The sequence below is a fragment of the Nocardioides sp. Root240 genome (assembly GCF_001428825.1).
Classification (GTDB): Bacteria; Actinomycetota; Actinomycetes; order Propionibacteriales; family Nocardioidaceae; genus Nocardioides.
Map to the genome: position 1 here is coordinate 164183 of NZ_LMIT01000013.1, position 52822 is coordinate 217004.

Genomic DNA, 52822 nt, shown 5'->3' on the forward strand with positions numbered 1-52822 from the left:
CGTGATCGACCTCCACCACGGCCGGTCGGTCAACGGCTACGAGCACCCCGCCGACGTCAAGCAACGCAGCGAGTACCGCACCCTCGGCGACGTGTTCCCCCACGCCACCACCCTCTTCGCCCAGTCGAAGAGAAGCCCCGACCACGACCACACCATCGCCTACGACAAGGACGGACCACCGGGCCAGACCGGCGACCACAACGACACCCCGCTCACCCGCCACTCCCACCGGGCCAAGACACATCTCGGCTACGAGGTCCACCAGCTCGGACCCGACCGCTGGATCTGGCGCACACCCCACGGACTCCACCGCCTCGTCACCGGCGAGGGCACCCGGTCGATCACCCAGGTCGACTACCACACCCTGCGCATCGAGCTCGCCGGCAAGTACGTCCTCACCTCCTGACCCCACGGAGGGCCAGCGGGAAGTGCAGCGCCGGCACGACGTCAGCCCGCGTGGGCGTCGATCTCGCCCAGCACGCGCTTCTTCACGTCATCGGGCGCGAAGGACGCACCCACCGAGGCCCGCGCGAGGTCGGCCACGCCGCTCTCGTCGAGGCCGAGCAGGTCGGCCGCGATCTCGTACTCGCGGTTGAGCGTCGTACCGAACATCGGCGGGTCGTCGGAGTTGATCGTCACCACGACACCCGCCTCGACGAAGACCGGCAGCGGGTGCTCGGCCAGCGACGCGACGGCGCGGGTGGCGACGTTCGACGACGGGCAGACCTCGAGCGGGATGCGGTGCTCGGCGAGGTACGCCAGCAGCTCCGGGTCCTGGGCGGCGGACGTGCCGTGGCCGATGCGCTCGGCGCCGAGCCCGCGCAGGGAGGTCCAGATCGTCTCCGGACCGGTGGTCTCGCCGGCGTGCGGCACCGAGCGCAGCCCGGCGGCGCGGGCGGCAGTGAAGTGCGGGACGAACTGGTCGCGCGGGACGCCGATCTCGGGCCCGCCGAGGCCGAACGCGACGAGCCCCTCGGGGGCGTGGTCGAGGGCGAACCGGAGCGTCGCGTCGGCGGCCGGGATGCCCGCCTCTCCCGGGATGTCGTAGATCCAGCGCAGCACCAGGCCGAAGTCGCGCTCGGCCGCGAGCCGCGCATCCTCGATCGCCTCGGTGTAGGCCTCGATCGGCATGCCACGGTCGGGGTCGTCCGGCAGCACGGAGGTGTACGGCGTGCAGGTCAGCTCGGCGTACCGCACGGCCTGGCCCTCGGCGAGCTCGCGGCCGATCTCGTAGGTCAGGTAGCGCACGTCCTCCGGCGTCCGGACCAGGTCGACGACCGCGAGGTAGACCTCGATGAAGTGGGCGAAGTCGCGGAACGCGAAGAACTCGCTGAGCAGTGCCGGGTCCGACGGCACCGTGCCGGGGTGGCGCTCGGCCAGCTCCGAGACGATGCGCGGCGAGGCCGACCCGACGTGGTGGACGTGGAGCTCGGCCTTGGGCAGGCCGGCGATGAAGTTGCTCAGCACAGAGGTCACCCTAGGGGTCTCAGTCCAGCGCCGCGATCAGGTTCTCCGCCTGCTCGTCGATCGTCCGTCCGTCGGTGAACACCTTGCCGTCCAGGATGATCGTCGGCGTGCCGTTCACGCCCGCAGCCTTGGCCTCGGAGGTCGCCTTGGCCACCCAGTCCTTGTTGCTGACGTTGCGGATCGCGTCGGCGACGTCGGACTCCTTGGCGCCCGCCTCGACGGCACGCTCGACGAGGTCGTCGTTGGTCACCGAGCCCGGGTCGGACTCGGAGGGCTGGTTCTCGTAGAGCAGGTCGTGGAACTTCTTCGCCACCGCGGGTCCGGACGCGTCGAGGACGACGGAGAACGCGCTCGTGGCGCGGATCGGGTAGTCGCCCAGCTGGCTCAGCAGGTCGAAGGGCCGGTACTCCACGAACACCTTGCCGTCAGCCGCCAGCTGCGCGAGATCCTCGCGGGTCTGCTTCTCCAGCTCGCCGCAGTAGGGGCAGAGGAAGTCCTCGTAGATGACGACCTTGTGGGGCGCGCTCTCCTCGCCGATGGTGACGCCGTAGTCGCTGCGACCGCTGGCCGCGGCGGCGAGCTTGTCGTCGTTCTTGTTCTTCTGCAGGAGGCTGATGGTGATCGCGCCGCCGATGATGAGGGCCATCGCCAGCGCGACGCCGCCGATGGTCAGCCAGCGGCGCCGTGCCTCGCGCTTCGCCTGCGCAGCGCGCTCCGCGGCGGCCTTCTCGGCGCGGGCGTTGGCCTTGGACTTGTCGGACATCAGCTTCCATCTCCTTCAGCAGCGCCGGCGGCGCGGGGCACGAACAACAGGGAGTCGAGGGCCAGGCGGGTCCGCGGCAGCCACGCGACGAGCAGCGACGCCGCGAGGAGCGCCACGTCGCGGGCGATCTCCCAGGGGTACGCCGAGCTCGCGCCCGGATCCGCTCCCCCACCGCCGAAGCACCCGCAGTCGATCTCGATGCCGCGCGCCCACACCGACGCGATGCCGATGATGAAGGCGACGAACAGCAACGAGGACAGCGCCGCGGCACCGCGGGCGAGCACACCGAGAACGAGCGCGAGGCCCACGACGACCTCCAGGCCCGGGAGGGCGATCCCGACCGCCTCGGCCACCGACGAGGGCAGCAGCTGGTAGGCCCGCACGGCGGCGATGCTCGCGTCGGGCTCGGTGATCTTGAGCGCGCCGGCGACGATCCACACACCTCCGGTCACCAACCGGGCGAGCAGGCCCACCCAGGCCAGTGATCCCTTCACGTGCGTGAGCGTAGTGGGGCGCTCTGAGCGGGTGCTGAGAGAGCGCGGAGGGAGACGTCGGCGGGCAGGCGTAGGGTGCTCCCTCGTGAACGAACGACTGGTCTGGATCGACTGCGAGATGACGGGCCTCTCCCTCGAGAGCGATGCCCTCGTCGAGATCGCGGCACTGGTGACCGACTTCGACCTGAACGTGCTCGGCGACGGCGTCGACGTCATCATCAAGCCCCCGGCCGAGGCCCTGGACCAGATGATCGAGTTCGTCCGCAACATGCACGCGACGTCCGGCCTGCTCGACGAGCTCGCGAACGGCGTCACCCTCGAGGAGGCCGAGGCCCAGGTGATGGCCTACCTCCGCGAGCACTGCGCCCCCGACAGCCGCCCGGCCCTCGCCGGCAACTCGGTCGCGACCGACCGCGGCTTCGTCGCCCGCGACATGTCCGAGCTCGACGCCTTCCTCCACTACCGGATCGTCGACGTCTCCTCCATCAAGGAGCTCTCGAAGCGCTGGTTCCCGCGGGCCTACTTCAACGCCCCGACCAAGCGCGGCAACCACCGTGCGCTCGCCGACATCCAGGAGAGCATCGAGGAGCTGCGGTACTACCGCGACACCGTCTTCGTGCCCCTCCCCGGCCCCGACGGCGATGCCGCGAAGGCCGCCGCGGCGCGCCACGGCGGGGCACTGACCGGCCTCGGCGTGACACGCACCGATACCGATTCCTAGTTCGCGGGCGATTGCGTCTACACTCGTCCCCGGCCCGACAGGGCCGATGGTGGGTATAGCTCAGCTGGTAGAGCGCCGCCTTGTGGTGGCGGATGTCGCGGGTTCAAGTCCCGTTACTCACCCCAACCGAACCGGCCGGACTCCTCGGAGTCCGGCCGGTTCGCATTTCACAGCGGTCCGGGACCGCCGCCGATCTTGCGCTGGAGACCGCTGTTGTCGTGCTCGACGGAGCGGCCGAAGTCACGCTGGCGTGAGGCGGAGTCGCCGCGCACCCGCGCCGCACCGGCACGCCGACGGTCGTAGACGAATCCGATGATGAGAACCGCAGCGACCGCGATCAGGACCCAGGCCCACCAACCCATGGTGACCTCACTCTCGAGAAGGGATCACCAGCCTACGCCTGACCCCTCTCCCAGTTCTCTGACTATAGTCAGAGAATGCTCACTGAGGTCCTCCGCCGGTTCAACCGCACCTACACGCAGCGCATCGGCGTGCTCGACGAGTCCTTCCTCGGCACCGGCCGCCCGCTGGCGGTCTCCCGACTGCTCTTCGAGATCGGCCACGGCGGACCGGCCGGCGTGCGCGAGCTGCGCGAGCGCCTCGAGCTCGACTCCGGCCATCTCTCCCGACTGCTGCGCCGGCTCGAGGACGAGGGCCTGGTCGCCACCGTCATCGACCCCGACGACCGACGGCGACGGGTCGCCGTCCTGACCGGCGACGGCGAGGCGGCGTACGACGACCTCGAGCGACGCTCCGAGGAACGGGCCGACCTCCTGGTCGCGCCGCTCACCCCGCGCCAGCAGGAACGCCTCGCCGAGGCGCTCGGCACCGCCGACCTGCTCGTCCGGGCCGCGACCGTGCGGCCGCGGGAGGTCTCGTCCGACGCCCCGGTCGCCCGGGAGGCGACGGCACGCTACTTCGCCGAGCTCGACGGCCGCTTCCCCGACGGCTTCGACCCCGGGGGCCCGGACGCGCCGGAGCCCGGGGCCACGTACGTCGTCGCAACCTCCGACGGCACCCCCGTCGCCTACGGCGGCATCCGTCCCGTCCCGGACGTCGGCCCCGCCACCGCGGAGGTCAAGCGGATGTGGGTCGACGACGCCTGGCGCGGCGCCGGGCTCGGGTCCCGGATGCTGCGCCACCTCGAGGAGCTGGCGCGTGGCCGGGGCTTCGAGCGGGTCGTGCTCGACACGAACGGCACCCTGCTCGAGGCGATCGCGATGTACGAGCGCGCGGGCTACGAGCGCATCGACCGCTACAACGACAACCCCTACGCGGAGGCCTTCTTCGCCAAGGACCTCCCCACGGGCTGAGTGTCAGCGACCCGACACAGCAGGTGTCAGGCGCGCGACGGACCGGCAGGGCGGACGGCAGCAGGCTGGTGGACAGCAGGAACCACCCACCACCACCCCGAAGGAGCCCGTCATGAACACCACCCACCGCGTCGGCACCATCCGGCGGATCGCACTCACGCTGCTCGCCACGTTCGCCGCTCTCACCGGCACCATCGCCGCGACCGGTCAGCCCGCACAGGCCGCGAGCTACGGCAGCATCACCGGCTGCTTCCAGGCGACGTCCAACACCCAGTGGGGCACGTACACCGCGCCGCAGAAGTTCTCGACCGTCTACGTCGACGTCTGGAACGGGTCCGCCTGGGTCGCCCGAGCAACGACCTCGACCGGCAGCAACGGTTGCGTCACCTACTCCGTCCAGACCGGCTACTACTGGCACCTGCGGATGGACTACTACTCGCGCCCCTACCGCACGGTCGGCACGAGCAACTGGGCCTACGTCGGGTCGACCGGCAACTACAACGTCGGCTGGACGAACGCCAGCATCGTCTGGGTCGGCTGAACCACCCGGACGCACCACTGCCGGTCGGTCCCCGGGGACCGACCGGCAGTGGCATGTCAGCCTCAGCCGCCGATCGGCAGGCCGAACCGGCCCTTCTGGAAGTCCTCGTACGCCGCCAGCACCTCGGCCTTGGTGTTCATCACGAACGGTCCCGCCCAGGCGATCGGCTCGCGGATCGGCTGGCCGCCGACGATCACGACGTCGAGCTTCGGCGAGCGGCTCTCCTGCCGCTCGTCGGCGGTGATCGTCAGGAAGTCGCCGGCGCCGAGCACGGCGGTCTGGCCGGTCCGGACCGGGCTCGCGTCCGTCGTACCGACACTGCCGGAGCCGTTGAGCACGTAGACCAGCGCGTTGTGGTCGACGTTCCACGGCAGGTCGAGGCGCGCGCCGGGCTCGATGGTGGCGTGCACCAGGGCCATCGGCGTGAACGTGGAGCCGGGTCCGTCGTGGCCGTCGACGGCGCCGGCGATGACCCGGACCAGCGCACCGGCGTCGTCGGTGGTGAGCAGGGCGACCTCGCCGGAGCGGATGTCCTGGTAGCGCGGGTCGTTCATCTTGGAGTCGCGCGGGAGGTTCACCCAGAGCTGGATGCCGTGGAACAGGCCGCCGGACTGGACCAGCCACTCCGGCGGGGCCTCGATGTGGAGCAGGCCGCTGCCCGCGGTCATCCACTGCGTGTCGCCATTGGTGATCGTGCCGCCGCCACCGTGGCTGTCCTGGTGGTCGAAGACGCCGTCGATGATGTAGGTGACCGTCTCGAAGCCGCGGTGCGGGTGCCACGGCGTGCCCTTGGGCTCCCCCGGCGCGTACTCCACCTCGCCCATCTGGTCCATCATGATGAACGGGTCGAGGTGCTTCATGTCGATGCCCGCGAATGCCCGCCGCACCGGGAAGCCCTCCCCCTCGTAGCCCGTCGGAGCGGTCGTCACCTGCCAGACCGGTCGCGGCTGGTCACCCAGTCCCGGGGACTTCAGGCGCGGCAGGACGGTCAGGTCGTCAACGGTGATCGCGGGCATGGGGCCCACCTCCAGTGGTCGAGAGGCTTGGTTGCCATGTCAACCATATACCCGTCCGGTTCATTCCGCATAGGGTCGGGCCATGACGCGCTACGACGCCGTAGTGGTCGGGGGCGGCCACAACGGCCTCACTGCCGCTGCCTACCTCGCCCGCGCCGGGCTCTCCGTCCTCGTCCTCGAGCGACTCGGCCACGTCGGCGGCGCGGCGGTCTCCACCCAGGCGTTCCCGGACTTCCCGACCCGGCTGTCGCGCTACTCCTACCTCGTCTCCCTGCTCCCCGAGCAGGTGGCGAGCGACCTGGGGCTCAACCTGCAGCTGGTCAGCCGGACGACGGCGTCGTACTCCCCCGTCGTGCGCGGCGGCCGGCCGGTCGGCCTGCTGGTCGAGCGCGACGAGGGCGAGGCGACACGGACGTCCTTCCGCGAGCTCACCGGCTCCGACGAGGAGTACGACGCCTGGCGCACCTTCTACGACGAGGTCGGCCGCCTCGCCGAGGTCGTCGCACCGACCCTGACGCAGCCGCTGGTCACCGACGCCACCCTCCGCGCTGCCGTGGACCCGGTGACCTGGCGCGACGTCGTCGAGCGGCCGCTCGGCGAGGCCATCGAGCGCCGCTTCCGCGACGACCTGGTCCGCGGCGTGGTCGGCACCGACGCGCTCATCGGCACCTTCGCGTCGTTGCGCGACCCGAGCCTGGTGCAGAACCGCTGCTTCCTCTACCACCTGATCGGCAACGGCACCGGCGAGTGGCGGGTGCCCGTCGGCGGGATGGGAGCGGTCACCTCCGCACTGCACGCCTCGGCGGTCGCCGCGGGCGCGACCGTGGTCACGGGCGCGGGCGTGAGCGCCGTCGCCCCCGGCGAGGACGCCGAGGTGCGGTGGCACGACGGCGCCACCGAGCACACGGCGTCCGCGCGCTTCGTGCTCGCCAACGTGGCCCCGTGGGTGCTGCGGATCCTGCTCGGCGAGGAGGAGGACCCGACCACCAAGCCGGAGGGCGCCCAGCTGAAGATCAACTTCCTGCTCTCGCGCCTTCCCCGGCTCCGCACGGGCATCGACCCGGCCGTGGCCTTCGCCGGCACCCTGCACCTCGCCGAGTCCGCGTCCGACCTCGAGGTCTCGTGGGCCGCCGCCCGGCGCGGCGAGCTGCCATCACCGCTCCCCGGCGAGGTCTACTGCCACTCCCTGACCGACCCGTCGATCCTCGGCGCCGTCCCCCCGGGCACGCACACCCTCACCTACTTCGGCCTCCACACCCCGGCCCGGCTCTTCGAGGACTCGCCGGCGCAGACCAAGGCGGAGGCGGTCCGCCGTGCGATCGCCTCGCTCGACGCGGTCCTCGAGGACCCGATCGACTCCGTGGTGATGCGGACGCCGTCGGGCGAGCCGTGCATCGAGGCCAAGATCCCGCAGGACGTCGAGGCCGAGCTCGCCATGCCCGGTGGCCACATCTTCCACGGCCACCTCGACTGGCCGTGGGCCTCGGCCCGGGCCCGCCTGGAGACGCCCGCCGAACGCTGGGGCGTCCAGACGTCGTACGACGGCGTGCTGCTGTGCGGCTCCGGCGCCCGCCGCGGCGGCGCGGTCAGCGGACTGGGCGGCCACAACGCCGCACAAGCCGTGCTCGAATCCCTCGGCTGACCGGGACGCATCCCGATTTCACCCGCCAGCCGTGGCGCTGGTAATGTTCCATCTCGCTTCACCAGATGCACCCCTAGCTCAATTGGCAGAGCAAGTGACTCTTAATCACTGGGTTCTCGGTTCGAGTCCGAGGGGGTGTACCGCAGTCATCAGGCCCGGTCACACGACCGGGCCTGATGCATTTCCGCTCCCGTGGGTACCGCGTCCGGTGTGAAGCCCGACCACACCACGATCGCCGCGGCCCTCACCGAGGCCGCCCAGTCGATCAACAGCCACCGCTCCCTGGACCAGACCCTCGACGCGATCGTCCGCGCCGCGCAGCAGACCGTGCCGGGGTTCGACCACGTGGGCATCTCCGTCGTCCACGGCAACGGCAACAGGCGGATCGAGACCCGGGCCGGGACCGGTCGAATCGTGTGGGACGTCGACGAGCTGCAGTACAAGCTCGCCGAGGGGCCCTGCTACGACGCGATCCGGCACGGCGGCGTGACGGTGATGGACGACGTGGAGACCGAGGACAGGTGGCCCCAGTACGTCGAGGAGGTCCGCCAGCTCGGCCTGCGCGCCCAGATGGGCCTGCAGCTCTACAGCGACGGCACCACCCTCGGCGGGCTCAACTTCTACGCCGCGGAGCCGGGCGTCGACCCCGATGCCGTCCAGCTGGGCGAGCTGTTCGCGGCGCACGCGGCCATCGCGCTGGGCCGGGCCCGGCACGAGCACCAGCTCAACGAGTCCGTGGCGTCGCGCCAGGCGATCGGCACGGCGGTCGGGATCGTGATGGAGCGGTACCGGATCACCGAGGACCGCGCCTTCCAGTTCCTCGTCCGCGCCTCCTCGACCGGCAACGTCAAGCTGCGCTCGATCGCCCAGCAGGTCGTGGACGACGCCAACGCGCAGTTCCAGCCGTCCGGCGACACGCCCTCGCACGGCTGACGTCCCTCACGCCTCGGCAGCGCGCACCTGCTCCGCCGGCAGCCAGCTCGTCGAGACGTGGCCGTCCCGCTCGAAGGTGACCAGGAGCGAGCTCCCGTCGGGGGTGGCCTTGAGGAACAGGCCGGGGACGGCGGAACCGTCGAGGTCGACGAGGACAGGGGTGTTCGGGGACAAGGTCGCCTCCGGCCGATGGGGTCGCGAGACCCGCGGGGCAGCCCCCGTCCTGAGCTGCTCGTCCCGAACTCTAGGGCAGGTCGCCGACAGCGCCTCGCCTGCCCCGGAGCAGTCCCCCGCCCCACAACGCCCAGAGCACCAGCACCGGCTGGAAGAACAGCCGCGCGAACCTCTTCTGGTCGGTGTCGAGGCCGAACGCACTGGTGCCCTCGACGTACTGGGCGATGTTGCCGGGGAAGATCGCGACGAAGAAGGCCGCGAGCAGCCCGCCGACCAGGCGCCGGCGCTTCGGCAGCGCGGCGAAGGCAGCGCCCAGGCCGATCTCCACCGCGCCGGAGGCGAGCACGACGATGTCCTCGTCGACCGGGAACCACGACGGCACCTGCGCGCGGAACTCGTCGCGCGCAACCGTCAGGTGGGTCAGCCCCGCGGCGGTCATGGTCGCGCCGAGGGCGATCCGGGCCAGGTTCTGGGCCAGTGTCATGGCCTCACCCTAGGCCTGCGCGGAGTGGTGCATCATCAGCTCCTCCGCCGCGACGACGCCGGCGGAGTCCAGGTGCGGCGGGTCGATGACGGTGGCGAGCGGTCCGGCGGCGAGCAGGAGCCGGCCGACCCGTCCGTCGACCGGGGGCAACAGGTCGAGGTCGACGACGACGTCGGTCTCGTCGTCCTCGACGAGGGTGACCTCCTCGGCGTAGAAGTCGGCGGCCCAGCGGGCGCTCTGCGGGAGCAGCACGCGGACGCGGGTGGTGGCCCGCTGAGCGGCCAGGAGCTCGGCGACGTCGTCCGGGCGATCGAAGGTGCGCTCGACGGCCTCGGCGGAGCGGATGTTGGACAGCAGGAAGGTGCGCAGCCTGCCGTCGGCGTCGGCGGGTCCGGCGTCGACCTCCCAGCCACGGCGGGTCTGGACCAGCTGGTAGGGCTCGATCTCGCGCTCGGTGACGCCGGGGTGCCAGGCGCGGGAGTAGACGATGCGGACGGCGGTCTGCTCGGCGAGGGCCTTGCGGAACACCGGCAGCAGGCGGTTCCAGCTGCGGACGGCGGGCGTGGACGCACCCACGGCCGACGGGCCGAACATGGTCTCGGTGAGGACGTCGATGGCCTCGGTCAGCTCGACGTTGTCGGGCTCGGTCTCGAGCAGGGCCCGGGCAGCGGTGTAGGCCAGGCCGAGCTCGCCGGCGTCGACGTACTCGACCCCGATGTCGGCCGGGACCTCGGCGACGATGCGGACGATGCCGGCGGTGCCGGGATCCTCGGTGTCGCCGTCGGGCCCCAGGAACTCGAGGACCTCGGGCCGGGTCAGCAGCCAGCGGCCGCCGATGTCGGCGGTGTAGAAGGCGAGCAGCTCCTCGCGCAGCGCCGCCACCGTCGTGTCGAAGTCGGCGGCGAGGATCTCGAGCGAGAGCCCCTCGGGGTGGCGTTGGAGCCGCTCGAAGACGGCGGGCAGGCGGGCGAACCGCTGGACGTACTTGGGCGTGCTCATGCGGCTCCCCCACCTCGGGCGGCGTCGAGCGCCGCGATCACCTCGGCCCGGACGTCGGCCGGCCCGACGATCCGGACCCGGTCGCCCAGCTCGTTGAGCCGGGTGCGCAGCGCGGCGCGGTGGGTCACCCGGTAGCGCAGCAGCACGTCGTCGCCGGCGGCCTCGACCCCTTCGGGGTCGCCGAGCCAGCGGCGTACGTCGGGCTCGTAGTGGGCCGGCGCGCGCAGGGTCACCTCGACGGCCGGGTCGATCTCCCACGACATCGGGTGCAGCCCGACGTGGCGCACGGGCGGGATCCGCTGCGCGCTGCCGGCGGGGCCCGCGTCGGCCGCGGTCATCCGCGAGACGACGAACGTCTTGACGACGGAGCCGGGCAGGTCGGCGAGGTCGGCGTCCTCGACGGCACGGAGGTACCACGTGCCGTTCTGGTTGCGGACCGACTCAGGGTGCACGGTGCGCCGGGTGCCCTTGTAGGTGAACGTCAGCAGCTGGTGGTCACGCACCGCGTCGACCACGAGCGAGAGGGCCTCCGGCGTCGCGTCCTGGACGGCGGTCGCGGGCGGCAGCTCGTCACCGGCGGCCTCGGCCGGAAGGCCCAGCCGCGCGACGAGGTCGGAGCGCCTGGCCATCAGCACGGCACGGCGCAGCTCGGCCTGCTGGCCCGGGGTCAGCCGGACCCGGAGCCGGTTGTCGACCGTCGTCATCCGGTAGGTCGCGGACTCCCCGGGGCCGGCGATGTTCTCGATCTGCCAGCCCTGGTTCTCGAGGTGGGTCAGCTCGCGCTTGAGCTGGGACCCGGCGTCCTTGCCCCCCTCGAAGCCGGCGACGCTGATCAGCTTGTCGCTGCTCACCCCGCTCTGCGGGTGGGCCTGCAGCATCGCGGCGATCCGCACCAGCCGTTCCATGGGTCCGCGCTGGTCGCGTCCGGGGCCCTTCGCAGCCACGTCGTCCCTCCCGATAGGTCTACTCGAACGCGCCGTGACGGCCCGCCCCCTGCGCGAACCGCGCGGCACCGTCGAGGGTATCGGCGGACAGCGACACGAGGCCGTGTTTCCACTCCACCGCCAGCGCTTCCGCCAGGTCCAGCCCGTGCTGCTCGTACGACGACAGCCGGTCCTGGCGCAGGCAGGTCTGGGGGAACGCCGCGATCTGGGCGGCCAGGGCCAGCGCCTCCTCCAGCACCGCGCCGGGCGCCGAGACCCGGTTGGCCAGGCCCATCCGCAGCGCCTCGTCGGCACCGACCTCGCGCCCGGTCAGGATCAGGTCGAGCGCGTGGGAGTGGCCGATCAGCCGCGGCAGCCGGATCGTGCCGCCGTCGATCAGCGGGACACCCCAGCGCCGGCAGAACACCCCGAAGGCGGCGGCGGGATCCATCACCCGCAGGTCGCACCAGACCGCGAGCTCGAGGCCGCCGGCCACGGCGTACCCGTCGACGGCCGCGATGACCGGCTTCGAGAGCAGCAGGCGGCTCGGTCCCATGCCGGCGGGTCCGGCGTCCGGCCCGTCGCCGGGCGCGCCGACGTCGACCCGGCCCTCGGAGACCGCCTTGAGGTCGGCGCCCGCGCAGAAGACCCCTCCGGCGCCGTGCAGGACGGCGACGGAGGCGGACTCGTCGGCGTCGAACTCCTCGAACGCCTCGGTGAGCAGCCGGGCGTGCTCGGCGTCGACCGCGTTGCGCACCTCCGGCCGCGACAGGGTGACCAGGGTGACCGGACCGTGCTTCTCGACCTCGACCGACATGGGCCGAGGCTAGTGGTTGCTAGCTCCCGGAGAGGTGCACGGTGCGCACCGTGGCGGCGGCGACCTGCACCGGCGTCCACGGGAACTGCACCCACTTCTCCTCCGAGAACAGCCGGGTCTGGTCCGAGGACCACGGCGAGGCGGGGTCCTCGTACTGGCTGTAGGTCAGGATCGTGCGCGCGTCGACCGTGCCGTTGGCGAGGTAGCTGATCGCCTGGATGTGCGAGGAGCCGTAGCTGACCGGCTTGTAGCGGTCGGTGTTCGACGCCGGGTTGCGCGAGGCGACGGCGTTGGCGTTGCCCGCGAGGTCGCCGTCCCCACCCCCGATCGGGTACGCCGGCGCGCCGCGGTCGCCCGCGACCTGGAGCGATCCCCAGGGCGCGTCGAAGGCGACGCCCGCCGCGCGCACGGAGGCGATCGCGTCCTTCATCGCCTTCACGACGGTCGCGTCGGTCCTCAGCCCGCGCGGGGTGTTGATCGGGTCCTTCGCGTCGAAGGGCACGGTCCACAGGTTGTCGCCCGTGGGCGCCCGCTTCACGAAGGCCTCGAACAGGTGCGTGCCGACCGAGGTGGTGTCGGAGTGGCCGTCCCACGCCTTCAGCACGGCGCAGGCCTGCGTCTCCCCAGTCCTGGCGCAGACCTCGTCGAGCCTGCCGCCCGCCCGCATCACCTCGGCGGCACGCACCCTGTTCTCGTGCTCGTGACCGCGCAGGGTCACGGGCGTCTCCTTGCCGACCGCGAGCCGGTCGATCACGTACTGCTGGACCATCCGGGTCCGCATCGTCCGCACGCACTTCTCGCAGCCGATGATGTTGGCGTAGCCCTCGAGGCGGACCTTGTCGTTCGGGGTCCAGTACGAGTCGTTGGCGTTCATCACCCAGTCGCGTCGTACGACGGCGGGCAGCTTCGCCGGCCCGAGGATCCCCGGCCGCTGCGCATCGGCGTCGGTGCCCCACTTGCAGAGCCCGTCGGCGAGCAGGCCGTTGAGCCCGGGCAGCCCCGCGACGGACTTGAGCAGCAGGCCGACGGGCGTGAGGCAGCGGGTCGCCATCGCGTTGGTGACGTTCGGGACCACGCTGTGGTCGGCGTACAGGACCTCGCCCCTGCGGTCCGCGGCCGTCGTGTTGACCCACGGCATGCCGCCGCCGGCGTCCTGCCGGGCCAGCAGGTCGCGGCTGCTCGTCGCCTCGCCCATCGCGAGGAAGGTGTCGATGGTGCGCAGGTGCTCGGCATTGGCGTCGCGGATCGCCCAGAAGCTGAGCGGCGACCAGCCCATGAACTGCGACGGGCTGTCGATGACATAGCCCTGCGGCGTGCGCCAGACGTCCTCGCGCACGGTCTTCAGCGAGCCGTCGGCCTGCTTGACGACGACATCGACGAAGCGCTGCTCGGCCTTGCGCAGCAGCCCGTTCGCGGTGAGGTAGAGCGGGCCGGGGCCGACCGTGAAGTACTCGTAGGGCGTGAAGCGGTACGCCGTGGAGACGGTGTGGCTCCAGGCGACGTCCTTGTTCCAGCCGATGTTGACGACCGGCGAGCCGATCAGCGAGGCACCCGCGACGTCGTACGTGCCCGGGATGGTGAGGTGCTGCTGGGTGAACTTGTAGCGGCCCACCCACGGGAAGTGCGGGTTGCCGAGCAGGAGGCCGCGCCCGGTCGAGCTCTTGTCGCCACCGATCGCGGTGGCGTTGGAGCCGAAGTCGCCGTCCTGGCCGAGCGACCTCAGCAGCGCCGCCCTGTCGACCTGCTTCGCGTACGCCGGCACCTCCGCCTTCGTCGTCGGCAGCGGCAGGTCGATGCCCAGGTCCGGCAGGCCCGGGTCGGCGAGCGTCGGCGGGTCGGCCTCGACGATCTCCTTGAGGAAGTTGCCCGACGACGCGATCAGGTTGGCCATGTAGACGCCGTACCAGAGGTCGATCTCGGTGGCGTCGGGCTTGACCCAGTCCTGGTCCCTGCATGCCGGGTCGGTGATCGTGTTGTCGCGCAGCCACCGGTTGATGCCGGCGGTGTAGCCCTTGACCATCGCCTTGGCCCGCGCGGACGGGCCGGCCTTCGACACGAGCAGGTTCTCGACGACCTTGCGCTGGTGGAGGTCGGTGACGAAGGCGTCGACCTGCAGGTTGGAGGCGTCGAGCGAGACGCCGTCGAGGTAGCGACCCTCGCCGCCGAGCTCGCGCGAGCGCTGCCCGCGCGCGGTGAGCACGGTGTCGGCGAGGTTGCAGATCGACGAGCTCGCCGTGGCGTACCCGCTCCCGTAGCCCAGCGACCCCCAGTCCGTCGCGGTGATGTGCGGGATGCCATGCTCGGTGATCCTGATCGTCGCGTCGTACGGCGAGGTGGCCGCTGCCGCGGGCTCGGGACCGGCGTCCGCGGGCCCGGCGAGGGCCAGGGCGGGCACGGCGAGGGTGGCGGCGAGCAGCGCCGCGACGCGGGGGGAGCGCATGCGGGTGTAACGCGTTCTCCCCGTGTGCGTTACGTCACAGGTAGAGCCCGGCCGCCTCGTCGCCGAGCCGGTCGGCGGCGACCGCGTGGATGTCCCGCTCGCGCATCACGACGTAGACCTCGCCCGAGACCTCGACCTCGGCCTTGTCCTCCGGGTCGTAGAGCACCCGGTCGCCGGACACCACGGACCGGCAGTGCGGGCCGACCGCGACCACGCGCGACCAGGCCAGCCGGCGCGCGCCCATCGCGGCGGTCGCCGGGATGACGATGCCGCCCGAGGAGCGGCGCTCACCGGACTCGGAGTCGACCTCGCACAAGATGCGGTCGTGCAGCATCTTGATGGGCGTCTTGTCGGACACGGCCTCAGCGGGTGCGGGTGATCCGGCGGACCACCACGAAGAACGTGATCACCCCGACGACACCACCGACGGTCTTCAGGATGTTGTCGGTGCGCGGCTCCCCGGTCGTGGCGTCGACGTAGTACGCCTTCACCTGCGCCACCTCACGACCGACGATCGTCTTGGGGTGCGAGCGGTAGAGCAGCTGGTCGATCGTGCCGGCGAGTCGCTCGCGGGCTTCCTCGATCTCGCGCTCGATGTCAGAGGGAGTGTCACTCACCCGGGCAGGCTATCAACCGGCACCGTGCGCGGGTCGAAACCCCACGGGAGTTCCAGCCGGTGGGCACGCATCAGCGCGTCGTCGGTCAGGACGTCGTACGTACGGCCGTCCGCGACGACCCGGCCGCCGCTGAGCACCACGGAGCGCGGGCACAGCTCCAGGGCGTACGGCAGGTCGTGGGTGACCATCAGCAGGGTCACGTCGAGGCCGCGCAAGATGTCGGCGAGCTCGCGACGCGAGGCCGGGTCGAGGTTCGAGCTGGGCTCGTCGAGGACCAGGATCTCCGGCTCCATGGCCAGCACGGTCGCCACGGCGACCCGGCGGCGCTGCCCGAACGACAGGTGGTGCGGGGGGCGGTCGGCGTAGGCCGCCATGCCGACCTGCTCCAGCGCGTCCATCACGCGCTTCTCCAGCGCGGCGCCCTTGAGACCCAGGTTCGCGGGGCCGAAGGCGACGTCGGCGCGCACCGAGCCCATGAACAGCTGGTCGTCGGGGTCCTGGAAGACGATGCCGACGCGGCGCCGGATCTCGAGCAGGTTCTTCTTCGTGACCGGCAGGCCGCTGACCGCGACACTGCCCTCGCCGTGGCCGCTCTCGGCCGACAGGATGCCGTTGAGGTGCAGCACCAGCGTCGTCTTGCCGGCGCCGTTGGGGCCGAGCAGCGCGACCCGCTCGCCCGGGTGGACGTGGAGGTCGACGCCGAACAGGGCCTGGTGGCCGTCGGGGTAGGCGAAGGCGACCCCGCGGAGGTCGAGGGTGGGGGTCATCGCACGGTCTCCGGGAGCTTTCCGTCGTATCCCCGGGACAGCATGGCCAGGTGCACCCGCTCCCCCCTCTCGTACGACCGGACGAACAGCGCGCCGAGCGTACGCGCCAGCGCGGGCCAGTGCCGGGGCGACCTCGGGTCGACGCCGCGCGAACGCATCGCGGTGACCATCCGGCCGAGGTCGGCGGTGACCACGTCGAGGTAGCGCACCATGAACGACATGATCTGCACGAGCAGGTCGGGGAAGCGCAGCCGCTGCAGGCCGCGCAGCACCTCGTTCGGCTCGGTGGTGGCCGCGAGCGTGAGCGAGGCGAGGACGCCCAGCGTGCCCTTGACCGCCAGGCCCCAGGCCGCGACCAGGCCGTGCTCGGACAGCGAGAGCTCCCACCCGCCCGGCATCGGTACGCCGACCCGCGGGCCCTCCGCGACGAACGGGATCAGCGCCGCGAACAGCAGGAAGGGCACCTCGACCACCATGCGCGGCAGGAGGTAGCCGAGCGGCACCCGCGCGAGCGCGACCACGCCGAGCAGGACGGCGAGGTGGAGCGCGAAGACGGGGTACCAGTCCCGCGGGGTGGCCACGACGAGCAGCACGAACGCCAGCAGCGCGAGCACCTTGAGGTGCGCCGGGGCGCGGTGCACCGGCGAGTGGCCGTGGAAGTGCAGCCGGTGGCCGTGACCGGCGCCCATCAGGACGGGTCGTGGTTCTGGAGCTGGGGCTCCGGCTCGGGGGTGCGCCGGCGCAGCGCGTAGAACAGGCCACCACCGATCGCGAGCGTCAGCAGCACGCCCGCCACACCGGCGATCCCGCCGCTGAGCCGCGCGTCGTCCACCCCTTTCGTGCCGTAGTCGGCGAACGGGCTCCCGGTGTCGACGGGGTCCTCGGCGCTGTCGCCGAACCCGGTCCTGCCCGCGACGTACTCGAGGCCGTCGGGGTGGCTGCTGGCGTAGTAGCTGCCGACGCCCGCGACCAGCAGGGCGACCAGCAGGCCGACGGCGAGGAAACGACGCCTGCTCATGAGGCGAGCTCCGAGGTGACGAGCGGGGTGCGGGTGGCGAGGCCGCGGGCGCCGTGCACGAGGTCGGGACGCGACGCGACGACGGCGCTGATCACGAGGCCGGTCACGATCGCCTCGCCCACGCCGATCACGAGGTGCCAGCCCACCATGGCGGCGAGCACCTTGCCCGTGGCGACGTCGGCCGTGCCGCCGATCGCGAAGAGCAGGGTGAACGCGGTCGCGGCGGCGGGCACGGAGACCAGCGCGCCCACCGCGGCCGCGACCGGCACCGAGCCGAGCTTGCGGGGCAGCACGACGAGCACGAGCCGGAAGACGGCGTACCCGACGACGACGCCCACGATGCCCATCAGCGTGATGTTGGTGCCGAGGGCGGTCAGTCCGCCGTCGGCCATGAACAGCCCCTGCACCAGGAGCACGACGCTGATGCACAGCATCCCGGTCCACGGCCCGACCAGGACCGCGGCCAGCGCACCTCCCAGCAGGTGGCCGCTCGTGCCGGCACCGACCGGGAAGTTGATCATCTGGCCCGCGAACACGAACGCCGCGACGAGGCCGGCCATCGGCGCGGTGCGGTCGTCGAGCTCGGCGCGCGCCCGGCGGAGGGCGACACCGACGCCGGCTGCCGCGATCACCCCTGTCGCCACCGAGGTCGGCGCATCGAGGAATCCGTCAGGCACGTGCATTGCCGCTCCTGGGTTGGGGGGTAGTTAGATGGTCACGAGCACGACCCACCTTATTGCATACAGTTTGCAACAACACACGCCCATCAGGAGCAGCGCCCATGAGCGACCCGGCCCGCCTCGCCCCCGGCGACACCGCCCCCGCTTTCACCCTCACCTCCGACACGGGCGAGGAGGTCTCCCTCGCATCACTGCTGGCCGGCGACCGCAAGGTGATCGTGTACTTCTACCCGGCCGCGATGACGCCGGGCTGCACCAAGCAGGCGTGCGACTTCACCGACTCCCTCGACGCGCTCCAGGCCGCGGGCTACACCGTGGTCGGCATCTCCAAGGACGCCCCCGCCAAGCTGGCGAAGTTCCGCGAGCGCGACGGCCTCACCATCACCCTGCTCTCCGACACCGACCTCGCGGTCCACAAGGCCTACGGCGCCTTCGGGGAGAAGAAGCTCTACGGCAAGCTCGTCGAGGGCGTCATCCGCTCGACCTTCGTGGTCGGTGCCGACGGGGCGGTCGAGCTCGCCCAGTACAACGTCAAGGCGACCGGCCACGTCGCCAAGCTGCGCAGGGACCTCGGCCTCGCATGACGCAGCCGCCGCCTCCCGCCCCGCCGGTCCCGCCCGCTCCGCCGGTCCCGCCGGTCCCGCCTCCGCCGCCGCGCCCGGCGAAGAAGCGCACCGGCCTCGTGGTCGCCGCGATCATCGCCGTGCTGCTCCTCGTCGGCGGCGGCATCACGGCCGTCGTCCTGCTCGGCGGTGACGACGAGAAGCCGTCGTCCGACGACACCACCACCACCTCGCAGGCGCCGACGACCACCATCCCGGACCTCGGCGGCCCGACCATCGAGGGCAACGGCTACCAGGTGCAGCTGCCCGACGGCTGGACCGACGGCACCACTGCCTTCAAGAAGGCCAACCCCCGGCTGAAGACGATCGACAAGGTCGTTCTGTGGGGCCCGAGCGCCGACACCGCCCGCGGCAACGTGATCGTCGAGACCGAGGCCGCCTACGGCTACACCGACCCGAACGACCTCAAGGAGCGGTGGGAGAGGGCGCTCGTCTCCGACGACAGGACGGCCCGGATCAGCGACGGCTCGCCGACGACGATCAACGGCCAGACCGCGCTCACCGCCGAGATCACGCGCACCAACAACGACGGCACGAAGGTGCAGCAGCGCGCCCACCTCGTGATCAGCGACAACCGCAGCTACTCGATCACCGCGTCGCTGCAGGCCGGTGACGACGACGTCCTGAACACCTTCGCACGGATCCTGAGCACGTGGCAGTGGGCCGACTGAGCAGGACCCCGGACGGTCACTAGGATCGGCCCACGCGCCCGTAGCCCAATTGGCAGAGGCATGCGGTTTAGGTCCGCACCAGTGTGAGTTCGAGTCTCACCGGGCGCACCCGGCCTTCAGGAGCCGAGCAGGTCCGCGACGAGCGGCGCGATCTCCCGCAACGCCTTGCCGCGGTGCGAGATCGCGTCCTTGTCCTCGCGGCTCAGCTCGGCGGTGGTGACGCCGGGCCGATCGTCGGCGACGAAGAGCACGTCGTAGCCGAAGCCGCCGGTGCCGCGCACCTCGCGGACCACCGAGCCCGGCATCCGGCCATCGACGACGATCTGGCGGCCGTCCGGGTGGGCGAGCGCGACCGCGCAGGCGAAGTGGGCGGTACGACGCTCGTCGGGCACGTCCGCCAGCTGGGCCAGCAGCAGCTCGTTGTTGCGGTCGTCGTCCTTGGGCGGGCCGGACCAGCGCGCGGAGAGCACGCCGGGCATGCCGTTGAGGGCATCGACGCAGATGCCCGAGTCGTCGGCGATCGTGGGCAGGCCGGTCGCGGCGACGCCGGCCCGGGCCTTCAGCAGCGCGTTGCCCTCGAAGGTCGGCTGGTCCTCGACGGGCTCGTCGAAGGGCGCGACGTCGTCGAGGCCGACGACCTCCACGGACGTGAGGTGCTCGGCGAGGATGCGGCGCATCTCCTCCAGCTTCTTCGCGTTGCGGGAGGCGACCAGCAGCTTGGTTTCGAGGCTCGCTGGCGCTCGCACCTCAACCACCGAGTCCCAAGGCGTCCTGCTGCATGCGGGTGAGGTCGGCGCAGCCCTTCTCGGCCAGCGCGAGCAGCGCGTCGAGCTCGGCGCGGTCGAAGGCGGCGCCCTCGGCGGTGCCCTGCACCTCGACGTACTTGCCGGCGCCGGTCATCACGACGTTCATGTCGGTCTCGGCGCGGACGTCCTCGACGTAGGGCAGGTCCAGGCGCGGGACGCCGTCGATGATGCCGACGCTGACCGCGGCGACGGACCCGGTCAGGGCGCCGGGGACGCCGAGCTTGGCGCACGCGTCGGCGAGGGCGACGTAGGCGCCGGTGATCGCCGCGGTGCGGGTGCCGCCGTCGGCCTGGAGCACGTCGCAGTCGATCTGGACGGTGTTCTCGCCCAGCGCCTTGTCGTCGATGATCGCGCGCAGCGACCGGCCGATCAGGCGGCTGATCTCGTGGGTGCGACCACCGATCCGGCCCTTGACCGACTCGCGGTCGGAGCGGGTGTTGGTGGACGCGGGCAGCATGGCGTACTCCGCGGTCACCCAGCCGAGACCGGAGCCCTTGCGCCACCGCGGCACGCCCTCCGACGCCGACGCCGCGCACAGCACGCGGGTCTTGCCGAACTCGACCAGCACCGCGCCCGCCGGGTGGTCGAGCCAGTGGCGGGTGATCTTGATGGGGCGCAGCTCGTCGTCGGCGCGACCGTCCTCACGGGTGCTCATGGAGCCCAACCTACCCAGCGATCAGCGACCCGCCGCCATTGCCCTGCGCACAGCCCAGGGCCCCAGGTCGCGCGCCCTGCGGCCGATCCACGGACCGCCCTCGGTGACCATCCACGCCACGTCACGACGCCAGCTCGGCGGGCAGCCACCCTCGGGCTCCCTGCCGGGCAGCGGGAGCTCGAAGCCGGCCGCCTGCAGCCGCTCCGCCCAGGCCCGCGCGAGCGCACGGTGCCCGGTCTCGGACGGGTGGAAGCGGTCGACCGACCAGTTCGCCCGGTCGAGCACCTCGGGCATGAGGGCGAGGTCGAGGCGCAGGCCGCCGTACGTCGCGTGGAGGTCGTCGTAGACCTCGTTGAGGAGGCCGATCCGCTCCGTGATCGGACGCACCACCAGGCGCGGCAGGCCGAGCACCGAACCGTGGTCGTGCCAGCGCACGGTCATCAGGGTCGCCCCCGACGCGGTCAGCTCCCCCGCCACGTGGTGCAGGTCGTCGTACAGCCGGTCGGGACTCCAGGTGGAGCGCAACGTGTCGTTCACGCCGACCAGGAGCGAGGCCAGGTCGGGCCGGTGCGCGAGCGCCTCGGCGAGCTGCTGCTCGCGCACGACGGTCGCGGTCGCGCCCGAGATGGCCACGTTGCAGAAGGAGACGTCGTACGACGCCTGGAGGGACTCGCTCAGGAGGCGGGCCCAGCCCCGCCACCGGCCGCCCGGGACGGGGTCTCCGAGGCCGACCGTGGTGCTGTCGCCGAGGGCGGCGAAGCGCAGGTATCCGTTGCCCACGACAGAACCGTGGCGGAGCCTGCTAGCAGCAGGGCTCCGCCACGGTGACGTGTCCGGCAACCTTCGGTGAAGGGCGGGTGCTACTTGACCTCGGCGCGCAGCAGCCGGATCGTGCCCAGGACCAGCGGGAGGCCGACCCAGATCAGCACCGACGTGAACACGTGGGCCAGGCCCAGCGCGCCGGTGTCGAGGTTCGCGCCGAGGTCGTTCTCGAGGGATGCCGCGTCGCTGTCGCCGATCTGGAACGGCAGCATCGCGATCCGCATGCTGAACCACGGCAGGATCGCCTGGCCCCAGTCGAAGGCGATCCAGAGGACGTACATGATGCCCGGGATGATCACGCCACCCTCGAGGATCCAGACGTAGACGTAGTAGAGCGCCAGGGCGGCCGGGCTGCTGAGCAGCAGGAGGCCGAAGCCGAAGCCCATCAGCAGGTAGAGGACCTGGGTCGCCATCGCCCACCCGAACGTGCTGGCGGTGACATTCCAGTTCGCGTCCGTGCCGGCGAGGCCGGCGCCGATGATGTTGCCGATCAGGCCGAGCACCAGCGCGAGCAGGATGGTGGCCGCGCCGAGCGCCATCACGGCGACCAGCTTGGCCAGCACCACCCGCAGGCGGCTCGACTCGAGGGCGAAGGTCACCATCGCGGTGCGCTGGCTCCACTCCTGCGTCACGATCGTGATCGCCATGACCGGCACCAGCATCGAGACCGGGATGGTGAGGATGTTGAGCCAGTCGTTGGCCGACGGCGGGGAGACGTCGGCGAGAGCGACGATGAGCAGCACGATGCCGGCGATCAGCGCCAGCAGGCCGGCCGTGATGCCGAGCAGCCAGACGCCCGCGCGGGTGTCGAGCATCTTGCGCCACTCGACGCCGATCAGGCGGGTGAAGGGCGTCCGCGGCGTGCCGGACACGTCGAGGGTGGGGACGTGACCCGCGACCGGGGGCGGCGGCGGGGGAAGGGTGGCGCTCATGCCGGGGTCCCCGCTCGGTTGTTCGCGGAGGAGCGAAGCGGGGGAGCGAAGAAGCGAGTGGGGTGGTTCATGCTGAGGCTCCGTTCGGGAGGACGTCGCGCTGGGTGGACGAGGTGAGCTCGAGGAAGAGGTCCTCGAGGTTCTGGCCGCCGTCGCGCAGGTCGGTCAGCACGACCCGGGCGTCCAGCGCGGCCTGGCCCACCTGCGCGGCGGTCGCCGTGACGCGCAGGCCCGGGCCGGCAGCCGCGACGGCATGGCCGGCAGCGCCCAGCGCCGCGGCGAGGGCGTCGTTGTCGAGCGAGGTGACCAGGGTGGTCGCGGCGCCGGTGCCGTTGCTGGCGAGCAGCGTGGCGCGGTCGCCCTGGGCGACGATCCGGCCGTGGCCGATGAGGATCATCTCGTCGGCGATCTGCTCGACCTCGTGCAGCAGGTGGCTGGAGAGCAGCACCGTGCCCCCGCGGTCGGCGTACCCCTTGAGGAGGCCGCGCATCCAGCGGATGCCGGCAGGGTCGAGGCCGTTGGCAGGCTCGTCGAGGATCAGGACCGACGGGTCGCCGAGCAGTGCGTGGGCGATGCCCAGACGCTGCTTCATGCCGAGCGAGTAGTTGCGCAGCCGGCGCTTGGCCTCGGAGTCGGTGAGGCCGACGAGGGCGAGCATCTCGTCGACGCGGGTCTTCGGCAGGCCCATCGTCTGTGCGCCGAGGGTGAGGATCTCGCGGCCGGTGCGGCCGGCGTGCTGGGCGGAGGCGTCCAGCAGGGTGCCGACGTGGCGGCCGGGGTTGGGGATGTCGGCGTACCGGAGGCCCCCGATGGTGACGTGGCCGTGGGTGGCGGGCGTCAGTCCCACCATCACGCGCATCGTCGTGGACTTGCCGGCACCGTTGGGCCCGAGGAAGCCGGTGACCCGGCCCGGCTGGGCGACGAAGCTGACGTCGTCCACGGCGGTGAACCCGCCATAGGAAACTGTGAGTCGATCGACCGTGATCATGGCCCCCAGCCTGCCCGATCGCGGCGATCCAAACATCGGACTCGCGGCGTGAGCAGTCCCCGACCTAAGTAGGGGGTACGCCGTGCGCCGGTCGCTCCCCCACCCGGACCGCAGGCCCTAGCCTCGACCCATGGACCAGCCCGTGCCCGAGGACTACCAGCCGCGGCTGCGCTGGTACGGGCACGCGTGGCGCTACGCGCTGTCCCTCGCGCTCGGCCTCGTCGTGTGGTCGCCGGTGATGGAGGCCCAGCTCGACGAGCATCCCGCGCTGTTCTGGGTCGACCTGCTGGTCGGGCTCCTTGCCTTCGTCCTGGTCGCCTTCCGTCGCCGCTGGCCGTTCACCATCGCGCTGGTGACGATCCTGATGGCGCCCCTGAGCTCGCTGTCGGCCGGACCGGCGGCCCTCGCCACGGTCTCCCTCGCGACCCGCCGCCGCTGGTGGCAGGTGATCACGATCGGCGCGCTCAACGTCGTGTTCAGCCTGGTCTACTACGCCGTCCAGCCCAGCGACTCGGTCGACCCCTGGTACGTCAACCTCGGGGTCACGGTCGCCGTCGTCATGGCCATCACCGCCTGGGGCATGTTCATCGGCTCGCGCCGCGAGCTGCTCTGGACGCTGCGCCAGCGCGCCGAGACCGCCGAGGCCGAGCGCGACCTCCGCGCCGCCCGGGCGCGCTCCAACGAGCGGGCCCGGATCGCCCGCGAGATGCACGATGTGCTCGCGCACCGGATCTCCCAGATCTCCCTGCACGCCGGCGCGCTGACCTTCCGCCAGGACCTCAGCGCCGACGAGATGCGCAGCAGCGTCGCGGTGATCCAGGCCAAGGCCCACGAGGCGCTCACCGACCTGCGCGAGGTGCTGGGCGTGCTCCGCGACGACGAGGTGGCCGTGCCGCTGACCGGCCCGCAGCCGACGTACGACGACCTGGGGAGGCTGGTCGACGACGCCCGGGCTGCCGGCGCCGCCATCGTGTACGACGACCGCCTCGCCGGCCACGAGCCGCCTCCGGCCGGGGTCGCGCGCACGGCGTACCGGATCGTGCAGGAGGGCATCACGAACGCGACCAAGCACGCGCCCGCCGCCACCTTGCACGTCGAGCTGTCCGGGTCGCCGCAGGACGGGGTCGAGGTGGTGCTGCGCAACGCCCTCGGGTTCGGGCCGACCCACACCCCCGGCGCCGGGCTGGGCCTGGTCGGCCTGACCGAGCGGGCCGAGCTGCGCGGCGGCTGGCTCGCGCACGGCATCGAGGACGGCTCGACCGACGGGCTGCGCCAGCCGAGCTTCGTGCTGCGTGCGTGGCTACCGTGGTCCTCCGACGAGACGGGCGGGAGGCCTGCGGGTGAGTGACGTGACCGAGGTGCTGATCGTCGACGACGACCCGCTGGTGCGCTCCGCCCTCGCCCTGATGCTGGGCGGGCAGGCCGACATCGCGGTGGTCGGCGAGGCACCCGACGGCCGCGCCGGTGTGCGGATGGCGCGCGAGCTCTCCCCCGACGTGGTGCTGATGGACATCCGGATGCCGGTGCTCGACGGACTCGCCGCGACCCGGCTGCTGCACGGCGAGCCCCGTCCGCCGCGGGTGATCGTGCTGACCACCTTCGACGCCGACGACTACGTCGTCGGCGCGCTGGCCGCCGGCGCCGACGGCTTCCTGCTCAAGGACACGCCTCCCGGCGAGATCGTCGCCGCCATCCGCAAGGTCGCCGACGGCGACCCGATGCTCTCCCCCTCCGTCACCCGCACGCTGATCGAGCGGGTGCGCACCGACTCCGGCGACGGCCGCGCCGCCGACGCCCAGCGCCGGCTCGAGCGGCTCACCGAGCGCGAGCTGGAGGTCGCCGGCGCGGTCGGGCGCGGGCTCTCGAACGCGGAGATCGCGCGCGAGCTCCACCTGTCCGTGCCGACCGTGAAGGGGCACGTGTCGCGGCTGTTCGAGAAGCTGCAGACGACCAACCGGGTGCAGATCGCGTTGTGCATCCGGGACGCCGGGCACCCGGTGGAGTGAGCCCTCAGAGCTCGTAGACCGCGCCCATCGCGGCGAGCTCGGTCGGCCCGTCGTAGGTCTTGTTGGCCTCGGCCAGCATGGTCTGCGCGTCGTGCCAGGGCGGGACGTGCGTGACGATGAGCCGCTTCGCGCGCGCCCGCGTCGCGATCTCGCCGGCCTCCTCGCCGGTGAGGTGCAGGTTCGGCGGGTTGTCGTCGCAGGAGCGGAAGGACGCCTCACACAGGAACAGGTCGGCGTCGGCGGCGATCGCGTCGAGCGCGTCGGTCGGGCCGGTGTCGCCGCTGTAGCCGATGACCTTGCCGAACGCGCTCAGCCGCAGGCCGTACGCCGGCACGGGGTGGTCGACCTCGAAGGGCTCGATCGTGAAGGGCCCGATCGTGATCGGCTTGGAGTAGACGCGGAAGGAGAACTCCTCGCGCATCCCCGGCTTGCGGGGCAGGTCGTAGGCCTTGGCGAGCCGCTTGGCGGTGCCCTTCGGGCCCCAGACCGGGATCCGCGGCTGGGTGCCGGTGGGGTGGTACTTGCGCAGGACGTAGTAGCTCGTCATGTCGACGCAGTGGTCGGCGTGCAGGTGGCTGATGAAGACCGCGTCGACCTGGAGCGGGTCGACGTAGCGCTGGAGGACGCCGAGCGCACCGTTGCCCATGTCGAGCACCAGGCTCCACGTGCGCAGCGCGTCACTCGCCTGGACGAGGTAGCAGCTGGCCGGCGAGTCCGGTCCCGGGTAGGAGCCCGAGCAGCCGACGACCGTCACCCTCACGGTGTGGTCGTCGACCTCGCCCGCCACGCGCAGCCGCGTCGTCTCCGGAGCCACGTCTTCACTCATGCAAGTCCCCCTGCGAACTGTCCTGCCGCCACCAGCTCGGGGCCGAGGAAGCGACGCCCGATCGTCTCGAACTCCGCCGGGGAGCCGGTCGTGGTGAAGGTGTACGTCGGCACGCCGGTCGGGCGCATCAGCCCGGTGTCGGCGAGGCGGCGGTACACGTCCTTCGCGCACTCCTCGGCGCTGCTCACCAGCGTCACCTCGTCGCCCATGACGTAGGAGATGACGCCGGTCAGCAACGGGTAGTGGGTGCAACCGAGGATCAGGGTGTCGATGCCCAGCTCGCTGAGCGGGTCGAGGTACTCGTGGGCGACGGCGATCAGCTCGTCGCCGCCGGTCACGCCGGCCTCGACGAAGTCGACGAAGCGCGGGCAGGCGCGGGTCGTCAGGTCGATGTGGGGCGCGGCGGCGAAGGCGTCGTCGTAGGCCAGCGACTCGGCGGTCGCGCGGGTGGAGATGACGCCGATCCGGCCGTTGCGCGACGCGGCGACGGCACGACGGGTCGCGGGGAGGATCACCTCGACGACGGGCACGTCGTAGCGCTCGCGGGCGTCGCGGAGCATCGCCGCGCTCGCGGAGTTGCACGCGATCACGAGGGCCTTCACACCCTGCTCGACGAGGTGGTCGAGGCACTCGAGGGCGTACTCGCGGACCTCGCCGATGGGCTTGGGGCCGTAGGGCTGGCGAGCCGTGTCGCCGACGTAGGTGATCGACTCGTGCGGCAGCTGGTCGATCACCGACCGCGCCACGGTGAGACCGCCGAAGCCGGAATCGAAGATCCCGATCGGGGCGTCGAGATCGACGCCGACGTCGCGTTGGTCTGGGTGCCGCACCCGCTCAGACTACGGCGTCCCCGGCCCGGCAGTCGGCATTCAGGGACCGAGATCACGTGAGTACCTATGCTGGGGTCCGTGACAACGCCTCGACGGATCGGGCCCACGACGGCGGTCGTCGTACTGGTCCTCACCACCGCCCTCAGCCTGCTGTCCGGCTGCGCCCAGGACCCGCCCGGAGCCCCCACGCGGACGGCGGTCCAGTCCGCCCAGGTCGCGGCGCCCCACGCGACGCGCGTCGTCGCGATCTCGCTCGACGGCCTCAACCCGTCGGCGATCACCAAGCTCGGGCGCACCCGGCTGCCGAACCTGTACCGGATGCTCGACGAGGGTGCCTTCACCCTCAACGCCCGCGCCCAGGTCGAGCAGACGGTGACCCTGCCCAACCACACGAGCATGGTGACCAGCCGGCGCATCAACCGCGCCGCGGGCGGGCACGGCGTGACGTGGAACGTCCACCGGCCCGGCACGACCGTCCAGCGCGCGGCCGGCCACGACGTGTCGTCGGTGTTCCGGGTGGTGCACGCGGCCGGCGGCTCGACGAGCATGTTCTCGACGAAGGTGAAGTTCTCGCTCTTCCAGCGGTCCTGGCCGGTCGCCGTCGACCGCAGCGTGATCCGCGAGCAGGACGACACGACGCTGACGACCCTCTTCCGCCAGGACCTGCTGGCCAACACGCGGGCCTTCGCCTTCCTGCACCTGGGCCTCGCCGACCAGACGGGGCACGCGAGCGGCTGGATGAGCACGGCGTACCTCCACGCGGTGATCAAGCTCGACCGGCTCGTCGGGCAGGTGCTGGCCACGATCCGCAACACCCCGCGCCTGCGCAGCTCGACGTTCGTGATCCTGACCTCCGACCACGGCGGCACACCGGGTACGACGAGCCACGACGTCGCGACGCGGTACGCCAACTACCGCATCCCGTTCGTGGTGTGGGGCGTCGGCGTCGACCACGCGAACCTCTACCGGCTCAACTCCCCCACCCAGTTCAAGGACCCGGGCCGCACGCGTCCGGGCTTCACCGGGGTGCAGCCGATCCGCAACGGCGACATGGCGAACCTCGCCACCGACGTCCTCGGCCTGGGCCCGGTGCCGGGCAGCCTCTGGAACAAGCGGCAACGGCTCACCTGGCACCGCTGACGCGCGGGCCAGACACGTCCCAGGGTCAGCGGCGCAGCTCGCGCAGCGTCGGCCACGGGTTGAGGCGGCAGCCAGCGGTGCCCTTCGACTGCTGCATCATCACCGGCGCCAGGGCGCCGCGGCGCGGACAGCTCGCGTGGCCCTTGCCGAGCCAGTGCCCGGTCTCGTGGTTGACGACCATGTGCCGGTAGTCGCGCAGCGACCGCCCGGCGCGGTTCCAGGCGGGCGAGGCGTGCTTCCACCGCTCCACGTTGATCACCACGTTGCGGCCGACCCGGCACGACCACTGGGAGCTGCAGACCGAGGAGAAGCCGGGCACCTGGGCGGCAGCGGCCAGCCACAGGGTCAGGGTGCCGCCGGAGCGGACCCGCACGAAGCGCACACCCCGGGCACGCCAGCCGCGCGGGTCGTCGTAGGTCTCCTGGGCGAGACGGGCGAACGTGGCGACATTGGCCCGCACCACGCCCTTGGTACGCACGGTGTAGCGCACCACGCGGCGCACGTCGACGCGGTGCAGGATCGCGCCGGTCGTCACCGACGCGATCGCCGAGGTCCACTCGGGACGGGCCACGGTGACGCGGACCGTCAGGCGGTGGCCCACGTCGCCCGGGAGGATCGGGTGCCGCCGGGTGGTGGCGCCGACGAGGGCGAGGCCGTCGCGGAACCACCGGTAGCGCACCGTCGCCGGCGCCGGTTCCCACCGGCCGGGCTCCGCGACCAGGGTCTGGCCGAAGCGTCGGACACCGGTGATCGAGGGAGCCTCGACCTGGACGAGGGTGGGCGGCTGCTCGGGGTCCTCCGGCCCGGCGACCGCGGCCGTCGCGGGCGCGGCCGTGACCAGGCAGCACAGGGCGAGCACCAGGCCGAGAAGTCGCGTCATGTCTCCCCAATCTACGGGGAGGAGCGGGTGGATCAGGGCTCAGGCCCAGAGCTGGCCCTCGAGGCGGTCCTCGGCCTCGTCGATCGTGCCTTCGTAGGCACCCGTGGAGAGGTACTTCCACCCGCCGTCGGCCACGACGAAGGCGATGTCGGCCCGCTCGCCCGCCTTGGCGGCCTTCGCCGCCTGGCCGAGCGCGGCGTGCAGGATCGCGCCCGACGAGATGCCGGCGAAGATGCCCTCGAGCTCGAGCAGCTCGCGCACCCGTCGTACGGCGTCGCGCGGTCCGACCGAGAAGCGGCTGTCGATCAGCTCGGCGTCGTAGAGCTCGGGCACGAAGCCCTCGTCGAGGTTGCGCAGGCCGTAGACGAGCTCGCCGTAGCGCGGCTCGGCGGCGACGATCCGCACGTCCGGCTGCGCACGGCGGAAGAACCGGGACACGCCCATCAGCGTCCCGGTCGTGCCGAGGCCCGCGACGAAGTGGGTGATCGAGGGCAGGTCCGCGAAGATCTCGGGACCGGTGCCCTCCTCGTGCGCGAGCGCGTTGGCGGCGTTGCCGTACTGGTAGAGCATCACCCAGTCGGGGTGCTCGGCCGCCATCAGCTTGGCGACGCGGACGGCCTCGTTGGAGCCGCCGGCCGCGGGCGAGGAGACGATCTCGGCGCCCCACATCCGCAGCAGCTGGCGCCGCTCCTCGGAGGTGTTCTCGGGCATCACGAACACGGTGCGGTAGCCCTTGAGCTTGGCCGCCATCGCGATCGAGATGCCGGTGTTGCCGGAGGTCGGCTCGAGGATCGTGCAGCCGGGACGCAGCGTGCCGTCCTTCTCCGCCTCCTCGATCATCCGCAGCGCCGGCCGGTCCTTGATCGAGCCGGTCGGGTTGCGGTCCTCGAGCTTGGCCCAGATCCGCACCTCGGGCGCACCCGGGGTGTTGAAGGGCGCCGACAGACGCGGCAGACCCACCAGCGGCGTACCGCCGACGGAGGTCAGCAGGCTGTCGTAGCGCACCATGGGATCGACCCGGTTCAGCGGGCGCCGCCGGCGACGGCCGGCAGGATGACGACCTGGTCGCCGTCGGAGAGCGCGGCGTCGAGGCTGCCGATGAAGCGCACGTCCTCGTCGTTGATGTAGACGTTGACGAAGCGGCGCAGCTCGATGCCGTTGCCCTTGTCCTCGACGAGGCGGTCCTTGATGCCGGGGTGGTTGGCCTCGAGGGAGTCGATGAGCGCGGTCAGCGTCGCGCCGTCGGCGTCGACGGCCTTCTCACCACCGGTGTAGGTGCGCAGGATGGTCGGGATCCGGACCTCGATGGCCATGTCAGCTGCTCTCCTCTGAGGGGATGACGGTGTCAACGATGGTGACCTCTTCCTCGGTCACGACGCCGTCGATGATTCTGTAGGACCTGAACTCCACGGGCCCCGGGTTATTCCCGTGCTCGCGCGTGCTGACGAGCACGTAGTGCGCGCCGGGCTCGCCGGCCAGGTTGATGTCGGTGACGCTGGGGTACGCCTCGGTCGCGGAGTGCGAGTGGTAGATCACCACCGGCTCCTCGTCGCGGTCGTCCATCTCCTTGTAGAGCTGGAAGAGGTCCGTCGAGTCGTACTCGTAGAACGTCGGGCTGCCGGCGGCATTGACCATCTCGACGTGCCGCGCGGGCCGGTCGCTCCCGATCGGGCCCACGACCATGCCGCACGCCTCGACCGGGTGGTCCCGCTTGGCATGCTCCACGAGGGCGTCGTACGTCGCCTGGTCGATCTGCAACACGCGGTCAAGGGTATGGCGTCGGGCCGTCCGGCCCGGAATCGGGCCGCTGCGCGGGACGCGGCGGGCGCCCGCTCAGGCGGCGGGGCTGACCGACTTCGCGCGGATCCGCTCGGGCGTGGGCCAGCGGACGTCGCGCACCCAGCCGACCTTCTCCATCAGCCAGATGATCCGGGCGGAGGTGTCGAACTGGAAGCGCTTCACGCCGTGGCGGGCGGAGGTGGGGTCGGCGTGGTGGAGGTTGTGCCAGGACTCGCCGCCGGACGGGATGGCCAGCCACCAGACGTTGCCGGAGAAGTCGCGGGAGGTGAAGGGCCGGTCGCCGAGGGTGTGGCAGATCGAGTTGATCGACCACGTGACGTGGTGGATCAGGCCGATCCGGACGATCGTGCCCCAGAAGAAGGCGGTCAGCGCGCCCTGCCACGACCAGGTCAGCAGGAAGCCGAGCACCGGCGGCAGGAAGATCGAGGTGAGCACCCAGACCCAGAAGGTGCGCGAGATGCGGAGCAGGTCGCGGTCCTTGACGAGGTCGGGTGCGTACTTCTCGATCGGCGTCTGCTCGGAGTCGAAGAGCCAGCCGACGTGCGCCCAGACGAAGCCCTTGGTCAGGCCGCGCAGGCTGTTGCCGTAGCGCCACGGCGAGTGCGGGTCGCCGTCCCTGTCGGAGAACTTGTGGTGCTTGCGGTGGTCGGCGACCCAGCGGATGACCGGGCCCTCGATGGCCATCGAGCCGAGGATCGCGAGGGTGACCTTCACGGCCCGGTTGGGCTTGAACGACTTGTGCGTGAAGAGCCGGTGGTAGCCGACGGTGATGCCGTGGAGCGTCAGTCCGTACATCACGAAGGTGATCGCGATGTCGCTCCAGCCGAGCCATCCGCCCCAGGCGACGGGGATCGCGGCGACGAAGGCGATGAACGGCACGACGATGAACAGGCCGAGGGCGAGGCGTTCGGGCCACGACTGCTCGTCGCCACCCATGGTGGCGCGCACGCCACCCGGCTCCGGACGGTCGTCGATCGCGGTCATCGCTGCTCCCTGGGCATCGGTGGGCCTGCTCAGGCAAGCCTAAGCCCGATGCCGGCTCACCTGACCACCCGGTACCGCCGTTCGGGACGTCCAGTCCCCCCGTACTGCAGGCGGACCTCGGCGGCACCGCTGTCGACGAAGTGCTCGAGGTAGCGGCGGGCGGTGACGCGGGACAGACCGACCACGTCGGCCGCCTCGGAGGCCGAGATCTCGCCGGCCGTGCGGGCGGCCTCGAGGACCAGGTCCGCGGTCTCGGGGCTCAGGCCCTTCGGCAGCACGACGGGTACGTCGGCAGCGCGGCCCGTCCCGAAGGCCTGGTCGATCGTGGCCTGGTCGACCTCGGTGGCGTGCGGCAGCGCCGGGTCGCCGCTCAGGCTGGCCAGCGTGGCCGCCACCCGGCGCAGGCGGTCGGCGAGGTCGTCGTACTCGAAGGGCTTGACGAGGTACTGCAGCGCGCCGCCGTGCAAGGCCGCCCGGACGGCGGCGGCGCCGCGCTCGGCGGTCACCATCACGACGGCGACGTCCTCGCCGCGACCGCGCAGCTGCTCGAGCACGTCGAGGCCGGACAGGTCGGGCAGGTGGACATCGAGCAGCAACAGGTCGGGCCGGAGGGAGGTGACCAGCTCGAGCGCCTCCGCGCCGGTGCGGGCGGTGCCGACGACCTCGAAGCCGTCGGTCTGCTCGACGAAGCGGCCGTGGATCCGCGCGACCATGAAGTCGTCGTCGACGACCAGCACCCGGAGATCACCGCTCACGGTCGCCCATCCTGACCCACCGCGGCGCCGAGCGGCAGCACGACACGGAACTCCGCCCCACCACCGCCGGCGGCCTCGGCGTCGTCGACCACGACCTCTCCCCCGCGCTGGCCGCAGATCAGCCGGACCAGCGGCAGCCCGATCCCGCGCCCGCCGAGCACCTCCTCCTTGGTGGAGAAGCCGCGCACGAACACGGCGTCGCGCAGCTCGGGCGGCACGCCCGGCCCGTTGTCGCGGACCCGGACGTGGACCGCGTCCTCGTCGGCGTGGATCCACAGCTCGACCGTCGCGTCGGGCATCCCGGCGCAGGCGTCGACGGCGTTGTCGACGAGGTTGCCGACGACGGTGGTCAGGTCCGCCACCACGTCCGGGGGTACGACGGGCAGGCGCGAGCCCGGGTCGAGCTCGAGGGTCACCCCGCGCTCCTCGGCGACGGCGTGCTTCGCGACCACCAGCGCGGCCACGGCGGGATCCGCGAGCCGCTTGCCGACGTACTCGCCGACCTCGGCCCGGTGGCGGGTGAGCGTGCCGACGAGGGCGGCGACCTCGTCGTACTCCCCGAGCTGGACCAGGCCGGAGATGGTGTGCAGGCGGTTGTCGAACTCGTGGGTCTGCGCGCGCAGCGTGTCGGTGATCGACAGGTTGGAGCTGAGCTGGCTCTGCAGCGAGACCAGCTCGGTGCGGTCGCGCAGCGTGGTCACGGTGCCGATGCCGCGACCGCCGCTGGAGGCGCGGTTGCGGTTGAACACCACGACCCGCGTGCCGACCAGGGCGAGCGCGTCGCGGACGTCGTCGTCACCGCCGGTCAGCAGCGCGACCACGTGCGGGTCGAGCCCGAGCGACGCGACGGGGCGCCCGACCGGGTCGCGCCCGTCGTCGAGGGCGAGGGTCGCGCGGGCGGCGTCGTTCATCACCGTCACGCGGCCGTCGGTGCCGACACCGACGACGCCCTCGCGGATCGCGTGCAGGAGGGCCTCGCGCTGGTCGGCGAGGTTGGCGAGCTCGGTGGTGCCCAGGCCGCGCGTCGAGCGTCGTACGACGCGCGCGACGACCCAGGTGCCCAGGACGCCGAGCAGGAGCACCCCCAGCCCAAGGACGAGCAGCAGGTCGGGCACGGCGGCGCCGAGCCGCTCCGTGACGGACGGGTACCTCTCCTCCGCCACCACGATCGCCAGGAAGTCGCCGATCCGCACGTCGGGCCCGTCGGACTGCACCGGCGCATGGCCCGCCACCGCGCGCTCGCCGTGGACCTCGACGTCCCCCGCCCCGCCCCTCGCCTGGAAGGCGTTGCGGTCGCCGACCCGGGCCCGCTCGCCGACGCGCGTGGGGTCCGTGCCGGCCAGCACGATGCCGTCCGGCGAGACGATCAGGACGTCGCTCGCGCTCGAGAGACCGACCCCCTGGGCGGCGTACGGCGCCAGGGCCCGCGGGGTGTCGCTCGCCTCCGCGGTCCCGGCCGCCACCGCCTCGAGCTGGTCGCGGACCTGGGGCAGCTGGGCGACGTACTCGGCGACGGTGCGCATCTGGGCGCCGCGCTCCTCGGCGAACGCCGCGTTCGACTGGCGCACGCTGAGCACGCCGACGGCGACGAGCAGCAGGACGACGACGGCGAGCTGGAGCAGCAGCACCTTCGCGGCGAGGGTGAGCTCACCACGGCGGAAGAGGGACGTCAGCGGCGCGACCACAACGACCACAACCTCCTTTGCGTCCGCAAGCGTGACGGCCGCCACACCCAGCGACATGCTGGCACGGATCGCACGTGATGGCGGTCACGACCCCACGGAGGTTCCCATGCACCCGAGGCGCACGCGCACCGCGCTCGTCGCCCTCCTCGCCGCGCTCTCGCTCGTCGCGCTGACCAGCGGCTGCGGCGTGACCCGCGGCTCCGACGACCCCGACAACCGGCGGCTGCGGCTGTTCATCCCCAACAGCCCCGGCGGCGGCTACGACCTCACCGGACGCGCCGCGGCGCGGGTGATGGAGGACGACGAGCTCACCGGCCGCTTCGAGATCCGCAACGTGGTGGGCGCGAGCGGAACGGTCGCCATGCAGCGCCTCCTCAACGAGGAGGGCTCCGACGACCTGATGATGGTGATGGGCCTGGGCGTCGTCGGCGCGGTCTACACCAACCACTCCGACGCGACGCCGCTGAAGATGACGCCGATCGCGCGCCTCGTCGAGGAGCAGGAGGGCATCCTCGTGCCCGCCGACTCGCCGTTCCGCACGGTCAACGACCTCGTCGCGGCGTGGAAGAAGGACCCGGGCGGGATCACCGTCGGCGGCGGATCCGGCAACGGCGGCCCCGACCACCTGTTCCCGATGCAGCTCGCCGACACGATCGGCGTCGCGCCCACCGACGTCAACTACATCTCGTACGACGGCGGCGGGCCGCTCACGACCGCCCTGCTCGGCGAGAAGATCGACGTCGGCATGTCCGGCCTCGGCGAGTTCGAGGCGCAGATCGACGAGGGCAAGCTGCGCGTGCTCGCGGTCTCCGGTGACGAGCGCCTCGAGGGCATCGACGCACCGACGCTGACCGAGGCCGGCGTCGACCTCGTCTTCACCAACTGGCGCGGGGTCCTCGCCCCGCCCGGGATCTCGGACGAGCAGCGCGACTACCTCACCGGGATCCTCACCGAGATGCACGACACCGAGGAGTGGCGCGAGGCGCTCGCCACCAACGGCTGGAGCGACAACTTCGCGACCGGCAAGGAGTTCGAGGACTTCCTCGTCGAGCAGGACGCCCGTGTCGCCGACACCCTGAAGGAGCTGGGATTCGCATGACCGCCACCACTGAACCCGGGGCGACCGCCCTGGTCGACAAGGCGCAGTACGGCCTGGCCGCCTTCCTCGGCCTCGCCGGCGGCTACGTCCTCTACGACGCCTCGACCCTGGACCGGGCCTTCAACGACCAGCCGGTGCAGCCCTACGCACTGCCGTACGTCGTCGGCGCGGCCCTGCTCGTCCTCGGCGTGCTGCTCGCCGTCGCCACGGCCCGCGGCGACCGGCCCGAGGCCGAGGAGGGCGAGGACGTCGACCTCAGCCAGGGCACCGACCTGCGCACGATCGGCCTGCTGGCCGCCGTCCTGGTCGCCAACCTGCTGCTCATCGACTGGCTCGGCTGGGCGATCACGGGCGCGCTGCTGTTCACCGGCGCGACGTACACGCTCGGCAGCCGGACCTGGGTCCGCAACCTCGCGATCGGCGCCGCCCTGTCGGTCGGCACCTGGTACGGCTTCTACGTCGGGCTGGGCCTGCCCATCCCCGCCGGCATCCTGGACGGAGTGCTCTGATGGACCTGCTGCTCGACGGCTTCCAGACCGCCCTCACCCCCGAGAACCTGCTCTTCGCGCTGATCGGCGTGCTGCTCGGCACCGCCGTCGGCGTGCTGCCCGGCATCGGCCCGGCGATGGCGCTCGCGCTGCTGCTCCCCGTGACCTACAGCGTCGGCGTGGACAGCGCGATCATCATGTTCGCCGGCATCTACTACGGCGGCATGTACGGCGGATCGACCACCTCGATCCTGTTGAACACACCCGGCGAGTCCTCCTCGGTCATCACCGCGATCGAGGGCAACAAGATGGCCAAGTCCGGGCGAGCCGCCCAGGCACTCGCCACGGCCGCGATCGGCTCCTTCGTCGCCGGCACGATCGGCACCGTCCTGTTGTGGATCCTGGTCCCGCGGGTCGCCGACGTCGTCGTGACGCTGGGTGCGCCGTCGTACTTCGCCGTGATGGTGCTGGCCTTCTTCGCGGTCACCATGGTGCTCGGGTCGTCGAAGCTGCGCGGCTTCATCTCGCTCTTCCTCGGCCTCGCGATCGCCCTGGTCGGCACGTCGACGGGCCAGGCCCGGCTGACCTTCGGCAATGCCCAGCTGGCCGACGGCATCGACGTCGTCGTGGTCGCGGTCGGCATCTTCGCGATCGGCGAGGCCCTCTGGGTCGCCGCCCACCTGCGTCGCAAGCCGCTGGAGATCATCCCCGTCGGCCAGCCCTGGATGAGCAGGGCCGACTGGAAGCGGTCGTGGAAGCCGTGGCTGCGCGGCACCGCCTTCGGGTTCCCGTTCGGCGCGCTGCCGGCCGGTGGCGCCGAGGTGCCGACCTTCCTGTCGTACGCGACCGAGCAGAAGCTGTCGAAGCACCCCGAGGAGTTCGGCAAGGGCGCCATCGAGGGTGTCGCCGGCCCGGAGGCCGCCAACAACGCCTCCGCGGCGGGCACGCTGCTGCCGCTGCTGACGCTCGGCCTGCCGACCACGGCGACCGCGTCGATCATGCTCGTCGCCGTCCAGAGCTACGGCATCCAGCCCGGACCGCAGCTGCTCGACTCCGAGCCGAAGCTGGTCTGGGGCCTGCTCGCCAGCCTGGTCATCGCCAACGCGCTGCTGCTCGTGATCAACCTGCCGATGGCGCCGCTGTGGGCCCGGCTGCTGCAGATCCCCCGCCCGCAGCTCTACGCCGGCATCCTGTTCTTCGCCACGCTGGGCGCCTACACGGCGAACTTCGCAGCGTTCGACCTACTGCTCCTCGTGGTCCTGGGCCTGCTCGGCCTGGCGATGCGCAGGTTCGGGTTGCCCGTGCTGCCGCTGATCGTCGGCGTCATCCTCGGCCCGGCCATGGAGCTCCAGCTGACCCAGGCGCTGCAGATCTCGCAGGGCGACGTCAGCACCCTGTGGAGCGAGCCGGTCGCCGTCGTGGTCTACGCCGTGATGGGCCTGATGCTCCTCGCGATGGCCGTCGGCGTCGTCCGCGGCAAGAAGTCCCCTGTCCCCGCCACCACCGAAGACGCCGAGGAACTGGTGAACCGATGAGCATCGTCGTCGCCTACAGCCCGGACCGGTTCGGGCAGGCTGCCCTCGAGCACGCCGCCGGCCTGGCCCGCAAGGACCGCACCCGCCTGGTCGTCGTCAACGCGACGCTCGGCAACAGCCTGGTCGACGACCGCTTCGCCCACGACGCCGACATCGCGGCGCTGCAGGAGGAGCTGTCCGCGGAAGGCCTCGAGGTCGTCGTACGCCACGACGTGGTGGACGACGTCGCCGACGCCGTGGTCGCGGCTGCCGACGAGGAGAAGGCCGAGCTGATCGTCGTCGGGATCCGGCACCGGACGCCCGTCGGCAAGCTGCTGCTCGGCAGCGTCGCGCAGCGGATCATCCTCGACGCGCACTGCCCGGTGCTGGCGGTCAAGCCCGCCTGACGACGGCTCAGCGCAGGGCGTGGACCAGCGTCTCCTGCAGGAACCCGAGCCACTCGTAGATGTGGTGGGCCTGGAGGCGCGGGTCCTCGTCGGGCAGGGAGTACCAGTACTCCTCGTCGCCCTCCTCGACCTCCAGCCGGGTGCCCAGCGCCAGGCGGAGGTCGGTGAGGCTGCGCAGCCAGACCAGGGCGGTCGCCTCGTCGAGCTCGACGTCGATGCTGATGCCGTCGTCGGTCGGCTCGGCGGGGAGCCCTGCCTCCTCGAGGACGTCGATGATCGTGCCGGCGGCACGGGACTTGCCGTCGCGCAGCTCGCCCTCGGTGAACCGGCGGAACTCGGAGGCCGCTTCGCCGTCGTCGCGGTAGGCGTTCGGGAACAGCCGGCGCAGCACCGGGTCCTCGGGCTCGGTGGTGGGGCCGGAGAAGTCGAGCAGCGCCTCGAGCGGGTCGCGCTCGGTCTTCAGGACCGCGGACTCGTTGTGGAGCAGCTCGACGAGCTGCGCGGCCAGCGAGCGCAGCAGGTCGGCCTCGAAGACGGAGAAGGTCGCGATGGCGCGCTTGCTGCGGCGATGCCGGACGAAGCCGGTCGTGGAGGAGGCCACCGGCTCCTCACTCCGCCTTCGACAGGGTCGCCCAGAGGCCGTACTCGTGCATCGCCTGCACGTCGCGCTCCATCTCCTCGCGGGTGCCCGTGCTGACGACGCTGCGGCCGTCCTCGTGGACCTCCATCATCAGCTTCTCGGCCTTCTTCTTGCCGTAGCCGAAGTGCTTCTGGAAGACGAAGGTGACATAGGACATCAGGTTCACGGGGTCGTTCCACACCAGGGTCACCCAGGGGGTGTCCGCCAGCGTGATCTCGTCCGGGGTGAGGTCCTTCTGGACTCCCGGATCGACCTTCTCCGGGCTCGCAGTCGTCACGGCACCATGGTGTCACAGGGGCCGGGAGCGTTCACGAGCACCACTTGTCGGCCAACGTCGTCACGACGTTGAAGTTGCGGTTGGTGGCCACCACGGCCAGGGACTTCTCCACCTTGTAGGGGTCCACGCCCCCGGCCGCGTAGCCCGGCCCCAGCAGGATGTGCGCCGCCCTCCCCCGGACGACGACGGCGTTGACCTCGTCGCTGCGCGCCTCGACCTCGGCGACCCGCGCGGCGTCGGGCTCGTCCTTGAGCAGGTAGACGTAGTGACGCTCCAGGTCCGGCCTCGCGGCGGTCAGCTCGCGCGCGTCGTCGGCGATCGCGACCAGCTCGGCCGGCGTGAACACGATCGTGGGGACGACGAACCCGGCCTGCGCCTCGTAGGCCTCCTCCAGCGCCGCCTCGACCTTCGCCCGCGAGCGGAGCGTGGAGGTCAGGCACACGTTGCCGGTGTTGATGTGGGTCAGGACGTCGGTGCCGCCGGCCGCCTCGGTCGCGGTGACGATGTCGGCCTTGGGGAACTTGCGGTTGGCCCCGAGGTTGATGGCCCGCAGGAACGCGACGTACTTCGGCATGGGTCGATTGTGGCGTGTGCCACCGACACGTGACATCCATAGGTTTCCGATGTAAATTCGATGGACGTGAGCACTCCCGACGCCGCCACCCTCAGCAGCGACCTCACCGTCCTCGCCGCCCGCCTCGTGCGGCTGGTCCGGCGCGAGCACGCGCCGTCCGCCGGCGTCCGGGTGCTGTCGATCCTCGACGAGCTCGGCCCGCAGTCGGTGACCACGCTCGCCCAGGCCGACCGCTGCTCGCAGCCGACGATGACCGGCCAGGTCCGCCAGCTCGCCGAGCAGGGGTGGGTCGCCAAGCAGCCCCATCCCGCCGACGCGCGGAGCAGCCTGGTCGCCCTCACCGACGGCGGACGGGCCGAGCTCGAGCGGGTCCGGCAGCTGAGCGCCGCTCTCGTCTCCGGGCGCCTCGCCCGTCGTACCGACCTCACCACCGACGACCTCGCGACCGCCGTGGCCGTGCTCCAGGCCGTCCTCGAACCCACCACGGAAGGAAACGTGTGACCGCCACCGCCACCCCCACCGAGCAGGACACCGAGACCGGAGGCTCCTTCCTCCACCAGCCGCGCGCCGTCTGGGCCGTCGCCTTCGCCTGCGTCATCGCCTTCATGGGCATCGGGCTCGTCGACCCGATCCTGAAGGAGATCGCGGCCAAGCTCGAGGCGAGCCCGAGCCAGGTGTCGCTGCTGTTCACCAGCTACATGGCGGTGATGGGCGTCGCGATGCTCGTCACCGGCGTCGTCTCCACGCGCATCGGCGCCAAGAAGACCCTGCTGCTGGGCCTGTTCCTCATCATCGTGTTCGCCGGCCTCGCCGGCCTGTCCGGCTCGGTCGGCGCCGTGATCGGCTTCCGCGCCGGCTGGGGCCTGGGCAACGCGCTCTTCATCGCGACCGCGCTCTCGACGATCGTGAGCGCGTCGAAGGGCTCCCTGGCGCAGGCGATCATCCTGTTCGAGGCCGCGCTCGGGCTCGGCATCGCGTCCGGCCCGCTCGTCGGCGGCCTGCTCGGCGAGCAGTCCTGGCGCGGCCCCTTCTTCGGCGTCTCCGTGCTGATGACGATCGCGCTCGTCGCGACCGCGATCTTCCTCCCGGCGACCCCGCCCGCCGGCCGTCGTACGACGCTCGCGGACCCGTTCCGGGCGCTGGCGTACCCGGCGCTGGCCGTGCTCGCCGTCGTCGCGGTCTGCTACAACCTCGGCTTCTTCTCGCTGCTCGCCGCCGGCCCGTTCGCCCTGCCCGAGGCCGGGATCATGGAGATCGGCTGGATCTTCTTCGGCTGGGGCCTGCTGCTCGCGTTCACGTCCGTCGTCGGCGCGCCGTGGGTGCAGCGCCGCCTCGGCACCGTGCCGGCGCTGATCGGCGCCCTCGCCCTGTTCGCGCTCGACCTGCTCCTGATGGCCGTCGGCGCCTCCACCTCGACCGTCGTGGTCGTCGGCATCATCGTGGCCGGCGCCTTCCTGGGCGTCATCAACACCCTCGTGACCGAGGCCGTCATGGGCGCGGCACCCGTGGAGCGGCCGGTCGCGTCGGCGGCGTACTCGTTCGTGCGCTTCACCGGCGGCGCGGTCGGTCCCTACGTCGCCCTCAGGCTCGCCGAGCACCAGGGCTCCGCGGCGCCGTTCTGGTTCGGCGGGATCTGCGTGGCCGTGGGCGTCGTCGTGCTGCTCGCCGGCGCGCGGACGATCTCGACCGCGCTCCACGGTACGCCGGCCGCACACTCGGCAGACGAGGCGCAGGCCGAGGCGCTCGGCGACCTCAGCTGAGGATCAGGCAGCTGCTGGACGCGTAGGCGACCAGCGCCCCGCGGCCGTCGTACAGCTTCGCCTCGGCGAGGGCGGTACGACGGCCGCGCTGCAGTACCGTCCCGACCGCACGCAGGCGGCCGGAGTCGACGGTGACGGCCTTGAGGAACTTCACCGTCAGGTCGAGTGAGGTGTAGCCCTCCCCCACGGCCAGCGTCGAGTGCACCGCGCAGCCGCACGCCGAGTCGAGGAGGGTCGCGAAGACCCCGCCGTGCATGCTGCCGATCGGGTTGTAGTGGCGCAGCTCCGGGTCGAGCTCGAAGATCGCCGTACCGCGCTCGGGGACCTCGAAGCCCACGAAGCCGAGGGTCTCGGCGATCGGGGCCGGCGGCAGGTGGCCGTCGAGGATCGCGTGCAGCTGCTCGTAGCCGTCGAGCGCGCTGGGGTCGACGGCCTGGGTCTGGATCGCGGACTCAGTCATGGGCCCATCGTCGCCGCCGCAGGCTGGGTCTGTCAATGAGACCCAGATCGCCTATGCTGGCCCCATGAGCTCCGTGGCCTCTTCTCCCCCGGCGCTGGCCTGGTCCGTCGAGAACTGCACCCTGGGCCGCACCATGGCGATCCTCGGCGAGCGCTGGACGGTCGTCGTGCTGCGCGAGGTCTTCCTCGGCGTACGACGCTTCGACGACATCCGCCGCCACGCCGGCATCCCGCGCCAGGTCCTCTCGAACCGGCTCGCCGCGCTCGTCGACCACGAGATCCTGAACCGCGTCCCCTACCAGGCCGACGGCGCACGCACCCGCCACGAGTACCGGCTCACCGCGAAGGGCCTCGAGCTCCAGCCCGTGCTGCTCGCGATCAGCGCCTGGGGTGACCGCCACCTCGCCGACCCCGGCGGCCCGCCCACGACCTTCGTGCACCGCGGCGACTGCGAGCAACCCGTGCACGTGGAGGTCCACTGCGCCGCGGGCCACCGCATCGACGACCCCCGTCAGGTCGCCACCCGCCCGGGCCCCGGCGTCCGCCCGTTCGAGGGCTGAGCCCCCACACCCGCCGAGTGTCGGGTCAGGAGGTCTTGCGGACCGACCACTCGCGGATCCGGTCGATCCGCTTCTGCAGCTGCTCGGCGTTCGCGACGGCGGCGGCCGGTCCCCCGCACTCCTTGCGCAGGGCGGCGTGGGTGATGCCGTGAGCCTGGCCGGTGCGGTGGTTCCACGAGGCGACCAGGCCGTTGAGCTCACGCCGGAGCACGGCGAGGTGCTCGTGGGTGGTGACGTCGGCGAGGGTGTCGGCGGGGCGTGCCGACTCGCTCTCCGGCGCCTTCGACCGGGTACGACGCCGGTCCTCCTGCCGCTGGCGCAGCAGCGAGCGCATCTGGTCCGGCTCGAGCAGGCCCGGAATGCCGAGGAAGTCCATCTCCTCCTCCGAGCCCACGTGGACCTCACCCTCGTGGCCGAACTGCGCGCCGTCGTAGAGGGCATGGTCGAAGCGGGCCTCGGAGCCGAGGGCCTCGAAGGGCAGTGCGTCGAGATCGTCGGATGCGGCGTCGCCGGCATTGGCCTCGGCGAGCAGGTCGTTCTCGGCGGCGAAGATGTCGCCGTCGGTGTTGACCTTGCGCTTCAGGACGTGGTCACGCTGGGCCTCGAGCTCGGCGGCGAAGGTCAGCAGGTTCGGGACGGACGGCAGGAACACCGAGGCGATCTCGCCGCGGGTCCGGGCGCGCACGAAGCGGCCGACGGCCTGGGCGAAGAACAGCGGGGTCGAGGTGGTGGTGGCCCACACACCCACGGCCAGGCGCGGGACGTCGACGCCCTCGGACACCATCCGGACCGCGACCATCCAGCGGCTGTCGTCGGCGGCGAAGGCGGAGATCTTCTTCGACGCGGCCTTCTCGTCCGACAGCACGACGGTCACCGACTCGCCGGTGATCTGCTTGAGGAGCTTGGCGTACGCGCGGGCGCTGTCCTGGTCGGTCGCGATGACCAGCCCGCCGGCGTCCGGGACGTGGCGGCGGACCTCGGAGAGGCGCTTGTCGGCGGCCTGCAGGACCGACGGGATCCACGAGCCGCTGGGATCCAGCGCGGTGCGCAGCGCCTGCGAGGTCATGTCCTTGGTCAGCGGCTCGCCGAGCGAGGCGGCCACCTCGTCGCCGGCGCGGGTACGCCAGCTCATCTGGCCCGAGTAGGCCAGGAAGAGCACGGGTCGGACCACGTGGTCGGCGAGCGCCTCGGCGTACCCGTAGGTGTAGTCGGCGACCGACGTCGGCACGCCCTCCTCGCCGGGGGCGTAGGTCACGAACGGGATCGGGTTGATGTCGGACCGGAACGGCGTACCGGTGAGGGCGAGGCGGCGGGCGGCGGGCTCGAAGGCCTCACGCACGCCCTCGCCCCAGCTGAGCGAGTCGCCGGCGTGGTGCACCTCGTCGAGGATGACCAGGGTCCGGAAGCGCTCGGTGCGGATCCGCATGGCGAGCGGGTTCACGCCGACGCCGGCGTAGGTCACGGCGACGCCGACGTAGTCGCTGGCGATCTTGCCGGCACCGGCGGAGTACGTCGGGTCGACCGGGATCCCCGCACGGGCGGCGGCCTCGGCCCACTGCATCTTCAGGTGCTCGGTCGGCGCGACGATGACCAGCCGGTCGACGACGCGACGGCCGAGCAGCTCCGCGGCGACGGTCAGCGCGAAGGTCGTCTTGCCGGCGCCGGGGGTGGCGACGGCGAGGAAGTCGCGCGGGTTGCGGGAGAGGTAGTCCTGGAGCGCGGCGGACTGCCAGGCACGCAGCGACGGCGCCGTGCCCCAGGCTGCCCGCTCCGGCCAGGCCGGACCGAGCGAGGTCATGCGTCGGGACCGGACCCTTCGTCGCCGTGCGGGATGCTCTCCCAGATCTCCTTGCAGTCCGGGCAGACCGGGAACTTCTCCGGCGCCCGGCTGGGGACCCAGACCTTGCCGCACAGAGCCACCACGGGGGTGCCCATGACCATCGCCTCGGTGAGCTTGTCCTTGTCCACGTAGTGCGAGAACCGCTCGTGGTCGCCCTCGTCGGTCGGGACGGTACGGCGGTCCTCCCGGACATCCGTGTCTGTCGAGAAGCCGATCGTGGTCACCCGGTCACTCTACCGGCGATCAGTGCCCGCCCGAGACATCGACGTCCACAGGCAGGCCGCGCCACACGAGGATCGCGACCACCATCGTGACCAACGCCCCAGCGAGTCCGACCACCCCGAACGCGTCCGTGTACGACGCCAGCGCCGCCGCCTCGACCGGCGTCCCGAGCGCGCCCGCGACGGACTCGACCGCCTCCGGCGCGGCACCCGCGGGCAGTCCGCCGCGGTAGACGAGTCCGGCGAGGCTGCCGAGCACCGCGACGCCGAGCACGCCACCGACCTCGTAGGACATCTCCTCGACCGCCGCGGCGGAACCGGCCTGGTGGACCGGGGCGGCGCCCATGATCAGCGCGGAGGCGAGCCCGAGGGCCGCCGTACCGAAGCCGACGAGGAGGAGGGCGATCGCGACGCCGGCGTAGGGCAAGGGCCGCGGGAGCAGCCAGAGCACCAGCAGGCCGGCGGCGAGCACGACGAGCCCGGCGACGATGACGTTGCGGGCGCCGAGGCGGGCCGCGACGGCCGGGGCCAGGGGCGGGCCGACCAAGCCCCCCAGCGCCATCGGCAGGAGCGCGACACCGGCGACGAGCGGCGACCAGCCCTGGACGAGCTGCAGCCACTGCGAACCCACGAAGAGCAGCGCGATCATCACGGTGCTGCTCACCAGGGCGGTCAGCACGCCCGCCCGGAACACCGGGTTCGCGAACAGCCCGACGGCCAGCATCGGCTCGTCCTGGCGCAGGCAGCGGCGGACGAAGGCGGCCAGGAGGAGCGCACCGGCGGCGAGCGCGAGCAGGGCCGTCAGGTCGACGCCCTCCTTGCCCAGGTGCTTCACGCCGTACACCGCGGCGACCATGCCGCCGACCGACAGCAGGACGCCGGCAGCATCCACCCGGCCGGGCCGCTCGGACCGGCTCTCGGGCAGCAGCGCACGGCCGGCCACGAGGGCGACCACCATCAGGGGCACGTTGACGAGGAAGGCGGCGTGCCAGCTGAACGCACTCAGCAGGGCGCCACCGACGATCGGGCCGACGGCACCGCCGATGGCGGCGGTCGCGGCCCACAGGCCGAGCGCGAAGGCCCGCTCGCGGGCATCGGGGAAGAGCGCGCGGATCAGCGACAGCGTGGCCGGCATGATCATCGCGCCGCCGATGCCGAGCAGGGCCCGGATCGCGATCACGTCGCCGGCCGAACGCGCCACGAGGGCGGCCAGCGAGGCGAACGCGAAGATGGCGAAACCGGTCAGCAGCATCCGGCGGCGGCCCCAGCGGTCGGCCAGCGCGGCGACCGGGACCAGCAGCCCGGCGAGGACGAGCGAGTAGACGTCGACCATCCACAGCTGGGCCAGCGCGCCGGCCTCGAGGTCGGCGGTCAGCTCGGGCAGCGCCACGTTGAGCACGGTCATGTCCATGACCACGACGAGCAGGCTGGCCGCGAGCACGGCCAAGCCGGCCCACCGGCGACGGGTGGTCGTGGGCGCGGGGGTGGGCAGCACGGCGGTCATCGCGCCACACCTCCGTCGAGGAAGGTCGACAGCACCAGGTCCGCGGCGTCACGGCGCGCGACGTCGCCGGCGACGAGCGCGTCGCGGACCGCGACGAGCAGGCCGTAGACGGTGTGCCCCAGCCAGCGGGCCGGCACGTCGGCGCGCAGCACGCCCGCGGCCTGAGCGGCGGCGTACAGCGCGACCTCCTGGGCGAAGTAGACGTCGGCGCGGGCCTTGAGGTCCCCGTCGTTGAGCACGGTCAGGTCGGTCAACGCGATGCCGAAGTCCTCGGAGTCCGCGACGAACTGGCGCAGCAGCTCGTCGAGGCAGGCCCGGATCCGCTCCGGCTCCCCCGACGCGATCGCCCCCGGTACGTCGGCCAGCGCGAGGCTCTCGGACCAGCGGTCGAGCGAGCGGCCGCCGATCTCGCGCAGCAGGTCCTCGCGGCTGGCGAAGTGGCGGTGCACGGTCGCACGGCCGACGCCCGCAGCGGTGGCGATCTGCGCCATCGACGCGGTGGGATCGGTGGTCAGCAGCCGCTGGGCCGCGGCGAGCACCGTGTCACGGGTGGACATGAAGCCTCCTTGAATGAGACTTCAGTGTCTCACATGAGACATCGATGTCTCAACTCAGTTGAGCTCCGGATCCGCGGGCCGCGTCGCCTGCAGCGCGAGGTCGCCCGGCTGGCGGCGCAGGACGCGGCGCCGCAGGTCGGGCCCCTGGCCGCCGAAGACGTCCTCCACCTCCCCCGGTACGACGTACCAGCTCCCCTCCTCGACCTCGGCCTGGAGCTGCCCGGCCCCCCAGCCGGCGTACCCGGCGAAGATGCGGAGCCGGTCGACCGTGCCCTCGACGAGCTCGCGCGGGGTGTCGAGGTCGAGCAGCCCGAGCCGGCCCCAGAGCGGGCGGAAGCCTGCGGCACCCTCGCCGTCGTCGGCCGCGAGGGCCACCGCGAGGGCGCCGTCGGTCGACACCGGCCCGCCCTGGAAGAGAACCTCGGGCTCGTCGACCACGTCGCCCCAGTCACCGAGGACCTCGGAGACCGGCAGCGCCGACGGGCGGTTCAGCACGACGCCGAGCGCGCCCTCGTCGTTGACGTCGAGCAGGAGGACGACCGTGTCGACGAAGTTGGGGTCGAGCAGCGCGGGGCTGGCCAGCAGCAGGCTGCCGACGGCGAGCTCGGAGTTCCCCGGAGCGCTGGACATGTCGCCATCATCCCCCACCCGGGAACAGAACAGCCCCGGACCCGACGCTGGGAGGGAGGGTGCGTCGGGCCCGGGGCCGGGTCCTGGTGCGGCTGCGGTCAGGCAGCGATCACGGCGCGCAGGCGCTCGAGGAGCGTGCCGCGCACGACCGGCTCCTCGTAGGCGGCCTCCGGCGTGATGACCGGGATGCCACGGTGGAGCAGGCGGGCCCGCTCCTCCAGCTCGGCACCGATCCGCAGGCAGGCGTCCTCGCTGAGCAGGCTCGAGCGGCCGGCCATGACGGCCAGGAGGTAGTGCTCCTTCTCGGCGGCGGTCGTCATGGCCCGGGCCATGGCGTCGTCGAGGGGGTGCGCGCGGTAATTGTCGATGATCATCCGGACGCCCGCGAGCTCGTGGGCGGTGTTGCTCCACGCGACCGTCACGGCCTGGTCGAGGTCGACCGGCTGGTGGGCCAGCATCTGCTCGATGTTGCCCGACAGGCGGGTGTGCCACTTCAGCGTCAGCGAGGCCAGCAGGTCCAGCTCGTCGCGGAACGCCGTCGAGACGCCCTCGACGTCCATGGGCAGCACGCCGTCGCGACGGACGGATGAAGTGGCAATGACGGAGCGCAGGGTCTCGCCCCGGTTGTGGTAGGCCTTCCAGGTCATGGTCAGCTCCTGTTCGGTGGGCGGCTGTCAGATCTCGGGAAGAACTGGGGGTACCTGACATACCGCTGGTACGTACTATGAGTATGGCAAAGACCGGGGGTATGCCCTACGGAACGACGCCGTGATCCCGCCCACCTCGGGGGGTGACCGGTGTCACGGTCGGGCGTCACCGTTGCCTATGCTGAGGTGATGGCTAAGGCGTCGGTCTCCAAGCTCGTCCCGAAGGTTCCGGGCGTGGCCGGAGCGACCCGCCGCGCGGCGTACTCCGCCTCCACCAAGCGCGCGCTGGTCGACGTCGCGGAGAAGCTCTTCGCCGAGAAGGGGTACGCCGCGACCTCGCTCGACGCCATCGTCGCGGGCGCCCGGGTGACCAAGGGCGCGCTCTACCACCACTACTCCGGCAAGCAGGCACTCTTCGAGGCCGTCTTCGAGCGGGTCGAGCAGGAGTCGTCGAAGCGGATCCAGAAGGCGCTGCGCGCCGAGCGCGACCCGTGGCTCAAGGCCATCGAGGGCCTGCGCTCGTTCCTGCAGGTCGTGCAGGAGACCGGCTACCGGCGCATCGTGATCCAGGACGGCCCGGCGGTGCTGGGCTACGAGCGCTACCGCGAGCAGGAGGAGCGCTCGACGTACGCCAACATCGTCGAGATCGTCCGGGCCACGCTCGAGGCGGGCTCCTGGGAGCTGGACGAGCCGATGCTGCAGACCTTCTCGCGGATCTTCTTCGGCGCGATGTCGTCGGCCGGTGAGTCCGTCGCGACGTCCGAGGACCCCGAGGCCGCGGCCGGGCGCGTCGAGAGCGCCATCGGCTTCCTGCTCGCCGGCGTGCAGAGCCTGGTCGAGCAGGGCCACGAGATGCCCACCGTCTTCGACACCGTCGAGCTGGCCGAGGCCGACGAGGACGCCTGAGGCTCCCTGCGCCGATTTGCCGGAGCCAACGTCATAGGCTCCGTGGGCTGGAGCCCACGGAGCCTATGACGCAAGAAATGTAAAGGGGCTACTTGCGGTAGGTCACCGAGCCGGTGGACGCCGCACCCTTGCCGGGCACGAGCTCCAGCCAGGTCTTGCCGGCCGGGATCTCGATCGCGTTGCCGGCGGCGTCCTTGAAGATCAGCTCGGCACCCCGGTCGGCCTTCTCCCAGGTCGCGGCGATCGCCTGGCCGTCGTGGAAGATGACCGCCTTGCCGCGGCCCTCGAAGTGCGAGACCGGGACCGGGTTGCCGATCGGGTCGGTGTAGGGCGCCAGGGTCGTGCGCACGGTCGCGGCGATCACCGTGTCGGGCTTGAAGGCGTCGCCGTCGGCCATGTAGCCGTTCTGCAGGACGTAGGTCTTGCCGTCGTACTTCCACTGCGAGGTGCGCGACCCGGACAGCCGGACGTCGATCGAGGTGGCCGGCTTGCCGGCCGGGAGCGCGGTGTCGCCGAACGGGAGGTAGTCGGCGGGACGGCGGGCGCGGATCTTGGCGTCGGCGCCGATCGCCTTGAGGTTCGCCATCACGCTGTGCAGCGAGTCGTGCGTGCCGTCGAGGTCCCGGACGACGTGCGGGTTGTTCATGTCGATGAAGGTGATGCCGGCCTTGCGCAGGCCCCGGAGGGTGACGTCCGCGGCGCCCGAGGTGACGATCTGGGCGTCGAGCGGCTTGGCGATGCCGATGTCGGTCAGGCGCATCGAGCGGACCGGGCCGACCTTCTTGGGGAGCTTCTCGTAGTAGAGGACGGCGAGGCGCGTGATGCCGCCCTCGACCAGCTCCTCGACGACGATGTCGGCCTTGCTGACACCGAGCTGCGGGTAGCTGGCCTGCGAGTTGTCGATCTTGACGATGTACGCCGGGTGCTCGAGCGCAGCCGACGCGCCACCCTTCGTCAGCTCACCGGTGAGGGGCCAGGTCTCGGGCTCCGGCGGCGCGGTCGGCGACTGCGACGTGGACGCGTCGCCCTGGGGCTTCTCGTCCGACTTGTCGTCACCACCGCAGGCGGCGAGGACGAGGCTGAGCGCGACGAGCGAGGCGGGCAGGGCGGTACGAAGTGTCTTCACGTGCACCCCTCCAGTCTGACCCAGACCCCCGGAGTACGACGGAGCCGCCCCCGCGTGTCGCGGGAGCGGCTCCAGAGGCGTTGCTTTGCAGCGTGCGTGCCGGGCGCGTCAGGTTCCGAGCGAGATGCCGCCGTCGACGTAGATCGTCTGACCGGTGATGTACGACGACTCGTCGGCAGACAGGAAGGTGACCGCGGCCGCGATGTCTTCGGGGAAGCCGACCCGGCGGACCGGGTTGGCCTCGGCGTTGAGGCGGCGGAACTCGTCGACGTCCATCTTCAGCCGCGCGGCCGTGGCGTCGGTCATCTCGGTGGCGATGAAGCCGGGGGCGACCGCGTTGACGTTGATGCCGAACGGGCCGAGCTCGATGCCGAGGGTCCGGGTGAAGCCCTGGATGCCCATCTTGGCGGCGGAGTAGTTGGCCTGGCCGCGGTTGCCCAGCGCGGAGATCGAGGAGATGTTCACGACCTTGCCGTACTTCTGCTCCACGAAGTGCTTCTGCGCGGCCTTGGTCATCAGGAAGGCGCCCTTGAGGTGCACGCCCATGACCAGGTCCCAGTCCTCCTCGGTCATCTTGAAGAGGAGGTTGTCGCGGGTGATGCCGGCGTTGTTGACCAGCACGTGGATGCCGCCGAGCTCGGCGACGACCCGCTCGATGGCAGCGTCGACCGACGCGCCGTCGGAGACGTTGGCGCCGACGCCGATGGCCTTGGCGCCCTCGACCAGCGGGAGCTTCGCGGCGGCCTCGGCCGCGGCCGACTCGTCGAGGTCGACGATCGCGATGGACGCGCCCTCCTCGGCGAACCGGGTGGCGGTGCCGAACCCGATCCCGCGCGCTGCTCCGGTGATGACGGCTACTCGCCCGTCGAAACGACCCATGGGTGCTGACCTCTCAAGCTCGGTGGACGATCGGCCAGAGCCTACGACGCCAGGGCGGCGCGCAGGCGGGCGGCATACTCCGCGGACTCGCCATCGGCGTACTTGCGCCGCGGCCAGAAGAACCCACGCAGCCCGTCGCCCTTGGTCCGCGGCACGACGTGCAGGTGCAGGTGCGGCACCGACTGGCTGACGGTGTTGTTCATCGCGACGAAGCTGCCCTGCGCCCCGAGCCCGTCGACGACCGCGGTCGCGAGCCGCTGCGCCGCGGCCAGGAACCCGTCCCGCTGCGCTGCCGGGAGGTCGGGCAGCGTGACGTGGTGCTCGCGGGGCACGAGCAGGACGTGGCCCTTGAAGACCGGGCGCCGGTCGAGGAAGGCCATCAGGTCGGGCTCGTCGAGGACGACGTCGGCCTCGGCGTCGCCGGCGATGATCGCGCAGAAGATGCAGTCCGCCATGCGGCGAACCTATCCCCCGGCCCGACCGGGCCAGACGGGCCAGACGGGTCAGGCGGCGCCCTGCTGGGCGGCCCAGCCGTCGCGGGCAGCCACCGCGATGTCCGGGTTGTCGGAGAAGACCGCGTCGATGCCCGTGTCCAGGAAGGCCGCGACCTCGCCGGCGAGGTCGCCCTTCGCGTTCGGGTCGGTGCCGATGCGGTGGTTGGACGGCAGGAACTGGTTCTCGACCCGCATCGTCCAGGTCACGACCTTGAGGCCGGCGGCGTGGGCGTCGGGGACCAGCGTGCTCGGCGTACCGATGGCGCCGGAGGCGTCGCGCGGCAGGATCAGGTTCTTCGCGGGGGCGACCCACGTGGCGTAGGTCGCGATGTCGGCGAGGCCGGCGGGCTTCACCAGGTCGGCGTAGGTGGTGGTCGAGCCGGCGGCCTTCAGGTCGTAGGGCGCGCCGCTCCCGTCGACGAGCTGGGCCAGCGGCACGTCCGTCCTCGTCGCGAGCTCGCGCAGGTTGCCGGTCTCGAAGGACTGGATGACGACCTTCGCGTTCGCGCGGTCGAGGCCGTTGCGGCGCAGGGTGCGGACCAGCGGCTCCTCGAGCGAGAGGCCGATCGAGTCGAAGTACGTCGGGTGCTTGGTCTCCGGCGCGATGCCGATCCGGCGCCCGGTGCGGCCGGACTCGCGCTTCACCAGCGCGATGACCTCCTCCAGCGTGGGGATCTCGAACTGGCCGTCGTACCGGGTGTTGTCCGGGCGCACCTGCGGCAGACGCTCCTTGGCGCGCAGCGTCTTCAGCTCGGCGAGGGTGAAGTCCTCGGTGAACCAACCGGTGATCGAGGTGCCGTCGATGACCTTGGTGGTCCGGCGGCCGGCGAACTCAGGGTGGTCGGCGACGTCGGTCGTGCCGCTGATCTCGTTCTCGTGGCGGGCGACCAGCACGCCGTCCTTGGTGGAGACGAGGTCGGGCTCGACGTAGTCGGCACCCATCCGGATGGCGAGGCGGTACGCCGCGAGCGTGTGCTCGGGCCGGTAGCCCGAGGCGCCGCGGTGCGCGATCACGATCGGCTCACCGGCGGCGTGGCGGTCGGCGTGGTCCTGGCCGTACCCGTCACCGGGCGTCGCGCCGGCGGGCGCGGCGGCGGCGCCGAGGGCGACGACGGCGGAGGTGGTGGCGGCCATGAAGGTCCTCCCGAGGAGGGTCATCCGAGTCATGACCGGCAGCCGACCACCCGCAGGTGGCCCGGCGGGGAGCCGCCGGTGAACGCCAGTCGGTCACTCGGCGAGCACTCCCCCCGTTCGGAGGTACGGCGCCGCGCAGGCGCCCGCGACAATGGCGAGGTGGCTTACTGGCACCGCACCGCAGCGCACACCTTCGCCCCGACCGAGCACGTCGGCGGCGCGTGGGACCGCGCGACGCAGCACATCGCCCCTGCCCTCGGCGTGCTCGCCCACGAGGTCGAGCGGGACCGCGACGCGCGCCGCAGCGACGGGCTCGTCGTCAGCCGGCTGTCCTACGACATCCTCGGGACGGTGCCGATCGAGCCGATCGACGTCGGCGTGGAAGTGCTCCGTCCGGGGCGGACCATCGAGCTGGTGCAGGCCACGGCGTCGTACCGGGGGCGGGCGGTGGCGCTTCTGCGCGCCTGGCTGGCGGAGCCCTACGACACCACTCCCCTCGCCGGGACCGACCTGCCGTCGATCCCGGGGCCCGACGAGATGCAGCCGTGGGACATGGCGGGGCTGTGGCGGGGTGGGTTCATCGCGTCGATCGAGGTGCGCCGCAAGGAGCTCGGTCCCGGCCGGTCGATGGCGTGGGTGCGGACGCCGCACGCCCTCGTCGCGGACGAGCCGGTCAGCCGGCTCGCGGCGGTCGCCGGGCTGATCGACGTGACCAACGGGATCGCCGTGCGCACCGACCCGGAGCAGGTCGCCTTCCCGAACCTCGACCTCACCGCGCACTTCCTGCACGCCCCTGCCGACGGCTGGCTCGGCCTCGACACGACGCAGTCCTACGGGCCCGGTGGCATCGGCGTCACCAGCTCGAAGATGCACGACGAGAGCGGTCCGCTCGGG

Annotated in this window: 64 protein-coding genes, 3 tRNA genes and 1 pseudogene (1 of these 68 only partly in view); 23 read left to right on the forward strand and 45 right to left on the reverse strand. The window is 71.9% G+C overall.

What is annotated here, in order from left to right; all coding sequences use genetic code 11:
• Nucleotides 1–406, forward strand: a pseudogene (locus ASE20_RS25050) (hypothetical protein); the annotation flags it as partial.
• Between the two features lie 41 nt (nt 407–447).
• Here ASE20_RS25050 and ASE20_RS18185 read toward each other — a convergent pair.
• From ASE20_RS18185 to ASE20_RS18195, 3 genes are read right to left on the reverse strand one after another with little or no spacing between them, the layout of a single operon-like run.
• The gene (locus ASE20_RS18185) at nt 448–1464 is read right to left on the reverse strand and encodes an adenosine deaminase (protein ID WP_082612663.1); all 1017 of its coding nucleotides are present in this window, start codon (nt 1462–1464) and stop codon (nt 448–450) included.
• A 22-nt stretch (nt 1465–1486) separates the two neighbouring features.
• Nucleotides 1487–2230 (reverse strand): DsbA family protein, encoded by a 744-nt coding sequence (locus ASE20_RS18190; protein WP_056895985.1) that lies wholly within the window; start codon nt 2228–2230, stop codon nt 1487–1489.
• A complete protein-coding gene (locus ASE20_RS18195; RefSeq protein WP_056895986.1) occupies nt 2230–2724 on the reverse strand; it encodes a MauE/DoxX family redox-associated membrane protein in 495 nt (164 codons plus the stop codon). Before ASE20_RS18195 ends, ASE20_RS18190 begins: the two co-directional genes overlap by 1 nt.
• Before the next feature lie 85 nt (nt 2725–2809).
• On the opposite strand from ASE20_RS18195, the gene orn reads away from it, so the two are divergent.
• Both orn and ASE20_RS18205 read left to right on the forward strand, forming a co-directional pair.
• Complete coding sequence (orn, locus tag ASE20_RS18200; RefSeq protein WP_056895987.1) at nt 2810–3445, forward strand: oligoribonuclease; 636 nt, start codon at nt 2810–2812, stop codon at nt 3443–3445.
• Between the two features lie 49 nt (nt 3446–3494).
• Nucleotides 3495–3570, forward strand: a tRNA-His gene (locus tag ASE20_RS18205).
• 42 nt (nt 3571–3612) lie between these two features.
• Here ASE20_RS18205 and ASE20_RS18210 read toward each other — a convergent pair.
• Nucleotides 3613–3807, reverse strand: a complete 195-nt coding sequence (locus tag ASE20_RS18210; RefSeq protein ID WP_056895988.1) for a hypothetical protein — start codon at nt 3805–3807, stop codon at nt 3613–3615.
• A 75-nt stretch (nt 3808–3882) separates the two neighbouring features.
• Here ASE20_RS18210 and ASE20_RS18215 point away from each other — a divergent pair, with 75 nt between their 5' ends.
• A complete protein-coding gene (locus ASE20_RS18215; RefSeq protein WP_056895989.1) occupies nt 3883–4758 on the forward strand; it encodes a helix-turn-helix domain-containing GNAT family N-acetyltransferase in 876 nt (291 codons plus the stop codon).
• A gap of 112 nt (nt 4759–4870) precedes the next feature.
• A complete protein-coding gene (locus tag ASE20_RS18220; protein WP_056895990.1) occupies nt 4871–5299 on the forward strand; it encodes a hypothetical protein in 429 nt (142 codons plus the stop codon).
• Nucleotides 5300–5361: 62 nt separating this feature from the next.
• Here ASE20_RS18220 and ASE20_RS18225 read toward each other — a convergent pair whose 3' ends face one another.
• Nucleotides 5362–6315 carry a pirin family protein gene (locus tag ASE20_RS18225; protein ID WP_056895991.1) on the reverse strand — a complete coding sequence of 318 codons (954 nt, stop codon included), beginning with the start codon at nt 6313–6315 and terminating at the stop codon, nt 5362–5364.
• Between the two features lie 82 nt (nt 6316–6397).
• Here ASE20_RS18225 and ASE20_RS18230 point away from each other — a divergent pair, with 82 nt between their 5' ends.
• From ASE20_RS18230 to ASE20_RS18240, 3 genes are all read left to right on the forward strand, one after another.
• On the forward strand, nt 6398–7957 hold the full coding sequence (locus ASE20_RS18230) for a phytoene desaturase family protein (RefSeq protein ID WP_056895992.1): 1560 nt from the start codon (nt 6398–6400) through the stop codon (nt 7955–7957).
• 67 nt (nt 7958–8024) lie between these two features.
• Nucleotides 8025–8097 (forward strand) — tRNA-Lys (locus ASE20_RS18235).
• 70 nt (nt 8098–8167) lie between these two features.
• Complete coding sequence (locus tag ASE20_RS18240) at nt 8168–8890, forward strand: GAF and ANTAR domain-containing protein (protein WP_157538695.1); 723 nt, start codon at nt 8168–8170, stop codon at nt 8888–8890.
• 6 nt (nt 8891–8896) lie between these two features.
• Here the strand turns inward: ASE20_RS18240 and ASE20_RS24835 are convergent, their stop codons facing one another.
• From ASE20_RS24835 to ASE20_RS18295, 12 genes are all read right to left on the reverse strand, one after another.
• Nucleotides 8897–9064 carry a hypothetical protein gene (locus ASE20_RS24835; protein ID WP_157538696.1) on the reverse strand — a complete coding sequence of 56 codons (168 nt, stop codon included), beginning with the start codon at nt 9062–9064 and terminating at the stop codon, nt 8897–8899.
• A gap of 70 nt (nt 9065–9134) precedes the next feature.
• Nucleotides 9135–9548, reverse strand: coding sequence for a hypothetical protein (locus ASE20_RS18245; RefSeq protein WP_056895994.1), 414 nt, complete (start codon nt 9546–9548; stop codon nt 9135–9137).
• 9 nt (nt 9549–9557) lie between these two features.
• A complete protein-coding gene (locus ASE20_RS18250; RefSeq protein WP_056895995.1) occupies nt 9558–10547 on the reverse strand; it encodes a WYL domain-containing protein in 990 nt (329 codons plus the stop codon).
• Nucleotides 10544–11491 carry a WYL domain-containing protein gene (locus ASE20_RS18255; RefSeq protein WP_157538697.1) on the reverse strand — a complete coding sequence of 316 codons (948 nt, stop codon included), beginning with the start codon at nt 11489–11491 and terminating at the stop codon, nt 10544–10546. Before ASE20_RS18255 ends, ASE20_RS18250 begins: the two co-directional genes overlap by 4 nt.
• A gap of 19 nt (nt 11492–11510) precedes the next feature.
• Nucleotides 11511–12287, reverse strand: a complete 777-nt coding sequence (locus ASE20_RS18260; protein ID WP_056895997.1) for a crotonase/enoyl-CoA hydratase family protein — start codon at nt 12285–12287, stop codon at nt 11511–11513.
• Nucleotides 12288–12306: 19 nt separating this feature from the next.
• A complete protein-coding gene (locus ASE20_RS18265; RefSeq protein ID WP_056895998.1) occupies nt 12307–14727 on the reverse strand; it encodes a penicillin acylase family protein in 2421 nt (806 codons plus the stop codon).
• Nucleotides 14728–14761: 34 nt separating this feature from the next.
• The gene (locus ASE20_RS18270; RefSeq protein WP_056896380.1) at nt 14762–15061 is read right to left on the reverse strand and encodes a GroES family chaperonin; all 300 of its coding nucleotides are present in this window, start codon (nt 15059–15061) and stop codon (nt 14762–14764) included.
• A gap of 28 nt (nt 15062–15089) precedes the next feature.
• Nucleotides 15090–15344 carry a DUF3618 domain-containing protein gene (locus tag ASE20_RS18275; protein ID WP_056895999.1) on the reverse strand — a complete coding sequence of 85 codons (255 nt, stop codon included), beginning with the start codon at nt 15342–15344 and terminating at the stop codon, nt 15090–15092.
• The gene (locus tag ASE20_RS18280; RefSeq protein WP_056896000.1) at nt 15341–16111 is read right to left on the reverse strand and encodes an energy-coupling factor ABC transporter ATP-binding protein; all 771 of its coding nucleotides are present in this window, start codon (nt 16109–16111) and stop codon (nt 15341–15343) included. Before ASE20_RS18280 ends, ASE20_RS18275 begins: the two co-directional genes overlap by 4 nt.
• The gene (cbiQ, locus tag ASE20_RS18285; protein WP_056896001.1) at nt 16108–16800 is read right to left on the reverse strand and encodes a cobalt ECF transporter T component CbiQ; all 693 of its coding nucleotides are present in this window, start codon (nt 16798–16800) and stop codon (nt 16108–16110) included. Before cbiQ ends, ASE20_RS18280 begins: the two co-directional genes overlap by 4 nt.
• Entirely contained in the window at nt 16800–17129 is a 330-nt protein-coding gene (locus ASE20_RS25190) for a PDGLE domain-containing protein (RefSeq protein WP_056896002.1), read from the reverse strand. Before ASE20_RS25190 ends, cbiQ begins: the two co-directional genes overlap by 1 nt.
• Nucleotides 17126–17812 (reverse strand): energy-coupling factor ABC transporter permease, encoded by a 687-nt coding sequence (locus tag ASE20_RS18295; protein WP_056896003.1) that lies wholly within the window; start codon nt 17810–17812, stop codon nt 17126–17128. The genes ASE20_RS25190 and ASE20_RS18295 overlap by 4 nt, the downstream gene beginning before the upstream one ends.
• On the opposite strand from ASE20_RS18295, the gene bcp reads away from it, so the two are divergent.
• The 3 genes from bcp (at nt 17812) to ASE20_RS18310 (ending at nt 19211) form a co-directional block, all read left to right on the forward strand.
• Nucleotides 17812–18393: a thioredoxin-dependent thiol peroxidase gene (gene bcp, locus ASE20_RS18300; protein ID WP_225869236.1), complete on the forward strand. Its 582-nt coding sequence runs from the start codon at nt 17812–17814 to the stop codon at nt 18391–18393. The two genes, ASE20_RS18295 and bcp, sit on opposite strands and share 1 nt — an antisense overlap.
• Nucleotides 18390–19103: a hypothetical protein gene (locus ASE20_RS18305; protein WP_056896005.1), complete on the forward strand. Its 714-nt coding sequence runs from the start codon at nt 18390–18392 to the stop codon at nt 19101–19103. Before bcp ends, ASE20_RS18305 begins: the two co-directional genes overlap by 4 nt.
• Before the next feature lie 34 nt (nt 19104–19137).
• A tRNA-Leu gene (locus ASE20_RS18310) sits at nt 19138–19211 on the forward strand.
• An 8-nt stretch (nt 19212–19219) separates the two neighbouring features.
• Here the strand turns inward: ASE20_RS18310 and rdgB are convergent.
• The 5 genes from rdgB to ASE20_RS18335 all read right to left on the reverse strand — a co-directional run bounded on the left by rdgB (nt 19220) and on the right by ASE20_RS18335 (nt 23306).
• Nucleotides 19220–19849 carry an RdgB/HAM1 family non-canonical purine NTP pyrophosphatase gene (gene rdgB, locus ASE20_RS18315; protein WP_082612552.1) on the reverse strand — a complete coding sequence of 210 codons (630 nt, stop codon included), beginning with the start codon at nt 19847–19849 and terminating at the stop codon, nt 19220–19222.
• Between the two features lies 1 nt (nt 19850).
• Nucleotides 19851–20564, reverse strand: coding sequence for a ribonuclease PH (gene rph / locus ASE20_RS18320; RefSeq protein WP_056896006.1), 714 nt, complete (start codon nt 20562–20564; stop codon nt 19851–19853).
• 21 nt (nt 20565–20585) lie between these two features.
• Complete coding sequence (locus ASE20_RS18325; protein ID WP_056896007.1) at nt 20586–21344, reverse strand: SGNH/GDSL hydrolase family protein; 759 nt, start codon at nt 21342–21344, stop codon at nt 20586–20588.
• A gap of 80 nt (nt 21345–21424) precedes the next feature.
• Complete coding sequence (locus ASE20_RS18330) at nt 21425–22318, reverse strand: ABC transporter permease (protein WP_056896008.1); 894 nt, start codon at nt 22316–22318, stop codon at nt 21425–21427.
• A gap of 67 nt (nt 22319–22385) precedes the next feature.
• Nucleotides 22386–23306 (reverse strand): ABC transporter ATP-binding protein, encoded by a 921-nt coding sequence (locus ASE20_RS18335; protein WP_200952864.1) that lies wholly within the window; start codon nt 23304–23306, stop codon nt 22386–22388.
• A 130-nt stretch (nt 23307–23436) separates the two neighbouring features.
• On the opposite strand from ASE20_RS18335, the gene ASE20_RS18340 reads away from it, so the two are divergent.
• Both ASE20_RS18340 and ASE20_RS18345 read left to right on the forward strand, forming a co-directional pair.
• On the forward strand, nt 23437–24654 hold the full coding sequence (locus tag ASE20_RS18340; protein ID WP_056896009.1) for a sensor histidine kinase: 1218 nt from the start codon (nt 23437–23439) through the stop codon (nt 24652–24654).
• Nucleotide 24655: 1 nt separating this feature from the next.
• Nucleotides 24656–25312 (forward strand): response regulator, encoded by a 657-nt coding sequence (locus ASE20_RS18345; RefSeq protein WP_412778608.1) that lies wholly within the window; start codon nt 24656–24658, stop codon nt 25310–25312.
• 4 nt (nt 25313–25316) lie between these two features.
• Here ASE20_RS18345 and ASE20_RS18350 read toward each other — a convergent pair whose 3' ends face one another.
• Entirely contained in the window at nt 25317–26138 is an 822-nt protein-coding gene (locus tag ASE20_RS18350; protein ID WP_225869237.1) for an MBL fold metallo-hydrolase, read from the reverse strand.
• Nucleotides 26135–26968, reverse strand: a complete 834-nt coding sequence (murI, locus tag ASE20_RS18355; RefSeq protein WP_056896011.1) for a glutamate racemase — start codon at nt 26966–26968, stop codon at nt 26135–26137. The genes ASE20_RS18350 and murI overlap by 4 nt, the downstream gene beginning before the upstream one ends.
• 78 nt (nt 26969–27046) lie before the next feature.
• Between murI and ASE20_RS18360 the strand changes: the two genes are divergently transcribed.
• On the forward strand, nt 27047–28108 hold the full coding sequence (locus ASE20_RS18360; RefSeq protein WP_162261048.1) for an alkaline phosphatase family protein: 1062 nt from the start codon (nt 27047–27049) through the stop codon (nt 28106–28108).
• Between the two features lie 25 nt (nt 28109–28133).
• Here the strand turns inward: ASE20_RS18360 and ASE20_RS18365 are convergent, their stop codons facing one another.
• The 7 genes from ASE20_RS18365 to ASE20_RS18395 all read right to left on the reverse strand — a co-directional run bounded on the left by ASE20_RS18365 (nt 28134) and on the right by ASE20_RS18395 (nt 34212).
• Entirely contained in the window at nt 28134–28988 is an 855-nt protein-coding gene (locus tag ASE20_RS18365) for a DUF3152 domain-containing protein (RefSeq protein ID WP_056896013.1), read from the reverse strand.
• A 39-nt stretch (nt 28989–29027) separates the two neighbouring features.
• On the reverse strand, nt 29028–29996 hold the full coding sequence (locus ASE20_RS18370; protein ID WP_200952865.1) for a PLP-dependent cysteine synthase family protein: 969 nt from the start codon (nt 29994–29996) through the stop codon (nt 29028–29030).
• Nucleotides 29997–30010: 14 nt separating this feature from the next.
• The gene (locus ASE20_RS18375) at nt 30011–30301 is read right to left on the reverse strand and encodes a MoaD/ThiS family protein (protein ID WP_056896014.1); all 291 of its coding nucleotides are present in this window, start codon (nt 30299–30301) and stop codon (nt 30011–30013) included.
• Between the two features lies 1 nt (nt 30302).
• Nucleotides 30303–30749: a Mov34/MPN/PAD-1 family protein gene (locus ASE20_RS18380; protein ID WP_056896015.1), complete on the reverse strand. Its 447-nt coding sequence runs from the start codon at nt 30747–30749 to the stop codon at nt 30303–30305.
• A 72-nt stretch (nt 30750–30821) separates the two neighbouring features.
• Nucleotides 30822–31772 (reverse strand): acyl-CoA desaturase, encoded by a 951-nt coding sequence (locus ASE20_RS18385; RefSeq protein WP_056896016.1) that lies wholly within the window; start codon nt 31770–31772, stop codon nt 30822–30824.
• Nucleotides 31773–31828: 56 nt separating this feature from the next.
• Complete coding sequence (locus tag ASE20_RS18390) at nt 31829–32527, reverse strand: response regulator (RefSeq protein WP_225869238.1); 699 nt, start codon at nt 32525–32527, stop codon at nt 31829–31831.
• The gene (locus tag ASE20_RS18395; RefSeq protein ID WP_200954860.1) at nt 32524–34212 is read right to left on the reverse strand and encodes a sensor histidine kinase; all 1689 of its coding nucleotides are present in this window, start codon (nt 34210–34212) and stop codon (nt 32524–32526) included. Before ASE20_RS18395 ends, ASE20_RS18390 begins: the two co-directional genes overlap by 4 nt.
• A gap of 106 nt (nt 34213–34318) precedes the next feature.
• Here ASE20_RS18395 and ASE20_RS18400 point away from each other — a divergent pair, with 106 nt between their 5' ends.
• Genes ASE20_RS18400 through ASE20_RS18415 form a run of 4 tightly spaced genes read left to right on the forward strand, consistent with a single transcriptional unit; the run spans nt 34319 to nt 37720 of the window.
• Nucleotides 34319–35311, forward strand: a complete 993-nt coding sequence (locus ASE20_RS18400) for a Bug family tripartite tricarboxylate transporter substrate binding protein (protein WP_056896017.1) — start codon at nt 34319–34321, stop codon at nt 35309–35311.
• Nucleotides 35308–35820, forward strand: coding sequence for a tripartite tricarboxylate transporter TctB family protein (locus tag ASE20_RS18405; RefSeq protein ID WP_056896018.1), 513 nt, complete (start codon nt 35308–35310; stop codon nt 35818–35820). The genes ASE20_RS18400 and ASE20_RS18405 overlap by 4 nt, the downstream gene beginning before the upstream one ends.
• Complete coding sequence (locus ASE20_RS18410) at nt 35820–37334, forward strand: tripartite tricarboxylate transporter permease (RefSeq protein WP_082612556.1); 1515 nt, start codon at nt 35820–35822, stop codon at nt 37332–37334. Before ASE20_RS18405 ends, ASE20_RS18410 begins: the two co-directional genes overlap by 1 nt.
• Nucleotides 37331–37720, forward strand: a complete 390-nt coding sequence (locus tag ASE20_RS18415; protein ID WP_056896019.1) for a universal stress protein — start codon at nt 37331–37333, stop codon at nt 37718–37720. Before ASE20_RS18410 ends, ASE20_RS18415 begins: the two co-directional genes overlap by 4 nt.
• A 7-nt stretch (nt 37721–37727) precedes the next feature.
• On the opposite strand, the gene ASE20_RS18420 is transcribed toward ASE20_RS18415, so the two are convergent.
• Genes ASE20_RS18420 through ASE20_RS18430 form a run of 3 tightly spaced genes read right to left on the reverse strand, consistent with a single transcriptional unit; the run spans nt 37728 to nt 39211 of the window.
• Nucleotides 37728–38321: a DUF2017 domain-containing protein gene (locus ASE20_RS18420; protein WP_056896020.1), complete on the reverse strand. Its 594-nt coding sequence runs from the start codon at nt 38319–38321 to the stop codon at nt 37728–37730.
• Nucleotides 38322–38328: 7 nt separating this feature from the next.
• Nucleotides 38329–38637 (reverse strand): ATP-dependent Clp protease adapter ClpS, encoded by a 309-nt coding sequence (gene clpS / locus ASE20_RS18425; RefSeq protein WP_082612557.1) that lies wholly within the window; start codon nt 38635–38637, stop codon nt 38329–38331.
• Nucleotides 38638–38668: 31 nt separating this feature from the next.
• The gene (locus ASE20_RS18430) at nt 38669–39211 is read right to left on the reverse strand and encodes a DUF1697 domain-containing protein (RefSeq protein WP_056896021.1); all 543 of its coding nucleotides are present in this window, start codon (nt 39209–39211) and stop codon (nt 38669–38671) included.
• A gap of 66 nt (nt 39212–39277) precedes the next feature.
• Between ASE20_RS18430 and ASE20_RS18435 the strand changes: the two genes are divergently transcribed.
• On the forward strand, nt 39278–39712 hold the full coding sequence (locus ASE20_RS18435; protein WP_225869239.1) for a MarR family winged helix-turn-helix transcriptional regulator: 435 nt from the start codon (nt 39278–39280) through the stop codon (nt 39710–39712).
• Nucleotides 39709–40971 carry an MFS transporter gene (locus tag ASE20_RS18440; RefSeq protein WP_056896023.1) on the forward strand — a complete coding sequence of 421 codons (1263 nt, stop codon included), beginning with the start codon at nt 39709–39711 and terminating at the stop codon, nt 40969–40971. The genes ASE20_RS18435 and ASE20_RS18440 overlap by 4 nt, the downstream gene beginning before the upstream one ends.
• Here ASE20_RS18440 and ASE20_RS18445 read toward each other — a convergent pair.
• On the reverse strand, nt 40964–41431 hold the full coding sequence (locus ASE20_RS18445; protein ID WP_056896024.1) for a PaaI family thioesterase: 468 nt from the start codon (nt 41429–41431) through the stop codon (nt 40964–40966). The two genes, ASE20_RS18440 and ASE20_RS18445, sit on opposite strands and share 8 nt — an antisense overlap.
• 64 nt (nt 41432–41495) lie before the next feature.
• Here ASE20_RS18445 and ASE20_RS18450 point away from each other — a divergent pair, with 64 nt between their 5' ends.
• Nucleotides 41496–41990, forward strand: coding sequence for a winged helix-turn-helix transcriptional regulator (locus ASE20_RS18450; protein WP_056896025.1), 495 nt, complete (start codon nt 41496–41498; stop codon nt 41988–41990).
• Between the two features lie 25 nt (nt 41991–42015).
• On the opposite strand, the gene ASE20_RS18455 is transcribed toward ASE20_RS18450, so the two are convergent.
• From ASE20_RS18455 to ASE20_RS18480, 6 genes are all read right to left on the reverse strand, one after another.
• Nucleotides 42016–43788 (reverse strand): DEAD/DEAH box helicase, encoded by a 1773-nt coding sequence (locus ASE20_RS18455; protein ID WP_056896026.1) that lies wholly within the window; start codon nt 43786–43788, stop codon nt 42016–42018.
• A complete protein-coding gene (locus tag ASE20_RS18460; RefSeq protein WP_056896388.1) occupies nt 43785–44045 on the reverse strand; it encodes a DUF3039 domain-containing protein in 261 nt (86 codons plus the stop codon). Before ASE20_RS18460 ends, ASE20_RS18455 begins: the two co-directional genes overlap by 4 nt.
• Nucleotides 44046–44073: 28 nt before the next feature.
• Nucleotides 44074–45555 (reverse strand): MFS transporter, encoded by a 1482-nt coding sequence (locus ASE20_RS18465; RefSeq protein ID WP_056896027.1) that lies wholly within the window; start codon nt 45553–45555, stop codon nt 44074–44076.
• Nucleotides 45552–46112, reverse strand: a complete 561-nt coding sequence (locus ASE20_RS18470) for a TetR/AcrR family transcriptional regulator (protein WP_056896028.1) — start codon at nt 46110–46112, stop codon at nt 45552–45554. Before ASE20_RS18470 ends, ASE20_RS18465 begins: the two co-directional genes overlap by 4 nt.
• 54 nt (nt 46113–46166) lie before the next feature.
• On the reverse strand, nt 46167–46742 hold the full coding sequence (locus tag ASE20_RS18475; protein WP_056896029.1) for a YqgE/AlgH family protein: 576 nt from the start codon (nt 46740–46742) through the stop codon (nt 46167–46169).
• A 98-nt stretch (nt 46743–46840) separates the two neighbouring features.
• The gene (locus ASE20_RS18480; RefSeq protein ID WP_056896030.1) at nt 46841–47389 is read right to left on the reverse strand and encodes a hypothetical protein; all 549 of its coding nucleotides are present in this window, start codon (nt 47387–47389) and stop codon (nt 46841–46843) included.
• Nucleotides 47390–47578: 189 nt separating this feature from the next.
• On the opposite strand from ASE20_RS18480, the gene ASE20_RS18485 reads away from it, so the two are divergent.
• Complete coding sequence (locus ASE20_RS18485) at nt 47579–48295, forward strand: TetR/AcrR family transcriptional regulator (RefSeq protein WP_056896031.1); 717 nt, start codon at nt 47579–47581, stop codon at nt 48293–48295.
• 88 nt (nt 48296–48383) lie between these two features.
• On the opposite strand, the gene ASE20_RS18490 is transcribed toward ASE20_RS18485, so the two are convergent.
• From ASE20_RS18490 to ASE20_RS18505, 4 genes are all read right to left on the reverse strand, one after another.
• Nucleotides 48384–49421, reverse strand: a complete 1038-nt coding sequence (locus tag ASE20_RS18490) for a DUF3048 domain-containing protein (protein ID WP_162261049.1) — start codon at nt 49419–49421, stop codon at nt 48384–48386.
• 108 nt (nt 49422–49529) lie between these two features.
• Entirely contained in the window at nt 49530–50300 is a 771-nt protein-coding gene (locus ASE20_RS18495; RefSeq protein WP_056896033.1) for an SDR family NAD(P)-dependent oxidoreductase, read from the reverse strand.
• Between the two features lie 41 nt (nt 50301–50341).
• Entirely contained in the window at nt 50342–50755 is a 414-nt protein-coding gene (locus ASE20_RS18500; protein WP_056896034.1) for an HIT family protein, read from the reverse strand.
• Nucleotides 50756–50803: 48 nt separating this feature from the next.
• Nucleotides 50804–51961, reverse strand: coding sequence for a glycerophosphodiester phosphodiesterase (locus ASE20_RS18505; protein ID WP_225869240.1), 1158 nt, complete (start codon nt 51959–51961; stop codon nt 50804–50806).
• A gap of 126 nt (nt 51962–52087) precedes the next feature.
• Between ASE20_RS18505 and ASE20_RS18510 the strand changes: the two genes are divergently transcribed.
• Nucleotides 52088–52822, forward strand: the 5' portion of a protein-coding gene (locus ASE20_RS18510) for a thioesterase family protein (RefSeq protein ID WP_056896389.1). 33 nt of this gene lie beyond the right edge of the window; only the first 735 of its 768 coding nucleotides appear in the window; its start codon is at nt 52088–52090; its stop codon lies beyond the right edge, outside the window.

What these genes read in the sequence shown, in the direction of transcription:
- ASE20_RS18190 (WP_056895985.1), bottom strand. Translation starts at nt 2,230, where the DNA reads ATGTCCGACAAGTCCAAGGCCAACGCCCGCGCCGAGAAGGCCGCCGCG.
- ASE20_RS18210 (WP_056895988.1), bottom strand. Translation starts at nt 3,807, where the DNA reads ATGGGTTGGTGGGCCTGGGTCCTGATCGCGGTCGCTGCGGTTCTCATC.
- ASE20_RS18215 (WP_056895989.1), top strand. Translation starts at nt 3,883, where the DNA reads ATGCTCACTGAGGTCCTCCGCCGGTTCAACCGCACCTACACGCAGCGC.
- ASE20_RS18220 (WP_056895990.1), top strand. Translation starts at nt 4,871, where the DNA reads ATGAACACCACCCACCGCGTCGGCACCATCCGGCGGATCGCACTCACG.
- ASE20_RS18225 (WP_056895991.1), bottom strand. Translation starts at nt 6,315, where the DNA reads ATGCCCGCGATCACCGTTGACGACCTGACCGTCCTGCCGCGCCTGAAG.
- ASE20_RS18230 (WP_056895992.1), top strand. Translation starts at nt 6,398, where the DNA reads ATGACGCGCTACGACGCCGTAGTGGTCGGGGGCGGCCACAACGGCCTC.
- ASE20_RS18245 (WP_056895994.1), bottom strand. Translation starts at nt 9,548, where the DNA reads ATGACACTGGCCCAGAACCTGGCCCGGATCGCCCTCGGCGCGACCATG.
- ASE20_RS18250 (WP_056895995.1), bottom strand. Translation starts at nt 10,547, where the DNA reads ATGAGCACGCCCAAGTACGTCCAGCGGTTCGCCCGCCTGCCCGCCGTC.
- ASE20_RS18260 (WP_056895997.1), bottom strand. Translation starts at nt 12,287, where the DNA reads ATGTCGGTCGAGGTCGAGAAGCACGGTCCGGTCACCCTGGTCACCCTG.
- ASE20_RS18265 (WP_056895998.1), bottom strand. Translation starts at nt 14,727, where the DNA reads ATGCGCTCCCCCCGCGTCGCGGCGCTGCTCGCCGCCACCCTCGCCGTG.
- ASE20_RS18270 (WP_056896380.1), bottom strand. Translation starts at nt 15,061, where the DNA reads ATGCTGCACGACCGCATCTTGTGCGAGGTCGACTCCGAGTCCGGTGAG.
- ASE20_RS18280 (WP_056896000.1), bottom strand. Translation starts at nt 16,111, where the DNA reads ATGACCCCCACCCTCGACCTCCGCGGGGTCGCCTTCGCCTACCCCGAC.
- cbiQ (WP_056896001.1), bottom strand. Translation starts at nt 16,800, where the DNA reads ATGGGCGCCGGTCACGGCCACCGGCTGCACTTCCACGGCCACTCGCCG.
- ASE20_RS25190 (WP_056896002.1), bottom strand. Translation starts at nt 17,129, where the DNA reads ATGAGCAGGCGTCGTTTCCTCGCCGTCGGCCTGCTGGTCGCCCTGCTG.
- ASE20_RS18295 (WP_056896003.1), bottom strand. Translation starts at nt 17,812, where the DNA reads ATGCACGTGCCTGACGGATTCCTCGATGCGCCGACCTCGGTGGCGACA.
- ASE20_RS18305 (WP_056896005.1), top strand. Translation starts at nt 18,390, where the DNA reads ATGACGCAGCCGCCGCCTCCCGCCCCGCCGGTCCCGCCCGCTCCGCCG.
- rph (WP_056896006.1), bottom strand. Translation starts at nt 20,564, where the DNA reads ATGAGCACCCGTGAGGACGGTCGCGCCGACGACGAGCTGCGCCCCATC.
- ASE20_RS18330 (WP_056896008.1), bottom strand. Translation starts at nt 22,318, where the DNA reads ATGAGCGCCACCCTTCCCCCGCCGCCGCCCCCGGTCGCGGGTCACGTC.
- ASE20_RS18335 (WP_200952864.1), bottom strand. Translation starts at nt 23,306, where the DNA reads ATGATCACGGTCGATCGACTCACAGTTTCCTATGGCGGGTTCACCGCC.
- ASE20_RS18340 (WP_056896009.1), top strand. Translation starts at nt 23,437, where the DNA reads ATGGACCAGCCCGTGCCCGAGGACTACCAGCCGCGGCTGCGCTGGTAC.
- ASE20_RS18350 (WP_225869237.1), bottom strand. Translation starts at nt 26,138, where the DNA reads ATGAGTGAAGACGTGGCTCCGGAGACGACGCGGCTGCGCGTGGCGGGC.
- ASE20_RS18365 (WP_056896013.1), bottom strand. Translation starts at nt 28,988, where the DNA reads ATGACGCGACTTCTCGGCCTGGTGCTCGCCCTGTGCTGCCTGGTCACG.
- ASE20_RS18370 (WP_200952865.1), bottom strand. Translation starts at nt 29,996, where the DNA reads ATGGTGCGCTACGACAGCCTGCTGACCTCCGTCGGCGGTACGCCGCTG.
- ASE20_RS18375 (WP_056896014.1), bottom strand. Translation starts at nt 30,301, where the DNA reads ATGGCCATCGAGGTCCGGATCCCGACCATCCTGCGCACCTACACCGGT.
- ASE20_RS18385 (WP_056896016.1), bottom strand. Translation starts at nt 31,772, where the DNA reads ATGACCGCGATCGACGACCGTCCGGAGCCGGGTGGCGTGCGCGCCACC.
- ASE20_RS18400 (WP_056896017.1), top strand. Translation starts at nt 34,319, where the DNA reads ATGCACCCGAGGCGCACGCGCACCGCGCTCGTCGCCCTCCTCGCCGCG.
- ASE20_RS18405 (WP_056896018.1), top strand. Translation starts at nt 35,308, where the DNA reads ATGACCGCCACCACTGAACCCGGGGCGACCGCCCTGGTCGACAAGGCG.
- ASE20_RS18410 (WP_082612556.1), top strand. Translation starts at nt 35,820, where the DNA reads ATGGACCTGCTGCTCGACGGCTTCCAGACCGCCCTCACCCCCGAGAAC.
- ASE20_RS18415 (WP_056896019.1), top strand. Translation starts at nt 37,331, where the DNA reads ATGAGCATCGTCGTCGCCTACAGCCCGGACCGGTTCGGGCAGGCTGCC.
- ASE20_RS18430 (WP_056896021.1), bottom strand. Translation starts at nt 39,211, where the DNA reads ATGCCGAAGTACGTCGCGTTCCTGCGGGCCATCAACCTCGGGGCCAAC.
- ASE20_RS18445 (WP_056896024.1), bottom strand. Translation starts at nt 41,431, where the DNA reads ATGACTGAGTCCGCGATCCAGACCCAGGCCGTCGACCCCAGCGCGCTC.
- ASE20_RS18450 (WP_056896025.1), top strand. Translation starts at nt 41,496, where the DNA reads ATGAGCTCCGTGGCCTCTTCTCCCCCGGCGCTGGCCTGGTCCGTCGAG.
- ASE20_RS18455 (WP_056896026.1), bottom strand. Translation starts at nt 43,788, where the DNA reads ATGACCTCGCTCGGTCCGGCCTGGCCGGAGCGGGCAGCCTGGGGCACG.
- ASE20_RS18465 (WP_056896027.1), bottom strand. Translation starts at nt 45,555, where the DNA reads ATGACCGCCGTGCTGCCCACCCCCGCGCCCACGACCACCCGTCGCCGG.
- ASE20_RS18470 (WP_056896028.1), bottom strand. Translation starts at nt 46,112, where the DNA reads ATGTCCACCCGTGACACGGTGCTCGCCGCGGCCCAGCGGCTGCTGACC.
- ASE20_RS18475 (WP_056896029.1), bottom strand. Translation starts at nt 46,742, where the DNA reads ATGTCCAGCGCTCCGGGGAACTCCGAGCTCGCCGTCGGCAGCCTGCTG.
- ASE20_RS18480 (WP_056896030.1), bottom strand. Translation starts at nt 47,389, where the DNA reads ATGACCTGGAAGGCCTACCACAACCGGGGCGAGACCCTGCGCTCCGTC.
- ASE20_RS18485 (WP_056896031.1), top strand. Translation starts at nt 47,579, where the DNA reads ATGGCTAAGGCGTCGGTCTCCAAGCTCGTCCCGAAGGTTCCGGGCGTG.
- ASE20_RS18495 (WP_056896033.1), bottom strand. Translation starts at nt 50,300, where the DNA reads ATGGGTCGTTTCGACGGGCGAGTAGCCGTCATCACCGGAGCAGCGCGC.
- ASE20_RS18500 (WP_056896034.1), bottom strand. Translation starts at nt 50,755, where the DNA reads ATGGCGGACTGCATCTTCTGCGCGATCATCGCCGGCGACGCCGAGGCC.
- ASE20_RS18505 (WP_225869240.1), bottom strand. Translation starts at nt 51,961, where the DNA reads ATGACTCGGATGACCCTCCTCGGGAGGACCTTCATGGCCGCCACCACC.